Consider the following 56,372-nt stretch of genomic DNA (forward strand, 5'->3'; position numbering starts at 1 on the left):
GGGGCTGTCGATGTCGCCGTTGGCCACCACCGGGATGCGCACGCGGCTCTTGATGTGGGCGACGGTATCGTGTTCGGCCTGGCCCTTGTAGCCCTGCTCGCGCGTGCGACCATGCACAGTCAGCATCTGCACGCCGGCGGCTTCGGCGGCCAGCGCCAGCGTGGGCGCGTTGCGCACATCGGCGCACCAGCCAGTGCGCATCTTGAGCGTCACGGGCACGCCATGCGGCTCGCACGCGGCCACCACTGCCTGCACGATGCCGATGGCGAGCGCCTCGTCCTGCATCAGCGCCGAGCCCGCCCACTTGTTGCAGACCTTCTTGGCCGGGCAGCCCATGTTGATGTCGATGATCTGCGCGCCGCGGTCGATGTTGTAGCGCGCGGCATCGGCCATCATCTGCGCGTCGGTACCGGCGATCTGCACCGCGATGGGCGCGGCCTCACCTTCGTGGTTGGCGCGGCGCGATGTCTTCAGGCTGTCGCGCAGGTCCGGGCGCGAAGTCACCATCTCGCTCACCGCGTAGCCTGCCCCGAGGCGTTTGCACAGCTTGCGGAACGGCCGGTCCGTCACCCCCGCCATGGGCGCGACGAACAGGGCATTGGGCAAGGTGAAAGCCCCAAGTTGCATGGCGGTGGGAGAATCGGTGTCGAGCGGTTGGACTGCCACGACCCCGGCAAACGCGGGGCGCGAAGGAGAGCGATTGTATCTGCCTGTTTTTTCAGCAGACGATATGCCACCGTTCTTCGCCCGTGCTTCCACCCACCACCCTGACACGCCGGCCACCGGCACCGTGCCCTTCCACGCCCATGCCCGACTGGTCGACGCATCTCCTGCAACTGCTGGCCCTGCCCGAATACGGCCTGAGCACGGTGTTCGTCGTGGCCTTCGTCTCGGCCACACTGCTGCCCATGGGCTCGGAGCCGGCGGTGTTCGGCCTGATCAAGCTCAACCCTGAACTCTTCTGGCCCGCCATCCTCGTGGCCACGGCCGGCAACACGCTGGGTGGCGCGGTGAGCTGGGCCATGGGCCTGGGCACGCACAAGGTCGTGGACCGCGCGCGCGGCAGCGCCACCGAGTTGCGCGCGCTGCGCTGGCTGGAACGCTTCGGCCCCCGGGCCTGCCTGCTGGCCTGGTTGCCGGTGGTGGGCGACCCGCTGTGCGCCGTGGCCGGGTGGATGCGGTTTCCTTTCTGGCCCTGCGTGGCCTATATGGCCCTCGGCAAGTTCGCCCGCTACGTCACCATGACGGCGGCGCTGCTGTGGTTCTTCCCCGGCACACTGCACCCATGAACACCACAAGCTCCACGCTGCCGCGCGCCCTCTGGGCGCTGATGGTCGGCAATTTCGTGATCGGCACCGGTGTGATGGTGGTGCCCGGCACGCTCAACGACATCAGCGTTTCGCTGGGCGTGTCGATCCCGCAGGCCGGCCAGCTCATCACTGCCGCGGCCATCCTCATGGGGCTGGGCGCGCCGGTGTTTGCCAGCCTGGTCGCCGGCTGGGACCGCCGGCGTCTGCTCGCCATCTCGCTGATCTGGTACGGCGTGCTCACCGCGGCCTGCGCGATCGCGCCGAACTACGCGGCCTTGCTGCCGCTTCGCGTGCTGGCGGTGATCGCGCCGGCCGTGTTCACGCCGCAGGCCGCAGCCAGCGTGGGCCTGCTGGTGGGCCCGGCGCAGCGCGGACGCGCCATCACCTTCGTGTTCCTCGGCTGGTCGGTGGCGTCGGTGATGGGCATGCCACTGTCGGCGTGGATCAGCGGTGAGTTGGGCTGGCGCTGGGCCTTCGGTCTCGTGGCCGCGATGTCCTTCGCCAGCGGCGCCTGGGTCTGGCGCGAGATGCCCGACGGCATCAAGCCCGCGGCGCTCTCACGCGAGGCCTGGGGCCGCACCATCGGCTCCGCAACGCTGATGATGGCCGTGGGCGTGACCCTGCTCTCGGCCTTCGGCCAGTTCACGCTGTTCTCGTATTTCGCGCCCTATTTCGCGCAGACGCTGGGTGCGGGAGGCGCAGCGCTGTCCCTGATGTTCCTGTGGTTCGGGGTCTTCGGCCTCGCGGGCAACATGGCCGTGACGCGCTTCATCGACCGCATCGGCGCGCCCATGGCGGTGCTCGTCACCCTGGGGGCCATGGCCTTGAGCCTGCTGCTCTGGCCGCTCGGACGCCATGGCTTCTGGGCCCAGGCGCTGGTCATCGTTCCATGGGCGCTGGGCTGCTTCTCGTGCAACTCGGCGCAGCAGGCGCGGCTGGTGCAAGTGTCACCCGCGCTGGCACCGGCCACCGTGGCCCTCAACACCTCGGCCATGTACGGCGGACAGGCGCTGGGTGCCGCCCTGGGTGGTGTGATGATCGCGCAGGGCCGCATGCTGGATCTGCACGAGGTGGGTCTGGTGGTGATGCTGGCCGCGATGGCATTGAGCGTGTGGGCCGCGCGCTTGCATGCGGGCCCGCTGTATCAGAAGCGCTCGTAGGGCAGCAGGTAGCGCCACTCGCCCACCGGCAGGCCGGCCAGGGAAATACGACCGAGACGCAGGCGGCGCAAGGCGGTGAGTTGCAGGCCGGCGCGCTCACACAGGTGCGCCACCTGGCCCGGCCGGTTGCCCTTGATGGCCAGGCGCAGACGCAGTTCGCTCTGCCAGCTGGCGCGCGCCGAGGGCACGGCCCAGCCGTCAAAGAACAGCGCCTGACCCAATGACCTGAGCACCGCCTCGCGCCGGGCCTCGTCTTCCAGATCGGGATCGGCCGCCACTTCGGCCAGCCATTCGTGTTCCAGCTGGCCGGCGTCGTCGGTCATCTTGCGCGCCACGCCCGGGTTCTGGGTGAACACCATCAGGCCGCTGGCCTTGGTGCCCAGCGGCGCCACCGGCAGCAGCTTGTGCCGGTGCGCCTTGAGCGGACGCACGCCCGAGCGATCCCCCTTGAAGCGGTTGGCGTTGGTGAACCACCTGGCGGCCAGCGCGTCCGGCAGCAGCGGCTCGTCGGGCAGCACCCGGGTGGCCGGCTTGTGCCAGAGCAGCGTCATGGACGCCAGCGGCTCCAGCCTGGCCTTGGGGTCCAGCAGCACCGTCTGGTCGTCGCGCACCCGTTCCATGGGCTCTTCCACGACCACGCCATCCACCCGCACCCAGCCACCGGCAATGTAGTTTTCGGCGTCGCTGCGCGAGCATGGCAGTTGCGCCGCCAGGCGTTTGGCCAGGCGCTGGGGTTCGCCCATCAGCTGCTGAACAGGAAGTTCATCACGTCGCCGTCCTTGACAACGTAGTCCTTGCCTTCGGCGCGCATCTTGCCGGCGTCTTTCGCGCCCTGCTCGCCCTTGAAGGCGATGTAGTCGTCGAAGCCGATGGTCTGGGCGCGGATGTAGCCCTTCTCGAAATCGGTGTGGATCACGCCAGCGGCCTGCGGGCCGGTGTCCCCGACGTGGATGGTCCAGGCGCGCACTTCCTTCACGCCGGCGGTGAAATAGGTCTGCAGGCCGAGCAGCTGGTAGGCCGCGCGGATCAGGCGGTTCAGGCCGGGTTCGTCCTGGCCGAGTTCCTTGAGGAATTCGAGCCGGTCGGCGTCGTCCATCTCGGAGAGTTCGGCCTCGATCTTGGCGCAGATCGCCACCACGGGCGCGTTCTGCTTCGCCGCAAACTCCTGGAGGCGATCGAGCAGCGGGTTGTTCTCGAAGCCGTCTTCGGACACGTTGGCCACGAACATCGCGGGCTTGGCGGTGATCAGGAAAAACTGCTTGAGCTGGGCGAGTTCTTCCTTGCTGAAGTCGATGGTGCGCACCGGCTGGGTGTTGTTGAGCGCAGCCTGGCACTTCTCCAGAATGGCCACCTGCTTGATGGACTCCTTGTCGCCCGAACGTGCGGTCTTGCTCACGCGGTGCAGCGCCTTCTCCACCGCAGCCAGATCGGCCAGGCAGAGCTCGGTGAGGATGACCTCGATGTCGGCGATCGGATCGACCTTGTTGGCCACATGGATCACGTTGTCGTCTTCGAAGCAGCGCACCACGTTGACGATGGCATCGGTCTCGCGGATGTGCGCCAGGAACTTGTTGCCCAGGCCCTCACCGGTGCTGGCACCGGCCACCAGACCGGCGATGTCCACGAACTCCACGATGGCCGGCACGACCCGCTCGGGCTTGACGATCTCGGCGAGTTGCTGCAGGCGCGGATCGGGCACCTCCACCACGCCGGTGTTGGGCTCGATCGTGCAGAAGGGGTAGTTTTCGGCCGCGATGCCGGCCTTGGTCAGCGCGTTGAAAAGGGTGGACTTGCCGACGTTGGGCAGGCCCACGATGCCGCATTGGAGACTCATGGAATACCTCGAAAAACAGCCGTCAAGTGTATGCGATGCCTGTTTTTCGCCAGGGGATGCGAGGTGGCGCGAATCTTCAAGACGGTCGCGCCGATCGCGGCGAAAGTGCGCCATCGCCACCCGACGGAGAACCACCATGAACCTTCTCGTGAACCGCCAGCGCTTCCCCATCCCTCCCGACTGGCAGGACGAAACCCTGCTCGCCGTCCTGCGCGAACACCTGGGCCTGAGCGGCACGAAGTTCGGCTGTGGGGCAGGCCAGTGCGGCGCCTGCACCGTGCTGATCGACGGCCATGCACAACGCAGCTGCCTGCTGCCGGCGCGCGCGGTCGGCCAGCAGGCGGTCGAGACCATAGAGGGCCTGGCCGGTGCCGATGGCCGGTTGCATCCGGTGCAACAGGCCTGGCTGGACGAGCGCGTGCCGCAGTGCGGCTACTGCCAGGCGGGCCAGATCATGGCCACCGTGGCGCTGCTGCGCCAGGACCCGGCACCTGGCGCGGCGCGGATCGACGAAGCGCTGGCCGGCAACCTCTGCCGCTGCGGCACGCAGCAGCGCATCCGCGCCGGCGTGCAGCGCGCGGCGGCGCTGCAAAGGGGGCAGGCATGAAGCGACGCGCCTTCCTTCAAACCAGCGCTGTGCTGGGCGTGAGCTTCGTCGCGGGGTGCAGCCTGCCCGTGATTCCCAAGCGGCCTGCGGCGCAGTACGAGGACGCGCTGGGCTGGATCCGCCGCAGCCAGGGGCGCTACGAGTTGCTGCTGCCGCGCGTGGAAATGGGCCAGAACATCACCACCGCGCTCAAGCAGGTCGCCTGCGCCGAACTCGGCATCGACTGGAACGACCTTACCGTGCGCCTGCCGCACACCGGCGAGATGGCCCGCGTGCGGGCCACCGTGGGCAGCGAATCGGTGAAGGACTTCGCCGTGCCGCTGGCCCAGGCCTGCGCCACGCTGCGCGACGCGCTCGCTGCCGGCCACACCGAAGGCGATCGCCAGGCCGAACCGCGGCCCCTGTCCGAGCTGCGTGCCTTCCAGCCCGGCGCGCGCCACGTCGGCCGCGCCGCGCCCCTCGAACAGGCGCGCGCCATCGTCACCGGCGCGCCGGTCTTCGTGGCCGACATGCGCCTGCCGGGCATGCTGTTCGGGCGCGTGCTGCACGCGCCCGTGTCACCCGAGCAGGCATCGACGCTGGCGTCGATCGACGAGGACGCCGCGCGGCAGGTGCCTGGCTGGGTCGCGACCGTGCGCGACGAGCGCCTGCGCCTCGGACAGAGCGAGGGCCTGGGCATCGTGGCGCGCACGCCGGGCGCGCTCGACCGCATCGAGGCCGCGCTCGACGCGCGCTGGCATTCGCAAGGCGGCTTCGCCCAGGCCGACATCGACCACGCGGTGGACGTCGACCGCCACCTGGCCGGCGATGGCTTCAGGTACACGGTGCACGACGGTGCCGTCGACAGGGAGGGTGCCTGGGACGTGGACCTGCGCATCGACGTGCCACTGGCTGCGCACGCGCCGATCCAGCCGCGCGCGGCCGTGGCCGCGTTCGACGACCAGGGCGGGCTGGACCTCTGGGTCGGCTCGCAGGACGTGTACTACCAGCGCGACGTGGTTCGCAAACACCTCGGACTGGACGAGACGCAGGTGAGGGTGCACGGCCACCGCGTGGGCGGTGCCTTCGGCGGCAGGACGCTCTGCACCGTCGAACTGGAGGCCGCCGTGCTGGCCCGGGCGGTGCGCCAGCCGGTGAAGCTGCAGTGGACGCGCGCACAAGAGCTTCGCCAGGGTTTCCACCGCCCACCGTCGAGCCACCGCATCCGCGCACGCCTGCGCGACGGCCGGCTCGAACAGTGGTGGCACGTGTTCGCCAGCAGCCACATCCTCTTCACGAACGCCGGCCTGCCGGTCTGGATGCAGCGCATCACCGACTTCGTCGGCGACGCCGGTGTGGCGCGCGGCGCGCAGCTGCCCTACCGCTGCGACCGCAAGCGCGCCGAATTCGCGCTGCGCCGCCTGCCGGTGTTCACCGGGCCCTGGCGCGGCCTGGGCGCGGGACCGAACGGCCTGGCCATGGAGTCCGCCATCGACGAATGCGCGCGCCACGCCGGTGCCGACCCGGTGGCCTTCCGCCTGCAGCACGCCGAAGACCCCCGGCTGGCACGCGTGCTGCGCGCGGTGGCGGACCGCGCCGGCGCGCAGGTTGCTGCACCTGCCTGCCTGCGGCGCGGGCGCGGTGTGGCCTGCGGCATCTACAAGCAGGGCAGCTACGCCGCCGTGGTGGCCGAGGTCGACGTGGCGCCGAACGGTGTGCCACGCGTGACCCGCCTGGTCTGCGCGCACGACTGCGGCACCGTGATCAACCCCGACCAGGTGCGCGCGCAGTGCGAAGGCAACCTGGTCTGGGGCCTGGGCATGGCCCTGAGCGACCGGCTCGACGTGGCCCACGCGCGCATTGCCGCGGGCAGTTTTGCCGAAGCGCCGATACCATCGCTGGACCGGGTTCCGCCGCTGGAGGTGGTGCTGGTGGACGAGGGTGGCGCGCCCTCGGGTGCGGGTGAAACCGCCATCGTGGCCGCGGCCGCCGCCATCGCCAACGCCGTGCGCGACGCCACCGGCGTGCGCATCCAGCGCTTCCCGATCGACCCCACCGAGCTCAAGGCACAGCCCGCATGAACGACTTCGCTTCCGCCGCCATGCTCAGGGTCGTGCGCGCCGGCCTGCGCATGCAGGGACTGGCCGACGACGGCCCGCCGCCGGCGCAGCAGGCCCATGTGCCGCTGGCGGACAAGCGCGCCTGGCTGGACCGGCTCTGGCAGGCGCATGGCGCGGACGTGGTCGTGCGCCTGGGCGAGGCGGTGCACGGCATGGACGAAGAGCCCTTGCTGCTGGCCCTGTCGCCGGCGCGCGACCCGGCCGACCTGCTGCAGCGCTGGCAGCGTCTGGAGCGTTTCGTGCACTCGCGCCACCGCATGCGGGTCGGCCAGCCCGAGCCCGGCCTGCTGCGCATCCAGCACGTCTCGCTCGACCCCGCGCGGCCGCCCGCACCGGTCGAAGACCTGCTGGTGTTCGGCCTGCTGGTGGCGCTGTGCGAGCGCCTGGACATGCCCGGCGTGCAGGCCCGTCCCGCCGGCCTCGCAGGCTGGAGTCGCCAGCAGCGCGCCTGGCACCCCCACGCCTGGCCGGACGACGTGTCGAGCTGGGAGCTGCGCTGGCAGCCGCAGCCGCAGCACACCCTGGCCGACACCGGGCAGGCCGACGCCGACCGCTGGATTGCGCAGCTGCGGGCCCACCTGGCCAGCGACCCGGGACGCGGCTGGACGGTGGACCTGCTGGCACGGGAGGTCGGAGCCTCTGCGCGCACGCTGCAGCGGCAGCTCGCGCACCGCGGACTGAGCTTCACGCAACTGCTGTCGGCCGCGCGGCTCACGGGTGCGGCCCGGCTGCTCACGACCGGTGCCATGTCCACGGCCGAGGTGGGCTACGTGTGCGGCTTCGCCGACCAGGCCCACTTCACGCGCCAGTTCAAGCGCCACACGGCCATGACGCCAGCCCTGTACCGCAGCGAGTTCGCCCAGGCCACGCGCCACTGAGCCCGGGCGTGCCCGCGCGGTTCTTCAGTCGAACTGCCAGTCCGCCGACACCGCCTGCCCCAGGCGCAGCATCTGCCCGTCGCCTTCGAGCACGATGGCGTTCATGCCGAAGGTGATGGCACCGTTCAGCCGCGGGTCCTGGCGGTAGGCCTGCAGCGCATCGCTCACCTCGGGACTGGAGGCCGCGGTGGCCGGATCGATGTTGGGGATCGGGCAGCGCCCGCAGGGCTTGACGGGCTCGATGCGCGCGCCGGCCTCGGTGGCGATGTGCATGGCGCCGACGCGGTCCTCATCATGTGCTTCCACGCCGTCGAGCACGATGTTGGGCCGGAAGCGCTCCATGCCCACGGGCCCATGACCCGCCGCCACCAGGCGCTCGTTGAGCCCCGCTAGCGACGCGGTGCTGGTCACCAGCAGGCTGAAGCCGTCGGCGAACTGCGTGGTGGCCTCGCGCCCGCCGGTCCACTTCGGGCTGCTCACGCGCCGCACCTCGGGGTCGAAGCGCGCCAGGCGCAGGCGCTTGAGGTGCGCCGGTGCGTCCGGCCCGAGGAAATCGCTGAACCACTGCGCCGCGATGTCGCCCATGTCGCAGGCCATCACTTCGTCGTCCCACACCCGCACCTTCAGCGGCCCTTCGGCGGCGTCCAGCGCCAGGTGCAGCGCGAGCATGCCGGGCGCGCGCAGCACGAGCTGGCCCATCCTGAACGCGGGCTGGATCAGCGCCATGCGCGGCAGCTCGCGCTGGGTCACGAATTCGCCCTCGGCGTCCACCACCATCCAGGCGCGGTCGTACAGCAGGCCGGTGTCGGTCAGCTCGGCCTCGGTCAGCGCGATGCCGGCGCAGGACTTGACCGGATAGACCCAGAGCTGGGCGATGGTGGCCTGCACGTCGGCGGGGGTGGTGGGGCGGCTGTCTGCGTTCATGGTCGGGCGTGGTCGGTGGCGCGCCGTCCAGCGGGGCGCCGTGCGCGGCTGTCGGGCAAAGTCGGCAATGCAGGCGAGGGCATCGCCCGGCGAAGGCCCGGATTGTGCCCTGCTCCTAAAATCCCCGCATGAACGCCCCCAGCCCCCGAACTGCCTCCACCCGGCGCTTTGACGTCGTCATCCGCGGGGCCGGTGTGGTGGGACAGACCCTGGCCCTGCTGCTGGCGCGCGACCGTCTGCGCGTGGCCCTGGTGGGCGCACCCCGCGCCACCGCCCTCGATACGCCCGATGTGCGCGCCTACGCGATCAACGCGGCTTCGCGCGATCTGCTGCGTTCGGTGCGCGCCTGGCCCGAATCGGGTCCCCAGGACGACACGCGCGCGACGCCCGTCACGCCGGTGAGCGCCATGCAGGTCTGGGGCGACGATGGCGGCGAGCTGCAGTTCTCGGCCGACGACCAGGGCACCGACGCACTGACCTGGATCGTCGACGTGCCGGCACTGGAACAGCGACTGGCCGACGCGATCAGCTTCCAGGCCGGCATCGAGTGTCTGGACGAGACAGCGCCAACCACCGCCGCCCTTACCGTGGTCTGCGAAGGCAAGCGCAGCCGCACGCGCGAGGAACTCGGGCTGGAGTTCGAGGTGCAGCCCTACCCTCACAAGGCCGTGGCCGCGCGGCTGCGCTGCGATCAGCCGCACGGCGGCATTGCCCGGCAGTGGTTCACCCAGGGCGAGGTCATGGCGCTGCTGCCGCTGGGCGGGGCCCAGGGGAACTCCGTCGCGCTCGTCTGGTCTGTTCCTTCACAGCAGGCCGACACCTGGCTGCAAGCCGATCCCACCATCTTCACCCAGGCGCTGCAGGCACGCTGCGCGCAAGCCCTGGGCCACATGCACATGGAAAGCCCTGCCCAGGCCTGGCCTCTGGAACACTCGCGCGCCCAGCGCTGGATCACCCGCACCGCCCGCGGCGGCGTGGCGCTGGCCGGCGACGCGGCGCACACCCTGCACCCTCTGGCCGGCCAGGGCCTCAACGTCGGCCTGGCCGACGTGGCCGAGCTGGCGCGCGTGCTGCGGGAACGCGAGTACTGGCGAGACCTGGGCGACCTCAAACTGCTGCGCCGCTACGAGCGCGCGCGCGCCGCCGAGGTGGGCGCCATGGGCTGGGTCACCGACGGCCTGTTCGGCCTGTTCGCCCACACCGATTCGCGCGTGCAGGCGCTGCGCAACTGGGGCCTCAACGGCTTCGACCGCAGCGGACCGATCAAGCACTGGATCGCGCGACAGGCCATGGGCCAGTCGGTCGCCTGAGCAACGCAGGCGCACGCACCCACTTTCCCCCGACGACCCCGAACGCCACCCGATGGCCCCCACGATGAAACTGATCAAAACCCTCCTGCTGGCGGTGCTCGCCACCCTGACGCTGACCACCGCCTTCGCGCAGGATGCGACCATCCGCAAGAACCTGGCCGAGCGCCTGCCCAACCTGCCGCCGATCGACGAAATCAGCAAGACGCCCATGCCCGGCGTGTTCGAGGTGCGTTTCAACCAGACCGAGATCTTCTACACCGACGCCGAAGGCAACTACGTGCTGCAAGGTTCGATGATCGACACCAAGGCGCGCGTGGACCTGACCGAGCAGCGCCTGGACAAGCTCACGGCGATCGCGTTCAAGGACCTGCCGCTCAAGGACGCCTTCACCATCGTGCGCGGCAACGGCAAGCGCAAGATGGCTGTGTTCGAAGACCCCAATTGCGGCTACTGCAAGCGCTTCGAACGCGACCTGATGCAGATCGACAACGTGACCGTGCATGTCTTCCTCTACCCCATCCTGAGCGCGGACTCGGGCGAGAAGTCCCGCCACATCTGGTGCGCCCGGGACAAGGGCAAGGCCTTCCTGGACTGGATGGTGCGCGACGTGACGCCGCCAGCGGCCACCTGTGACGCCTCGGCCGTGGCGCGCAACTTCGAGTTCGGCAAGAAGGCGCGCATCACCGGCACGCCAACCATCTTCTTTGCCGACGGCTCGCGCGTGCCTGGCGCCATTGGCGCCGACCGCATCGAAAAAATGCTCGCCAGCGCCAAGCCTTGAGCCCGCGTCGCGCTCCCTCCTCCGCCGGCGTGCGCTACACCGTCTCGGTGCGGGACGCGCACGCCCACCTGTTCGAGATCACGCTGCGGGTGGCCCAGCCCGCGAAGAACCAGCGGCTGAGCCTGCCGGTGTGGATACCGGGCAGCTACCTGGTGCGCGAGTTCTCGCAGCACCTGCAACAGCTGCGCGCATGGCAGAACGACCAGCCGGTGCCCCTGAAGCAGCTCGACAAGCACCGCTGGCAGGCGCAAGCCGAGGCCGGCGTACCCCTGGAACTGCGCTATCAGGTCTATGCCTTCGACGCCTCGGTGCGCACCGCCTTCCTTGATGCATCGCGCGGCTTTTTCAATGCGACCAGCCTGTGCCTGCGGGTGCTCGGTCAGGAAGACGTGGCGCATGCACTGGAGATCGCGACCAGCTCGGCGACCGCGGGCTGGCAGGTCGCCACGGGCCTGACGCCGCAGAAGGTGGATGGTGCCGGATTCGGCCACTACTTCGCCGAGAGCTACGACGAACTTGCCGACTGCCCGGTGGAGATGGGCCGCTTCTGGAGCGCAGGCTTCACCGCCGGTGGTGTCGAGCACCGCTTCGTCGTCAGTGGCGCGGGCGACTGGCTGGACGGCGAGCGCCTGATCGAGGACACGCGCAGGATCTGCGAGACGCAGATCGCCTTCTGGCACGGCAAACAACCGCCGCCTTTCTCGCGCTACGTCTTCATGCTGCATGCGAGCGCCGACGGCTACGGCGGTCTGGAGCACCGCAACTCCACCGCGCTGATCTGCCAGCGTGCCGACCTGCCGCGCCCACCGGCACCGGGCGACAAGCCCGTGGCCCTGAAAGCCACCGACGGATACACCACGCTGCTGGGCCTGATCAGCCACGAGTACTTCCACACCTGGAACGTCAAGCGCCTGCGCCCGGCCGAGTTCGCGCGCTACGACTACGACACCGAGAACCACACCGGACTGCTGTGGTTCTTCGAAGGCTTCACCAGCTACTACGACGACCTGATGCTGCGCCGCGCCGGCCTGATCGACGACGCGGCCTACCTGCAGCTGGTGACCAAGACCATCAACCAGGTGCAGCAGACACCGGGCCGTCTGGTGCAGACCGTGGCCGAGGCCAGCTTCGACGCCTGGGTGAAGTACTACCGCGTCAACGAGAACACGCCCAACGCCACCGTGAGCTACTACACCAAGGGCGCGCTGGTGGCCCTGTGCCTGGACCTGACCCTGCGCGCCGAGGGTCACAGCTCGCTCGATGCGGTGATGCGCGAACTCTGGCAGCGCTGCGAGGGTGGACCGATGCGCGAGACCGACCTGCTGCGCGCGCTCAAACGCCTGGGCCGACGCAGCTACGAGGGCGAGATCGCAGCCTGGGTGCACAGCACCGATGAACTGCCGCTGTCGTCTCTGCTGCAGGACCAGGGGGTGAAGGTGACGCACGACAAGGCACCGCTGGCGCAGCAGCTGGGCCTGCGGGTGAGCGAGGCCAACGGCGTGCTGCAGCTCAAAACGGTGCTGCGCGGTGGCGCGGCCGAGGCCGCGGGCATGGCCGCGGGCGACGAATGGCTGGGCGTGGAGTTCGCTTCTCCGGCACCCGGTACAGCGCCCGAGGCCTGGCGCATCCACAAGCTCGACGAGATCCCGGCACTGCGTGCGCAAAGGGCGCAGCTCACCGCCCTGATGTCGCGCGACAGACGCCTCGTGCGCTGTGCGCTGAACTGGCCCACCACATCGCATGCGGTGCGGCTCGCCGTGGAAGACGCTTCGCACCTGGCCACCTGGCTGGCGGCCTGACACGGCCGCAACGGATCAGACTTTCGGCAGGCGCGCGACGAGCTCGTCGTCGAAACGCTGCACCGTGGCCAAATTCTTGAAGTTCTTCAGACCGTCCCGGATGCGCGGGAGGGCGATCTGCAGGTCGACCGGTGTCTTGCAGGCCTCGACGCGCAGGGCCAGCGGCTCGCCCATGGGGCCCAGCTGGTCGTTGATGAAGCGCACCACCAGGCGGCGCGCCTCGCTGAAGGGCAAGGTCGGAACGGGCGCTGGCTCCTGGGCAGCCGGCGTCAGCGAAGCCAGATCGGCGGGCACGGTGACCTGTTGCTGCGGGTCACTCACCGCAGGGGCTGCGCCGCCTTCCATGGCGTGCAACACCGGATGCCCCGCGGCATCCACCTGGGCGATCCATCCCGCCGAGGCGAGCTGATCCAGCAGCGGCGCGGCCAGGCCGTCGCCCCCCAGCAGCTTGTCCAGATCGGCCACCGAGCGCTTGCCGTCGATCATGATCAGCAGCGAGCGCAGGCGTGGCCCCAGTTCCGGCGGACGGGAGCTCAAGGCATCTCGGCCCTGGTCCGTCTTGGCAAACAATGTGTTTCTGTCCATGGCATCCCAAACGTTGCCGAAATGTACGGCGCGAGAAGGACGATGCCAAGCGGGTAGACCCCGCAGAGCACCCGATTTGTGCGCAGGCTGTCACACAGGGGGCAGTCGCGTTCAGGACTTTCTCAGGTCGACCACCCGCTTCGCCTTGCCCTGGCTGCGTTCGACACCGCCCTCGGGCTTGAGCTGCACGTCCACGCTGCTGCCGATGAACACCTTGATGTCATGCTGCAGCAGGCGCGCCGCGCTGCGCGCTTCCTCACTGTCGGGCGCGAGTCCGGCGCGGGTCTCCACCACCACCATCAGGTCGTCCATCGGCCCCTTGCGCGTGAGCACGCACTGGTAGTGGGCGCTGAGTTCGGCGCGCTTGAGGATGAGCTCCTCGATCTGCGTGGGGAACACGTTGACACCGCGCACGATCATCATGTCGTCGCTGCGGCCCGTGATCTTTTCCATGCGGCGCATGGTGCGCGCCGTGCCGGGCAGCAGGCGCGTGAGGTCGCGCGTGCGGTAGCGGATGATGGGCAACGCCTCCTTGGTCAGACTGGTGAACACCAGCTCGCCCAGTTCGCCATCGGGCAGCGGCTCGCCGGTCTCGGGGTGAATGATCTCGGGGAAGAAATGGTCCTCCCAGATCGTCGGTCCGTCCTTGGTCTCGACGCATTCGTTGGCCACACCCGGGCCCATCACCTCCGACAGGCCGTAGATGTCGACCGCGTCAATGCCCATGCGCGCCTCGATCGCCACCCGCATGTCGTTCGTCCATGGCTCGGCGCCAAAAATGCCGATGCGCAGGCTGCTTTCGCGCGGGTCCAGACCCAGGCGCTCGAACTCGTCGGCAATCGCCAGCATATAGCTGGGCGTGACCATGATGATGTCAGGCCGGAAATCCTGCATCAGCTGCACCTGGCGCTCGGTCTGGCCGCCGCCGAAAGGCACCACCGTCAGGCCGAGTTTCTCGGCGCCATAGTGCGCGCCCAGACCACCCGTGAACAGGCCGTAGCCGTAGCTCACGTGCACGAGGTCGCCGGGGCGCGCGCCGCTGGCGCGGATGCTGCGCGCCACCACCGTGGCCCAGGTGTCGATGTCCTTCAAGGTGTAGCCGACCACCGTGGGCTTGCCCGTGGTGCCGCTGCTGGCGTGGATGCGCGCGCACCGCTCCCGCGGCACAGCGAACATGCCGAACGGGTAGCTGTCGCGCAGGTCCTTCTTGGTCGTGAAGGGAAATTTCGCCAGATCGGCAAGGCTGCGGCAGTCGTCCGGGTGCACGCCGGCGGCGTCGAACTTGGTGCGGTACACAGGTGAGTTCGCGTAGGCGTGGCGCAGCGTGCCCTGCAGCCGCTTGAGCTGCAGCGCGCGCAATTCATCGAGGCTCGCCTTCTCGATCGGTTCCAGTGGAAAGGTCTTCATGATGTCTTGTCGTCCTCGGGAAACACGGTGCCGGCAATGGTGGCGCTCTTGCCCCGGAACAGGGCCACGACCTCGCCGCGCTGGTTGCTCACGCGCATGTCGTAGATGCCGTGGCGCCCCGACAGCGTCTGCTCCAGGCCCTCGCAGGTGAGCACGTCACCTGCGTGCGCAGGCCGCAGGAACTCGATGCTGCAGCCCGCGGCCACGGTGTTGCGGTTGTGGCTGTTGCAGGCGAATGCGAAAGTGGAATCGGCCAGCGTGAAGATGAAGCCACCGTGGCAGATCTGGTGGCCGTTGAGGTGCAGTGGGCGCACCGCCATGCGCATCACCGCGCGGCCCGGCTCGCAGGCCAGCAACTCCATGCCCATGGTGTCCTTGCTCGCGGTGTCGACCGCGAACATCGTCTCGCCGACCTTTTTTGCCTTGTCCTGCGGGCTCATCATGCGCCCTTGAACCGGGCCGGGCGCTTCTCGCGAAATGCCATCACACCTTCGATGTAGTCGTGCGTGCGGCCCAGTGCCGACTGGGTGTCGCGCTCGACATCGAGGTGTTCGTCGAGCGAGCGCGTGGCCGCGTCGCGCAGCAGCGCGCGCGTGGCCACCAGCGCCTTCGTGGGCATCATGGCCAGGCGTTCGGCCAGCGCGAGCGCGGCGCCCACGCAATCGTCGGTCACGTCCCACACCATGCCCCACTCCTTCGCCTGCGCGGCAGGCAGCTTGTCGCCCGTCATGGCCAGCGCCATGGCGCGCGCCAGCCCCAGGCGTTCAACCAGAAACCAGCTGCCGCCAGCATCGGGCACCAGGCCGATCTTGCTGAACGCCTGGATGAAGCTCGCACCGGAGGCGGCGATGGCGATGTCGCAGGTCATGGCCAGCGAAGCGCCTGCGCCCGCGGCCACGCCGTTCACTGCTGCGATCGTGGGCATGCGCAGGCTCTGCAGCCGGCGCACGGTGGGGTTGAAGGCCTGGTCAATCACCGGGCCCGGGTCGGCGCGTTGCACCAGATCAGGCCCGGGCTCGAAGTCGAACTCGGCCAGGTCGGCGCCGGCACAGAAGCCGCGTCCCGCGCCGGTGATGACCAGGGCGCGCACCGACGGGTTGGCCTCGGCCTGGTCCAGCGCGGCCCAGAGCTCGCGGTGCATCTGGCGCGTGAAGCTGTTGAGGGCGTCGGGGCGGTTGAGCGTGACCAGGGCCACGGCCCCGCGCTCTTCATACACCACAGTGGCTGTGCTCATGCTTGGCTTGTCTCCATGTTGTCGTTGCTGGGTCTGGCCGCAATTTACCATTAACCAACCAATCGGTCGGCTAATTTTTGCCACAAGTGCCTGCCCGATATAGTGAGGGACTTTCCATCGACCGCAGCCTGAGGAGACTTCATGACCACCGCCACCCCACCCGAATGCATCACCGTGCGCACCGAAGGCCGCGTGGGCATCGTCACGCTCAACCGCCCCAAGCAGCTCAACGCGCTCAACAACCAGTTGATGGACGAACTGGGCGCCGCGCTCAAGGCCTTCGACGCGGACGACAGCATCGGCTGCATGATCGTCACCGGCAGCGAGAAGGCCTTTGCCGCAGGCGCCGACATCGGCGCGATGGCGACCTACACCTTCGCCGATGTCTACAAGGGCGACTACATCACGCGCAACTGGGAGACCATCCGCAGCGTGCGCAAACCGGTGATCGCAGCGGTGAGCGGCTTCGCCCTGGGCGGCGGCTGCGAACTCGCCATGATGTGCGACTTCATCATCGCGGCCGACAACGCGAAGTTCGGCCAGCCCGAGATCAAGCTCGGCATCATCCCCGGCGCGGGTGGCACGCAGCGCCTGCCGCGCGCGGTGGGCAAGGCCAAGACCATGGACATGGTGCTCACCAGCCGCATGATGGACGCGGTGGAGGCCGAGCGCGCCGGCCTGGTCAGCCGCGTGGTGCCTCTGGACAAGCTGATGGACGAGGCCCTGGGCGCCGCGCTGGTCATCTGTGGTCTCTCGCTGCCCAGTGTGATGGCGGCCAAGGAAGCGGTGAACCGCTCGTTCGAAGGCACGCTCTCCGACGGCGTGATGTTCGAGCGCCGTCTGTTCCACGCCCTGTTCGCCACAGCCGACCAGAAGGAAGGCATGGACGCCTTCGTGAACAAGCGCAAGCCGGTGTTCCAGCACGGCTGAGCGCCCTTCAAAAGCTCGCTATAATGCGCGCTTCGCTGGCGATATAGCTCAGTTGGTTAGAGCGCAGCATTCATAATGCTGATGTCGGTGGTTCAAGTCCACCTATCGCCACCAGCATTTCAGGAAGCGGGTTCCGGCAACGGAGCCCGCTTTTTTCATTTCATGGCCCTCAAGTCCACCATCTTCAAGGCGAATCTGCAGATCGCCGACATCGACCACGGTTACTACGCCGACCACGCGCTCACCCTGGCTCGCCACCCCAGCGAGACCGACGAGCGCATGATGGTGCGTCTGGTGGCGCTGGCGATCCACGCGCACGAACTGCAGGACACCTGCCGGGGTGACGGCACGCTGGCTTTCGGCGCCGGCCTGTCCGATCCGGACGACCCGGACGTCTCGCTGACCGACTTCACCGGCCGCAAGCGCCTGTGGATCGAGGTGGGACAGCCCGAGGACAAGCCGCTGGCCAAAGCGTGCAGCAAGGCCGACGCGGTGGTGGTCTACGCCTTCGGCAGCGCGGCCGATGTGTGGTGGCGCGGCATCGAGGGCAAGCTCTCGCGGCTCGACCGGCTGCAGGCCTGGCGCCTGCCGACCGAGGTGGCACCGGCGCTGGCCCAGTTGGCCGAGCGCAGCATGCAGCTGCAGGCCACAGTGCAGGAAAGCGCGCTCACCCTCTCCAGCGACCGCGGCAGCGTGCACATCGAGCCGCTGCGCTGGAAATAAGTCCACGGCACCGAACCGCGCCATGCGCTGCCCGGTCTGCGAAGGCCCCGAAGGCCGGCCGTTCCAGGTCATCGATGGCCGCGCCTATGGCCGCTGCGGGTGCTGCGAGGCCACCTTTCTCCTGCCCGAACACTGGCCCACTCCCGAGGCCGAGCGCGCCGAGTACGCGCTGCACCGCAATGCGTCCGACGACGCGGGCTACCGTGGCTTCCTGCAGACGGTGGTCGCCCCGCTGCTGCAACGCCTGCCGCCCGCGCAACACGGTCTCGACTACGGCTGCGGCCCCGGCCCTGTCCTGGCCTCGATGCTGCGCGAGGCCGGTCACACGGTCGCGCTGTACGACCCGGTCTACCAGCGGGACCCCACTCCGCTGACCGGCAGCTATCACTTCGTCACCTGCACCGAGGTGGCCGAACACTTCCACCGCCCGGCAGACGAATTCCGGCGGCTGGATGCGCTGCTCAGGCCCGGCGGCTGGCTGGCGCTCATGACCTGCTTCCAGACCGACGACGCGCGCTTCGCGCAGTGGCACTACCGGCGCGATCCGACCCATGTCGTGTTCTACCGCGAGGCCACGCTGCGCTGGCTCGCACGGCACCATGGCTGGCGCTGCGAGGTGCCGTGTGCCAATGTGGCACTGATGCAAAAGTCCGTCACCGGCTGACAGGCCGCTCGCGGTGCCCGTGAGACAATCGGCCCGGTGCGCACACGGGTGCCACGCCCTTTCCCACAGCCTCTGGACACATACCATGAACCGCTGCACAACTTCCACGCCATCCCGAGCCCGCAAGACCGCCGCCACCCTGTCGGCCATGCTCTGCCTGGGCTTCTTCAGCGCAGGCACCGCCCAGGCGCAAGCCGTGCAGCGCAACTTCCCCGACAAGGCCCTGCGCGGCGAGATGGTGGTGGTGCAGCCGCCGCTCGTGGCCATGGACGACCGGCCCACACGCCTGTCGCCGGGCGCCCGCATTCTTGACACCAGCAACCGCCTCGTGCGCTCGGCCACGCTGGTCAACAAGGAACTGGTGGTGAACTACACCATGGACCACCGAGGCCAGGTCCACCAGGTGTGGATCCTGACCGAGGCCGAGGCGAAGGAAAAGCGCCCCGGCTATGGCACGCAGCGCAACTTCACCTTCGAGTCGCAGCAGGCCACCCCGGCCGCCACCACCTCCAACTGACGGCTGCCGCGCGCGGCCTGCACCACGGCCCTCCGGCCGGCGGCGTCCGTTCCCTCATTGGAATCGCCATGAGCAAAAAAGTCTTCATCAAAACCTTCGGCTGCCAGATGAACGAGTACGACTCGGACAAGATGGCCGACGTACTGGGCGCTGCCCAGGGCTATGTTCCGACGCAGGACGTGGAGGAGGCCGATCTGATCCTGTTCAACACCTGCTCGGTGCGCGAGAAGGCGCAGGAGAAGGTGTTCAGTGACCTCGGCCGCGTGCGGCACCTGAAGGAAAAAGGCGTGCTGATCGGCGTGGGTGGCTGCGTGGCCAGCCAGGAAGGTGCGGACATCATCAAGCGCGCGCCCTATGTCGATGTGGTGTTCGGCCCGCAGACACTGCACCGCCTGCCCGAGATGCTGAACCAGCGCGCGCTGCAGGCGCTGCCGCAAGTCGACATCAGCTTTCCCGAGATCGAGAAGTTCGATCACCTGCCACCGGCCAGGGTAGACGGGGCCTCGGCCTTCGTCAGCATCATGGAAGGCTGTTCCAAGTACTGCAGCTACTGCGTCGTGCCCTACACCCGGGGCGAGGAAGTGAGCCGCCCGTTCGACGACGTGCTGGTGGAGGTAGCGGGCCTGGCCGACCAGGGCGTGAAGGAAGTGACCCTGCTGGGCCAGAACGTCAACGCCTACCGCGGCGCCATGGGCGAGACCAGCGAGATCGCCGACTTCGCGCTGCTGCTGGAGTACGTGGCCGACATTCCCGGCATCGAGCGCATCCGCTACACCACCAGCCACCCCAACGAATTCACGCCGCGGCTGATCGAGGCCTACGCGAAAATCCCGCAGCTCGTGAACCACCTGCACCTGCCGGTGCAGCACGGCAGCGACCGCATCCTCATGGCGATGAAGCGCGGCTACACCGCCATGGAATACAAGAGCACGGTGCGCAAGCTGCGCGCGATCCGCCCGGACCTCTCCCTCAGCAGCGACTTCATCGTCGGCTTCCCCGGCGAGACAGACGCCGACTTCGACAGGATGATGAAGCTGATCCACGACGTCGGCTTCGACGCCAGCTTCAGCTTCATCTTCAGTCCGCGCCCGGGCACACCGGCGGCCAACCTTGCCGACGACACGCCGCACGCCGTGAAGCTCCAGCGCCTGCAGCATCTGCAGGCCGTGGTCGAGGACAACGTGCGCCGCATCAGCGCGTCGTGCGAGGGCACCGTGCAGCGCATCCTGGTGGAAGGCCGTTCGCGCAAGAGCGCCGACGAGTTCATGGGCCGCACCGAATGCAACCGCATCGTCAACTTCGACGGTGGCCCGCAGGCCGCGCGCCTGGTGGGGCAGATGATCGATGTGCGCATCACCGAGGCCAGGCCCCATTCCCTGCGCGGCGCGGTGCTGGTGCGCGAAGAAGCCGCGCCAGTGTGAAACCGCTGCGCTTCTCGTTCCAGCAGCTGCTGCTGGTCGCGTTCCTGCTGATCGGCGCGCTGCTCGGCGCGGCCGCGCTGCGCGCCCTCTTCTCGCTCGAGTCCCTGATGGCGCAAAGCCGTGAGAGCGCGGCCCAGGCGATCGCGCTTTCGACCGCGGCGCAGTCGCTCTCCGAACGCAGCCTGACCATGGAGCGCGCGGCGCGCCAGTCGCTGGTGCTGCGCGACAGCCAGCTGCGCCGGCGCTTCGACGAGGCATCGGGCAACGCCCGCGACATCCTGCGCCGGCTTGAGGACAACGAGCTGCCGCCCGAATACGCCACCCACTGGCGCCAGCAGCTCGACGTCATCACCGAGCTGCTCGATGGCCCGCCCGAGACCGCGCTGGACCGCGAACGCGACGTGGCGCGCGCCTTTCGCGAGATCGACGGCCACAGTGCCTCGATCGCGCAGAAGGTGCAATCCATCATCGGCGCGCGCAACGACGCGCTGCAGGCCCGCTTCGAAACCAGCCGCCAGCAGCTCACGCAGCAGGTGGTGGGCTCGATCGGCATCGCCGCCGTGCTCGCGCTGGCTTTCGGCATCTGGCTGGCGCGGCCGTTCAAGCGGCTGGAGAAAGCCATCCAGGGACTGGGCGAAAACCGGCTCGACCTGCCCATCGACATTCCTGGTCCGAGCGACGTGCGGCGCGTGAGTCAGCAACTGGACTGGCTGCGCCAGCGCCTGACCGAGCTCGACGCCGACAAGGCGCGCTTCCTGCGCCACATCTCGCACGAACTCAAGACGCCACTGGCCTCGCTGCACGAAGGCGTGGCGGTGCTGGGCGACGGCGTGGCCGGCGCGCTCAACCCGAACCAGGCCGAGGTGGTGCACATCCTGCAGCACAACACGCAGTTGCTGCAGCACCAGATCGAGGCGCTGCTGCGCTTCAACGCCGCCGCCTTCGAGGCGCGCCAGCTCCGGCGCGAGCGCACCGACCTGCTGGCCCTCATCGAAGATCAGGTCGACAGCCAGCGCCTGCGCTGGCAGGCCCAGGCCCTGACGGTGCGCGTCGAGGGTGAGCCGGTCACGCTGCCGCTGGACCGCGAGAAGATCGCCTCGGCCGTGGGCAATCTGCTGTCCAACGCGATCCGCTTCTCGCCGCACGGCGGCCACATCCGGCTGGTGCTGCACGACCTGCCAGGGCACGCCTGCATCGACATCGTTGATCAGGGCCCGGGCGTGGCCGACGTGGACCGCGACCGCATCTTCGAACCGTTCTACCGCGGCGAACGGCAGCCCCAGGGCGCGGTGCGTGGCAGCGGCATCGGTCTGTCCATCGTGCACGAGTACATTCTGGCCCACGGCGGCCGCATCACCCTGCTGCCCCAGCGCCAGGGCGCCCACTTCCGCATCGACCTTCCCCATGCCAACTGATCTTCTCCGGCCTTGCCATCCCACCCGCCTGGCCCGCGCCGGCCACGGCACCTGCGCCGCCCTGCTGAGCTTCTGGCTGGCCGCATGCGGCACCGCGCCCACCGCAACGGCCTACGAAGGCGCCACACCAATGGTGGCTGCTGATGTGTCGCCGGCACCGCCTCCACCGGCGGTCACGCCGGTGCCGGTACAGCCGTCCCCCGCAGACCCGCCCGTGGTGCTGGATGCGCGCACCCCACCCGTGCCCGACGTGCTCACCGCCCTGCTCACCTACGCCGAACGGCTGCGCGCGCTCAGCAGCACCGAGCTCGCCGCCGAAATCGTCGTACAGGGCGACCCGGGCAACGTGCCCCTGCGCCAGATGCAGCTCGCGCTGGCGCTGGCGCAGACGCACGCACCGGTGGACACGGCGCGCGCGCTAGGGCTGGCGCAGCGCGTGGTCGCCCACCCGGGGCCCGAGAGCGTGCCGCTCAAGCCGCTGGCACGGCTGCTTGCCAACCGTCTGGCGAACCAGCGCCGGCTCGAGGACGCGGCAGAGCGCCAGGCCCAGCAACTGCGCGACGCGCAACGCCGCATCGAACAACTCAGCGACCGGCTCGAGGCCATGCGCGCGATCGAGCGCAGCCTCACCACCCGCCCGCCTGTCACCTCCCCCAACGGCGGCGCACGCCCCACGCCACCATGACCACCACCGCGCCGCGCGCACGCCTGCTGGTCGTCGACGACGACGCCGACATGCTGCGCCTGCTGGCCATGCGGCTGGGCTCGGCGGGCTACCAGGTCACCTCGGTCGGTTCGGCCGAAGCCGCGCTGGCGCAGCTCGACATCGAGCGCCCGCAGCTGGTGCTCTCAGACGTGCGCCTGCCCGGGCGCGACGGCCTCGCGCTGTTCGACGAGATCCGCGTGCGCCATCCCTCGCTGCCGGTGATCCTGCTCACCGCGCACGGCACCATCCCCGACGCGGTGGAGGCCACGGCGCGCGGTGTGTTCACCTACCTCACCAAACCCTATGACGCGAAGGAGCTGCTCGAGAAGATCGCGCAGGCGCTGGCCCTGAGCGCCCCGACGAGCCAGAGCAGCCATGTCGACGAGGCCTGGCGCAGCGAGATCGTGAGCCGCTCCAACCGCATGGCCGACCTGCTGGCCGAGGCGCGCATGGTCGCGCAGTCCGACGCCAGCGTGCTGCTGCGCGGCGACTCCGGCACCGGCAAGGAGATGCTGGCGCGCGCCATCCACAAGGCCAGCGCGCGCGCGAAGCGGCCTTTCATCGCGGTCAACTGCGGCGCGATCCCCGAGGCCCTGCTGGAGTCCGAGCTCTTCGGCCACATGAAGGGCGCATTCACCGACGCCGTGGCCAACCACAAAGGCCTGTTCCAGGCCGCCGACGGCGGCACCTTGCTGCTGGACGAAATCGGTGACATGCCGCCCGCGTTGCAGGTCAAGCTGCTGCGCGTGCTCCAGGAGCGCGCGGTGCGCCCGCTGGGATCGAGCCAGTCGCTGCCGGTGGACGTGCGCATCGTCTCGGCCACCCACCGCAACCTGGAAGCGGCCATGGCCGAGGGCCAGTTCCGCGAGGACCTGTACTACCGGCTCAACGTCGTCACGCTGACCCTGCCCACCCTGGCCGAGCGGCGCGAGGACATCGCCCTGCTGGCCAACCACTTTCTCGCCCGCCTGGCCGCCAAGTACGGCAAGCGCAGCTCGGGCTTCGCGCCCGAGGCGCTGAAGGCGCTGACGATGTCGGCCTGGCCCGGCAATGTGCGCCAGCTCTACAACGTGGTCGAGCAGGTCTGTGCGCTCTCGACCACGCCGCTGGTTTCGCTCGCGCTGGTGCAGCGCGCGCTGCGCACGCCCTCAGTGGAGGTGCTGAGCTTTGCCGACGCCAAGCAGCGCTTCGAGCGCGCCTACCTGGTCGACCTGCTCAAGATGACCGACGGCAACGCCGCCGACGCGGCCCGCCTGGCCCAGCGCAACCGCACGGAGTTCTATCGCCTGCTGCAGAAACACGCGCTCACGCCGGGCCTCTTCAAAAGCGATGCCGCACCCGGAGCCTCCGACGCCGGGGGCGACGCTGTCGCCGAAGAGTGACAACGCAACATCCTTGTTTTTGCTGGGATTTTTCCAGCGCGTCGCAGGGCCTGTCGCCATCCGGCGACAAAACCACGGGACTGCACCCATCCTGCAAGCGGTTGAACCTGCCGCATACATCCGGATACCTTCAAAAGCGTTGATCCGTATGGGTTTTCTGGCCCTGGCACAGGGTTTGCCCTTAGACGGGTATGCCCCTCGCCATCCACCCGTTTTTCACCGCCAGACGCCCGCGCGCCTGGGCCGTGTCCGGTGCCCTGCTGCTCCTGCTGTGCGGGGCGTCGGCCCATGCCCAGCGCCTTGACTGGGACAGCCTGAGTCAGCTCGCGCAAGCCCGCGCGCAGCAGCCCTTTGTGGCAAACGGCGACAAGCTGCCTGCCGAACTGGCAACCATCACCTACGACCAGCTGCGCGACATCCGCTTCAGGACCGACCGCTCCGTCTGGCGCAGCCTGAACCTGCCGTTTGAAACCCAGTTCTTCCATCTCGGCCTGTACCAGACCGAGCCGGTGCGCATCCACGAACTCCTGGCCGATGGCACGGTGAGCCACCTGCCCTACCGGGGTACGGATTTCGACTACGGCAAGAACACCTTCGACACCAGCCGCTGGGGCGACCTCGGTCACGCCGGCTTCCGGCTGCACTACCCGCTCAACGGCGCCGCCTACAAGGACGAGCTGGTGGTGTTCCAGGGCGCGAGCTACTTTCGCGCGCTCGGTGCCGGCCAGGGCTACGGCCTGTCGGCGCGCGGCCTGGCCATCGACACGGTGGGCGGCAGCGGCGAGGAGTTTCCGCGCTTCACCGAGTTCTGGCTGCAGCGACCGAGCGCCGAAGCGACCGAGGTCACCGTGCTGGCACTGCTCGAATCGCCGCGCGCCACCGGCGCCTACCGCTTCGTCATCCGCCCCGGCCAGCAGACCACCACCACAGTGAACGCGCGGATCTATCTGCGCGCGGGCACCTCCCCGGTGAACACACTGGGCATCGCGCCGCTCACCAGCATGTTCCTCTCGGGCGAGAACCAGCCCTTGCCGGGCGACTTCCGCCCCGAGGTGCACGACTCAGACGGCCTGATGATGGTCAGTGGCGAGGGCGAGTGGTTGTGGCGCCCGCTGCAGCGCCCCAAGGCCGTCACGGTCAGCTCCTTCACCCTGCGCAACCCGCGCGGCTTCGGCCTGATGCAGCGCGACCGCGCCTTCACCAGCTACGAGGACGTGGAAGCGCGCTACGAGCGCCGCCCCAGCGCCTGGGTCAAACCCCTGGGCGACTGGGGCGCCGGCCGCGTGGAACTGGTGCAACTGCCCGCGCCCGACGAGACGCACGACAACGTCGTCGCCTACTGGGTGCCGGCGCAACTGCCCGCGGCCGGCGAGCCGCTGGAGTTGAGCTACGAAATCGCCTGGCAGGGTGACGAGCAGCAGCGCCCGCCATCGAGCTGGGTGACGCAGACGCGCCTCGGCTACGGCTTCACCCGGCTCTCCGTGGCCGAGCAGGCGCGTCAGCCGCAGTACGTGATCGATTTCGCCGGCCCTGCGCTCGAAGCCCTGCCCGCCGACGCCGTGGTGAAGGCTGTCGTCACCGCGAACGCCAACGGCCGCCTGCTCGAAACCCTGGCCTACCCCAACCCCGCCACGCGCAGCTGGCGCGTGACCCTGCGCGTCGAGCGCCTGGACGCGACGCAGCCGGTCGAGCTGCGCGCCTTTCTGCAACACCACAACGACACCGTGAGCGAAACATGGACACATCTGCTGCTACCCGAATGACCCCCACCACACCGGAGCGCATCCTGGCCACTTCGCACAACCGCGGTGCCCTGCTGCGCGAGGAGCGCCACCCGAATGCCGTGACGGCGCCGCCGATCAACCGGGGATCCATGGTGCCCCGCCCCTGGCGCGGCTTCTGGAACAGCATCGGCACCGCCGTGCTGAGCACGGCCAGCCGGGCACTGCCACCGCGCGCGCCGGCCGCGGCCACCGGTGCGACCACCGCGCCGCGTCTGGCCTGGCAGGCCGCGGCCAACCGCCGGCGCGCCGTGTTCGCCCTGCTCACCGTGTTGAGCACGGCGTTCGCCACCAGCCTGTTCGCCGACGCCCAGCCAATGCACGAAAACATGTGGCTGCAATACGGACAGCTCGCGCTGTTCGGTCTGCTCTCGGCCTGGGTCGTGACCGGTTTCGTGACCGCCCTGATGGGCTTCTGGGTCTCGCTGTACGGTGACCGCCACACGTTGCGCGCCGCCGATGTGCGCGAGCACCCGATGAACCCGGACGCGCGCACCGCGGTCATCATGCCGATCTGCAACGAAGATGTGGCCACCGTGTTCGCCGGCCTGCGCGCCACCTGCGAATCGCTTGCCGCCACCGGCCACGCCGGCCAGTTCGACGTGTTCGTGCTCTCCGACAGCTACGACCCCGCCATCGCCCGGGCCGAGCGCACGGCATGGGAAGACTTGCGCGCCGCTCTCGCCGCCCAGCCCGAGCTGCCGCAGATCGAGGTGTACTACCGCCTGCGCACGCGCCGCACCCACCGCAAGGCCGGCAACGTGGCCGACTTCTGCCGCCGCTGGGGCAAGGACTACCGCTACATGGTGGTGCTCGACGCCGACAGCGTCATGAGCGGCAGCTGCCTGGTCTCCATGGTCAAGCTGATGGAAGCCCACCCCCAGGCCGGCATCGTGCAGACCGCCACCCAGGCCATCGGCCACGCCACGCTGCACGCGCGCGCGCAGCAGTTCGGCTCGCGCGTGACGGGCCGCCTGTTCACGCTGGGCATGCAGTTCTGGCAACTGGGCGAATCGCACTACTGGGGCCACAACGCGATCATCCGCGTCGAGCCGTTCATGAGGTACTGCGCGCTGGCACCCATCAAGGGCACGGGCGGCATGTCCGGCGGCATCCTGTCGCACGACTTCGTCGAGGCCGCGCTGATGCGCCGCGCCGGCTACCACGTGTGGCTGGTTTCCGATCTCACCGGCAGCTACGAGCAGCAGCCGCCCGACCTGCTGAGCGAACTTCAGCGCGACCGCCGCTGGTGCCAGGGCAACCTGCAGAACTCGCGCCTGATGGCCGAACCCGGCATCCACCGCGTGCACCGCGCGATGTTCGCCATCGGCGCCATGTCCTACCTGTCGGCGCCGCTGTGGCTGGCCTTCCTGAGCATCGGCACGGCTCTGTGGACCGCGGGTGGTGCCAGCACCGTGCCGAGCTGGCAGGCCGTGCCCGACGAGTTGCGCGCACTGTGGATGTGGACGCTCACCATGCTGTTCATGCCGCGCGTGCTGGGCCTGCTGGCGGTGTTCATGAAGGGCGAGCAGAAGTCCTTCGGCGGCACGGCCGGCCTGCTCGGCAGCTCGGCGGTAGAGACGCTGCTGGCCGTGATGCAGGCGCCGATCCGGATGCTGGCGCATTCGCTGTTCGTGCTGGTGGCCATCACCGGCATCAAGCTCGAATGGAAGTCGCCCCCACGCGAAGCGGCCGGCGTGAGCTGGCGCGACGCCGTGGCCCGGCTGGCGCCGATGACGATCGTCATCGGCCTGCTGGGCCTGGCGGTGGCCGTAATCAACGCCAGCGCGCTGATCTGGCTCGCGCCGGTGGCGCTGCCGCTGCTGCTGGCCGTGCCGCTGACGGTAGCCACCAGTCACGTGGACCTGGGCGCCTGGATGCGCTCGCGCGGCGTGCTGCTGGTGCCCGAGGAAGCCTGGTCACCGGCCGTGCTGCGCCGCGCCTGGCGGCATGCGAGCCGGTTCGCGCTTCCTCAGGCAGTCTGACTTTTTGCCCGCATTCGGTCTCGCGCCGCCGGGTGGGCGAGGACGGCTGGGCTGGGTACGCGTTCTCCGGCCTGGCGCGAGGTCGATGAGCGAAATACCTATGACCGCTGAAGAAGCACCGAAGACCACCAGCCTCCGAGCTGGTTCACCACCAGCCCCATGAGCACCAGCCCCGTGCCCAGCCACTGCAGCGGCAGCGGCCACTCGCCGAAGAACATCCACGCCGCCCACAAACCCACCACCGGCACCAGCAGCGAAAACGGCGTGACGCGTCCCGCCGGGTGGCGCTTGAGCAGTCGCGTCCACAGGCTGTAGGCCAGCAGGGTGGCCAGCCAGGCCAGGAACAGAACCGAGAGAACCGCCGGCCAGGTGATTCCCGCCAGTTGATCCAGCACGGTGCGCGGCCCGTCCATCCACAGCGCCAGCGCCACGAAGGGCAGGATGGGGAACAGGCTGCTCCAGACGATGAAGGGAAAGGGCTCGTAGTCGGCCACCCGGCTGGCCAGGCGCGCGACCAGATTGGAGACGGCCCACATGAAGGCCGCCGAGAGCGTGAGCACGAAACCCGCCAGCGTCATCTGCCCCGGTCCATCGCCGTGCGCGGTGGCGATCAGCAGCAGCCCGCCCAGTGCCACAACCAGGCCCAGGCCCTGCGACCAGCGGGCGCGTTCACCCAGCACCGGCACCGCCAGCAACAGCGTGAAGAAGGCCTGCGTCTGCATCACCACCGAGGCCATGCCCGCCGTCATGCCCAATTGCAGGCCCAGGAACAAAAAGCCGAACTGGCCCAGGCCCTGCGCCAGGCCGTAGCCCGCGACATAGCGCCAGGGCAGGCGCGGAAAACGGACGAACAGCAGGAACGGCAGCGCGGCGGCGGCAAAGCGCAACGCGCCCAGCAGCATTGGGCCGATGCCCTGCAACCCCACCTTCATCACGACGAAGTTCAGGCCCCAGATGACCACCACCGCGAGCGCGCGCAGCAGGTCGCCGCGCGAGAGTGGCAACGCGTTCACCGCACCCCCTTCACCGGCCGCCCCTGCGCGGCGCGCGCGGCCACGAAGGCCTCGAAGGCCTCGGCGCTGGTCTTGCGTGGCGTGTAGCCGAAGCGCTCCTTCAGCGCGGTGTTGAGCAGCACCGGGCGGTAGCGCAGGAAGTCGAGCTGCTCGGGCCCGTAGCGGCTGATACCCAGCATCGAGCCGATCCGCAGCGCGGCGCGCAACAGACCCGCGGGCAGTACGCGCAGTGGCTTGTCGAGCCGCCGCGCGATCTCGGCCAGGGGCAGCGCGCCATCGCCGGCGAGGTTGTAGCAGCCGGGAACGCCCTGGCCGCCCAGCGCGTGCTGGATGGCGCCGGTCACGTCCTCGTCCCACACGAACACGAAGGGGCTGTCGCTGCCGGCAATGGCCAGGATGCGCGGCTTCTCGAACAGCGAAGTGATCTGGTTGTCCACCCGCTCGCCGAGGATGGTGCCGATGCGCAGCACGGTCTGGCGCAGCGCCGGGTGGTTCGTGCGCGCCTTGGCCAGCATCTCCTCGACCAGGCGCTTGTGGTGCGCGTAGGCAAACACCTCGTTGCCGCGCAAGGGATTCTCCTCGGTCAGCCAGTCCGGGTTGTCGGCGTGGTAACCATAGGCTGCACCACTGGACGAGACCACCAGATGCTGCACGCTGTGCGCCAGGCAGGCACGGATGACGTTGCGCGTGCCGCCCACGTCGACCGCGTACTCGAACGCGCGGCTCGAACCCTTGCCCGGCGTGACGATGGAGGCCAGGTGCACCACGGTGTCGATGGCGTGCAGGGCTACGGTATCGGCCAGCGCCGGCGCGCGCACGTCCTGCCGCACGTAGACCACGTTCGGCAAGTGGCGCTCGGCAGGCACCTCGCGCACATCCACCGCCACGAGGTGCTGGACATGCGGCTCGCGCGCCAGCGCCTCGATCAGACCACGGCCCAGAAAGCCGTCGGCGCCCGTGACCAGCACGCGCCGGGCCAGCGGCGCCCGTTCGATCGCGCCCGTCATGTGCGCGGGGCGGAAGGCGCCGCCGGCACGCCGCCCTGCAAGGGCCGGCGCGACCACCAGCCCGCCAGCAGCAGGCCGGCGATGATGTCCCAGAAACCCCAGACCCCGGCCACCACGGCCATGCCACCCAGGCCACCGAAGAAGCTGAATATGAGGACCAGACCCAGCCCGGCGTTGCGGATGCCGACCTCGATGGAGAGCGCGCGGCGGTCGTAGTCAGGCAGGCCGGCGGCGCGCGCGATGGCGTAGCCGGTGCCGAAGGCCAGCGCGTCGTGGATCACCACGGCCAGCAGCACCAGGCCGACGTAGTCCAGGAAATAGCGCCAGTTGCCGGCGATGGCGCCGACGATGAAGGCGATGAGCGCGAGAAAGCTCAGGATGCGCACCGGCTTCTTGAAGCGCGCCGTCCAGTTCGGAAAGCGGTGCGCGCACCACAGGCCGAGCACGAAGGGCACGCCGATGATGAGCAGGATGTGGCCGACCATCTCCAGCGGGTCCAGCGCAATGGTCTTGAGCAGCGGCGCGGCCGTGGGGTGGATGCCGCCCCAGAACGCGAAGTTCAGCGGCATGGCGACGATGGCGATGGCATTGGACACGGCCGTCATCGACACGCTCAGCGCCACGTTGCCATTGGCGCGGTGGGTGAGAATGTTGCTCACGTTGCCCGGTGGGCAGCAGGCCACCAGGATCATGCCCAGCGCAATGCTCGGGCCGGGTTGCAGCAACAGTGTGAGCGCGTAGGTGATGGCCGGCAGCGCGATGAACTGCGCGACGATGCCGACCGTGAACGCCAGCGGCATGCGCGCGACACGGCGAAAGTCCTCGATGCGCGTGTCCAGCGCGATACCGAACATCAGGAAGGCGAGCACACCGTTGAGCACCGCGAGCGAGGCGGGGTTGAAGTTCAGGCGGATTTCGTCCACAGGCAGCATGGCATGTCTCCAGTCGTTGAGGTCGGTCGGACTCAGCCCTGCGCGGCGGCGGCCTGGCGCACCGCCTTGCGGTACGCGTCCTTGTTCACGTAGTAGGCCATGCGTTCGAGCTGCAGGTACTTGTAGCCACCCGAAAGATCCGGTGGCGGGCCAGCCTTGGCGGCCTTGAGCGCGGTCGCCGCCGCCGAGCCCGCGTCCAGGCCCTTGAAGTAACGCGCCACAAGTTCGGCCTGTTCGTAGCGACCCTGCCAGCCCAGGCCGCTGGCCTCGACCATGCCGAGCACGGCCAGGCGGTCGAAGCGCGGCGCGAAGATGTTGAGGTAGAGCGACGGTGCCATGCCCCGCCAGTTGAGCAGGGCGTGGTCCAGGAAGGGATAGTGCAGCTTGTAGCCGGTGGCGGCGAGCACCAGGTCGTAGTCGCCCTGGCTGCCGTCCTTGAAGTGCACCGTGTGGCCGTCGAAGCGTGCCACATCGGCGCGCACGCCCACGTCGCCATGGCCGATGTGGTACAGGATGAGCGAGTTCACCACCGGGTGCGACTCGTACATCCTGTAGGCTGGTTTGGGGAAGCCGAAGCGCACCGGGTCACCGGTGAACCACTTGAGGATGGTGCTGTCGACCTTCTGCTTGAGCCAGGGCGGCAGCGTGATCTTGCCGCCAATGGAGTCGGCCGGCTTGCCGAACACGTACTTGGGCACGAAGTAGTAGCCGCGCCGCACCGAGATGTCCACGCTGCGCGCCTGGTGCACCGCGTCGACCGCGATGTCGCAGCCCGAGTTGCCCGCACCGACGATCAGCACGCGCCGGTCGCGGAACTGGTCCGCGTGCTTGTAGGCCGAGGTGTGCAGCAACTCGCCCGCAAACTGCCCTTCAAACTGCGGCATGTTGGGCTCGGCCAGCGTGCCGTTGGCCACCACCACGCCCTTGTAGTCGGCCGTCGTCTGCTGACCGTCTGCGTCCTCGGTGGTCACGCGCCAGAGCGAGTCGGGCGCGTCGCTCACCGGCGCGACCTTGAGCACGCGCGTGCCGAAGCGAAAATGCGCGCGCAGGCCGAAGTGGTCGGCGAAGGCGCTGAAGTAGTCCAGCAGCTCGCGGTGGCTCGGGTAATCGGCCACGTGTTCGGCCATGGGAAATTCACTGAACTCCGTCATGCGCTTGCTGGAGATCAGGTGCGCCGAGGCGTACACCGTGGAGCGCGGGTTGTGGATGTTCCACAAGCCCCCCACGTCGGTATGGGCCTCGAAGCCCTGGAAGTCGATGCCGTGCTTCTGCAGGCAGCGCGCCCCGGCCAGGCCCGAGGGGCCCGCGCCGATGAGGGCGATCTGTTGTTCTGTGGGTGTCGTCATGGTTTCCTGATGCCGGGGATCTCGGTCGCGCCGGGTTCGCCGGCGCGGGGTTTGCGCGGCTGGCCGAGCAGGATGCGGTCGTGCAGTCGCGCGGGCAACAGACCCAGCGCGCGCGCGAGCCAGCCGATGCGCCGTGGCAGCACGATGTGTTCGGTGCCTGCGGCCACGCCCGCAAGCAGGCGGCGCGCGGCCTCCCCGGGTTCAAGCAGGCCGGGCATGGCAAACCGGTTGCCGGCGGTCAGCGCGGTGCGCAGGTAGCCCGGGCTGACGGTGTGCACGCGCAGCGCGGTCGGGCGCAACTCGGCGCGCAGGCTCTGCAGGTAGGCAATCAGCCCGGCCTTGCTCGCGCAGTAGGCGCCGTTGCCCGGCATGCCGCGCCAGCCCGCGACGCTGGCCACGCCCACCAGCGCGCCGCGCCGCGCACTCGTTCGCATGGGTTCCAGAAAGGGCTGGAAAGTCGTGGCCACGCCCAGCAGGTTGATCTCCAGCATGCGGCGCATCACGGCCAGGTCGCCCGCCTGCGCAGTGTCGAACCCGCCGGCCACGCCGGCGTTGGCGATCACGAGGTCGGGTGTGCCGAAACGGCCCATCCAGTCGGCCGCCATGGCCTGCATCGCCAGGCTGTCGGACACGTCGGGCTGGTAGATGGCGCAGCGGCCGGGCGCCAGCGAGGCCAGCGTTTCCAGTGCCGGGCGCTGCAGGCCCACCAGCGCCACCCGCGCGCCGCGGTCGATCAGCGCCCGCGCCAGCGCCTGGCCCAGGCCGCCGCAGGCACCGGTCACCACAGCGTTGTGAAAGCTCGGTGTGATCAAACCACCCATCTCCTCGAAGTTGTGCCCGCAATGTAGGCGGCACTAGAATTTGTCTCGAAATAATTTGATTAATCGTCTCATTTTTCGAGATATGGACACCGACGCCGACAACAGCCCGGGCCTGCGGCTCATGGCCCTGCTGGACATTCTCACGCGCCAGGAAAGGCCGCTGGCCTTGCCCGACGTGGTCGAGCTGAGCGGCTGGCCCAAGCCCACGGTGCACCGCATGCTGGTGCAACTGGAAGCCGGCGGCTGGCTACAGCGCGAGCCCGACGGGCGCCGCTTTGCGTTGGCCCCGCGCCTGCTGCGTTTTGCAGAAGCCACGCTGAGCGCGAGCACACGCCAGGGCGTGCGCCACTCGGTGCTGCGCCAGCTGGTGGCCGAGGTGGGCGAGAGCTGCAACCTGACCGCGATGTCGGGCGCGGAGGTGGTCTACCTCGATCGCGTGGAATCGGCATTCCCCCTGCGGCTGGAGCTGCGCCCCGGCACGCGCGTGCCGGCGCACTGCTCGGCCAGCGGCAAGCTGTTCCTGGCCTGGATGGGCGTGCGCCAGCGCCGCGCGCTGCTCGACGGCCTGGCGCTCACGCGCTACACCGCGCACACACTGACCGAGCGCGCGGCGCTGGACGCCGAACTCGACGCGATCCGGCGTGATGGCCACGCCGTGGACGCCGAGGAGTTCGTCGAGGGGCTGGTGTGCGTGGCGGTGCCGGTGCTGGCACCGGGCAAGCGCACGGTGCGCTGCGCGCTGGCGCTGCAGGCCCCGGCGGCGCGCATGACGCTGGCACAGGCCCGCCTGCAGCTGCCGCGCCTGCAGGCGGCGGCGCAGGCGATGGCGCGCACGCTGGGCTGAGCGCCGCTCAGCCCATGCCAGGCAGCTTGGGCATGCCCTTCATGCCGCCCATGCGCTTCATCATCTTCATCATGCCGCCGCCCTTCATCTTCTTCATCATGTCCTGCATCTGCTCGAACTCCTTGAGCAGGCGGTTCACGTCCTGAACCTGCACGCCCGCGCCGGCAGCGATGCGGCGCTTGCGCGTGGCCTTGATGATGTCGGGCTTGCGGCGCTCCTTGAGCGTCATGCTGCAGATGATGCCCTCCTTGCGCTGGATGTCCTTCTCGGCACGGTTCATGTCGACCTGACCGGCCTTGGCGGCCATCGCACTGGGCAGCTTGTCCATCAGGCTGGAGAGCCCGCCCATCTGTTTCATCTGGCGGATCTGTTCGAGGAAGTCGTTGAGGTCGAAGCCTTCTCCACTCTTGACCTTGGCGGCCAGCTTCTGCGCCGCGGCCATGTCCACACCGGCCGTGACCTGCTCGACCAGCGCCAGGATGTCGCCCATGCCGAGGATGCGCTGCGCATGGCGCTCGGCATCGAACACTTCGAGCCCGTCGAGCTTTTCCGACACGCCGGCGAACTTGATCGGCGCGCCCGTGACGGCACGCACCGAGAGCGCGGCGCCGCCACGCGAATCGCCGTCGGTCTTGGTCAGGATGATGCCGGTCAGGGGCAATGCGTCCTTGAAGGCCTTGGCGGTGTTGATCGCATCCTGGCCCTGCATCGCGTCCACCACGAACAGCGTCTCCACCGGCTTGAGCACCGCATGCAGCTCCTGAATCTCGCGCATCAGGGTTTCGTCGATGGCCAGGCGACCGGCGGTGTCGACCAGCAGCACGTCAAAGTAGTGGCGCCGCGCGTGGTCGATGGCCGCGCGCGCGATGTCGACCGGTTTCTGGTCAGGCGTACTGGGGAACCACTCGGCGCCGGCCTGCGCGGTGACGGTCCTGAGCTGCTCGATGGCTGCGGGTCGGTACACGTCGCCCGAGACCGTGAGCACCTTCTTCTTGCGTTTCTCGATCAGGTGCCTGGCCAGCTTGGCGGTGGTGGTCGTCTTGCCCGCGCCCTGCAGACCGGCCATGAGGATCACCGCCGGCGGTTGCGCGGCCAGGTTGATGTCGGCCACGCCGTCGCCCATGGTCGCGGCGAGCTCGCGATTGACGATGCCCACCAGCGCCTGCCCGGGCGTGAGTGAACCCACCACCTCCTGGCCCAGCGCCTTGTCCTTCACCCGGGCGATGAAGTCGCGCACCACTGGCAGAGCCACGTCGGCCTCCAGCAAGGCCATGCGCACCTCGCGCAGCATGTCGGTGACGTTGCTCTCGGTGATGCGGGCCTGGCCGCGCATTTCCTTGACGATGCGTGAGAGTCGGTCTGAAAGGGCTGATGCCATGCTGCGCTCGGGTGGGGGAGGAAGAGGCGGAAAGCCGCCTCGGGCGGGCCGTCGGACGGGCGGTTGGGCCGGCGGACCGGCGGCGTCTGGCCGGGCGGGGCCGTTAAACTGTGTGGATGATTTTAGCTGCGCCCTCCACCCACACGCCCGGCGCACCACGCACCCGATGAGCCAGATGCCCGCACTCGCGTCCACCCTGCCCGCGGCCGTGCTCTCGGGCTGCGCGGCTCTGGCGTACGCGGTGCTGGCCTGGGTCCATCCAAGAATTTCCGTACCGCAAAGCCGGGGCCTGCTGGGCATGGCCTGGCTGCTGCATCTGGTGGTGCTGCTGATCGGCCTGTTCGAGCAGCCGGCGCGCTTCGGTTTTGCGCCTGCGCTGTCGGTCACGGCCTGGCTGGTGCTCACCGTGTACCTGGTCGAGAGCCGCCTCTATCCGCAACTGCGCGCGCGCTGGACGCTGGCTGTGCTGGGTACGGTGGCGGTGGTGCTGGCCTGGTTCTTTCCGGGTTCGCCTTACCCGGCCCTGGGATCGGCCCTGATGCCCTTGCACTGGGCGCTGGGAATTGCTTCGTACGGCCTGATTGCCGCCGCTGTGGTGCACGCGTGGCTGATGCAGCGCGCGGAGAAAGCCATGCGCCAGGGCAATGCCAGCGAGACGGCCATGCCACTGCTCACGCTGGAGCGGCTCACTTTCCGTTTCGTTGCGGCAGGCTTCGCGCTGCTCAGCGCCACCTTGCTGGCCGGCTGGTATTTCTCTGAAACACTCAACCACCGCTGGGTCTGGGACCACAAGACCACGTTCTCGGTGCTGTCATGGCTCACCATGGGCGTACTGCTCTGGGGGCGCTGGCAACTGGGCTGGCGTGGTCGGGTGGCCGTGCGCATGCTTTACCTGGCCGCCGGCCTGCTGCTGCTGGGCTATGTCGGCTCGCGCTTCGTTCTCGAAGTTCTGCTGCAACGCGGCTGAATCGCCCCTCCATGAAATACCTGCTTGTCCTGGCTGTGGTGATCGTGGCCTTCTACGTCTGGCGCAACAACCGCCTGGGCGACAAGGCCGAGGCGAGTCGCAAGCAACCACCTCAACCGGGCCGGGCGAAGGCGCCCACCGTCATGGTCGCGTGCCGCCAGTGCGGCACCCACCTGCCAGAGAACGAGGCGGTGCAGGGCAGCCAGGGCGTCTACTGCAGTGCCGAGCACCGGCGCCTGCGCGAGGACTGACATGGCCAGGGACATCAGTTCGCAGTTCGCGCCGTCCTGGTACTCGGCCTTCGAGGGCAGCCACACGCAAGGCCGCGAGCAGCGCATGCGCGCCTTCGTGCGCCTGTGGCGGGCCTTCATGCGTGCGCGTGTCTTCATTGCCGCGGTGCTGCTGGCCATGCAGGTCTTCATGGTCGTCTCCAAGAACGACAGCGCGGGCTGGCTGGTGCTGCTGTGCTCGCTGCACCTGTGTTCCACCCTGATCGTGCTCTACGCCTGGCGCCCTGTCGAACAGGGTCGTCCCCTGCAACTGCAATGGCTGATGACCATCGGTGTGGACGTGGTGGTCTTCGCGCTGCTGCAGTCGTTCCAGGTCGCCAGCATCAACTACACCGCGCTGTTCGCGCTGCCGGTGCTGCTGGCTTCCATCCTGGGGCCGCTCATCCTGGCCCTGGCCACGGCCGCCAGCGTCACGCTCTACCTGCTGGGCGAGGCCGCGTTGAGCGCCACCCTGTTGGGCGACATGTCGACCTCCCGCTTCCTGCAGGCCGCCCTCACCGGCACCGGATTCTTCCTGGTCGCCGTGCTGGCCAACCAGCTGGCCATCCGGCTGGCGCGCGAGGAGGCCGTGGCCGCCAGCAGCCAGGCCGTCGCGCGCGCGCAGGCGCAGGTGAACGAGCTCGTTATCGAAAGCCTGACGGTGGGCGTGCTCGTGGTGGATCCGCACGGCGTGGTGCGCAACGCCAATCCCGCGGCGCAGGCCATGTTGCTCGGCCACACCTCCCCGCAGGCCGCCAAGCTGCTGCTCTCGGCGCGGCCCAGCTGGCACCATCTGGCCCATATCGTGAACGAGACCTTCGCGATGGGCGAAGCGCTCGAGATGGAGACGACAATCGACAACGACGACCGGCCGAGCCAGCGCCTGCATGCGCGCACCCGGCTGACGGCGCAGCACGGGCGCCGTGCGGGTCTGTGCGTGCTGTTCCTCGAAGATCTGCGCGAGGTTGAGGCGCGGGTACGCACCGAGAAGCTGGCGTCGATGGGGCGCATGTCGGCAGCCGTGGCGCACGAGATCAGAAACCCTTTGTCGGCCATCACCCAGGCCAATGCGCTGCTCGACGAGGAAGTGCAGGCGCCCGCGCAGAAGCGCCTGACGCGCATGATCGAACAGAATGCCCAGCGGCTCTCGCGCATCGTCGACGACGTTCTCAACGTGGCACGCGCCCAGCCCAGCCAGGACCAGGCTTCCGCGCCAGCGCTGCCGCTGGACCAGACGGTGCGACAAATCACGCACGAATGGGCACGGCAGAACCGGGCCGAACGCATCCTGGGTGTGCACGTGCATGCGGCAGCGGCCCACATCGGCTTCGACCCTGAGCACCTGCGCCGGCTGCTGATCAATCTGCTGGACAACGCGCTTCGCCATGCCAGCGGCAAGCCGTCGTCGATCCGCGTCATCACGCAGCCCAGCGGCAGCGAGCACATCCGCCTGTCGGTGTGGAGTGATGGCCAGGCGCTCGAAGCCAGCGTGATGCGCCACCTGTTCGAGCCCTTCTTCTCGTCGGAGAGCCGCTCCAGCGGCCTGGGCCTCTACATCTGTCGCGAGCTGTGCGAGCGCTACGGCGCGCAGATCGCCTACCGCCGCACCCGCCTGGACCAGCGCGAGGGCAACGAGTTCTATGCCCTGATCCCGTCCAGGGGACCCGGTGCGAGCTCGAACCGCGAACCCACGCAGCAGAGCCTGCCCTACCCCGGCGACTCCGTGGTCACGCGCACCGTCCAGTATGGCGGCCCGATGTCGGGTGACGCACCCCTGGCCACCCGCTGACTCCCACTCCCGGCCCGATGCCCAGTACACCGAATACCGCCTCCGTTCTGGTCGTCGACGACGAGCCGGACCTGCGCACGCTCTACGAGCTGACGCTGCTGCGCGAAGGCCATGCGGTGGTGGCGGCGTCCGATCTCACCCAGGCGCGCGAGTGGCTGGCCCAGCAGCGCTTCGACGTGCTGATATCGGACATGCGCCTGCCCGACGGCCTGGGCCTGGAGTTGCTGCGCGAGCTCACCGAAGCCCAGCGTGAGGAAAAATGCATCGTGATCACCGCCTACGGTTCGGCGGAAAACGCCGTCGAATCGCTCAAGGCGGGCGCCTTCGACTACCTCACCAAACCGGTGGACCTCAAGCAGCTGCGCAGCGCGGTGACCGCCGCCCTGCAGAGCCAGCGCGGCCCCCTGGCGCCTGGCGCCAACGGTGGCTCAGCCAGCGGCACCGGCAACGGCGCAGCCGCCGATGCCCCACGCAAACCCACCATTGCCGCCAGCGGTGCCGCGTCCCTGAGGCGCATCGTCGGCAACTCCCCGAGCGTCGTGCAGATCAAGGCGCGCATCGAGAAGGTGGCGTCGAGCATGGCACCCGTGCTCATCCTCGGTGAGTCCGGCACCGGCAAGGAGCTGGTGGCGCGCGCGGTGCACGATTGCAGCCACCGCAGCGCGGGGCCGTTCGTCGCCGTCAACTGCGGCGCCATTCCGGAAAACCTCATCGAGGCCGAGTTCTTTGGTGCGCGCAAGGGCGCCTACACCGGCGCCACCGCCGACCGCGAAGGCTATTTCCAGGCGGCGCGCGGCGGCACGCTTTTCCTCGACGAGATCGGCGACCTGCCGCTGGCGATGCAGGCCAAGCTGTTGCGGGTGATTCAGGAGCGCCGTGTGCGTGCGCTGGGCGGCGTGCAGGAAGAGGCCGTGGACGTGCGGCTGGTGAGCGCCACGCACCGCGACCTCACCGCCCTGGTGCAGGCCGGCAACTTCCGCCAGGACCTCTTCTACCGCCTCAACGTGATCGCGCTGCGCACGCCGGCCCTGCGCGAACGCCGCGACGATCTGCCCGGCCTGGTGCAGGCATTGCTTGCCCGCCTGTGCGCCGAGTCCGGGCAGGGCGTGCCGGACGTCTCGCCGCGCGCGCTGGCCTGGCTGCAGTCGCGCGAGCTGCCGGGCAACGTGCGCGAACTCGAGAACCTGTTGCAGCGAGCCCTGGCGCTGAGCAGCGGCGATGCGCTCGAACCCGAGGATTTCGGTGAGGTCGACAGCGACGACGAAGTACCCACCCAGCCCGATGAGTTGCCCGGTGGCGACGCCACTGCCGCGTCGATGTCGGGGCCGCCCGCGGAGATTCCCGCCGATCTGCAAACCTACCTTGACGAACAGGAGCGGCAGGTGCTGCTCAAGGCGCTGCGCGAATCCGACTTCAACCGCACCGCCGCGGCCGCCCGTCTGGGGCTGAACCTGCGCCAGATGCGCTACCGCATCCAGCGCCTGGGCATCTCCATGCCGTCGGACGATGAAGAGCCCACCTGACAACCCCGTGCAGGCGCCCTGGACGGGTGGCTGGCTGCGCGGCGCGCGCCACTGTCCTTCGCCCAATTTCGGCCCGAGGCCCGACGGCGCACGTGTCGATCTCATCGTCATCCACTCCATCAGCCTGCCGCCAGGCGTGTATGGTGGCCCGGAGGTGGAGCAACTCTTCACGAACCGCCTGGACTGGAACGCCCACCCCTATTTCGAACGCATCCGCGGCATCGAGGTGTCGGCGCACTTCTTCGTGCGGCGCAATGGTGAGCTGCTGCAATTCGTCGATGTGGACGCACGCGCCTGGCACGCCGGTGCGTCCTGCTGGCGCGGCCGGGACAACTGCAACGACCACTCCATCGGTATCGAGCTCGAAGGTCTGGAGGGCGAGCACTTCGAGGCCGCCCAGTACACCACGCTGACCGGCCTGTGCCGGCAGCTCGCGCAACGCAACCCCATCGCGCACGTGGCAGGCCACGAGCACATCGCACCGGGTCGGAAACAGGACCCGGGCCCGGGTTTCGACTGGCGGCGCCTGCGGGATGACCTGGGCTGGATCGATGCCTGTTTCCCTCAGGACACACTGCGCCGCGACACACCGTCCCCCCGGGCCTGAGCTGCGCCAGCACGACGCGACACATGCATGCCCTGCAACGGCGCGCCCGACAATGGCAAATTGACCCGCAGTGCGCGCGTGCGCTGCAGTCCCGCACGCAAACGCAGACGGATCGCCCACTCACCGGCATCCCGCCGACGCAGCATGGTCCCGGGTCATCGTGCTTTTCCTGTCTGGTGAAAAGCACGCGATACAAACGGATTGAAAGTTTCTGGAAAACGCTACCTGTAGTGGCTTGAATGGGGCCCGCACACCAGATATAGTGTGCTCCGTGAGTTTCGGAAATCCCCTTGCCCAGCGTCGATCCACCCGGCCCCTTGCCAGACCGGTGAGCCTGTCGGCGCCCCGCGGCCTGCGCTGACACCGACACCCCCGTCACCTGCACTGCCACCGGACAACGCGCACCCGATGCAGTGACCACACAACAAACGAAAGAGGAACCATGCTGACCGCTTCCCCCATCACCCCTTCATCCGCCGCTTCGCTGAAGTCCCCCGCCGGTTCCCCGGCGGCGGCTCCGCTGGCCGCGAGCAGCTCGGTTTTTTCGCACTACCAGATCATCCGACGCAATGGTGCCGTGGTGCCGTTCGAACCCGGCAAGATCGCCGTGGCCCTGATGAAAGCCTTCCTGGCCGTGCATGGCACCCAGGGCGCGGCATCGGCCAGCGTGCGCGAAACCGTCGACGCATTGACCCAGAACGTCGCCCGCGCCCTGATGCGCTCGCGCCCCGGTGGCGGCACCTTTCATATTGAAGACGTGCAGGATCAGGTCGAACTCGGCCTGATGCGCAGCGGACACCACGAGGTCGCGCGCGCCTATGTGCTGTACCGTGAGCGCCGCACCCAGGAGCGCGCTCACCAGGCAGAGGCGGCACAGCCGGCCGAGGTCACCTTGCACGTGATCGACGGCGGCCAGCGTGTGCCACTCGATCTGCAGCGCCTGCAGGGACTGATCGCCGCAGCCTGCAGCGGTCTGGGCCAGGACGTCCAGGCCGATCCCATCGTGGCCGAGACCAAACGCAACCTGTACGACGGCGTGCCGATCGAAGAGGTCTACAAGGCCTCGATCCTGGCCGCTCGCACACTGATCGAGAAGGACCCCGACTACACCTACGCCACCGCGCGCCTGCTGCTGCACACCATCGTCAAGGAAGTGATGGGCGAGGAAGTGCCCGCCGCGGAAATGGGCGCGCGCTATGCCGACTACTTCCCGCAGTTCATCAAGAAGGGCGTGGACAATGAACTGCTCGACGAGAAGCTGCTGCAGTTCGACCTGGCCCGCCTGGGCGCCGCGCTCAAGCCCGAGCGCGACCTGCAATTCGACTACCTCGGCCTGCAGACCCTGTACGACCGCTACTTCCTGCACGTGCGCAAGACCCGCATCGAGCTGCCGCAATCCTTCTTCATGCGCGTGGCCATGGGCCTGTCGCTCAACGAGATCGACCGCGAAGCCCGTGCCATCGAGTTCTACGAGGTGCTGTCCTCGTTCGACTTCATGTCCTCCACGCCCACGCTGTTCAACAGCGGCACGCTGCGCTCGCAGCTCTCCAGCTGCTACCTGACCACCGTGCCCGACGACCTCGACGGCATCTACGAGTCCATCAAGGAAAACGCACTGCTCTCCAAGTTCGCTGGTGGCCTGGGCAACGACTGGACGCGCGTGCGCGCCCTGGGCTCGCACATCAAGGGCACCAACGGCGAATCGCAGGGTGTCGTGCCCTTCCTCAAGGTCGTCAACGACACCGCCGTGGCGGTGAACCAGGGCGGCAAGCGCAAGGGCGCGGTCTGCACCTACCTGGAAACCTGGCACCTGGACATCGAGGAATTCCTGGAGCTGCGCAAGAACACCGGTGACGACCGCCGCCGCACCCACGACATGAACACGGCGAACTGGATTCCCGACCTGTTCATGAAGCGCGTGATGGAAAAGGGCGAGTGGAGCCTGTTCTCGCCCAACAGCGTGCCCGACCTGCACGACAAGTTCGGCGCCGACTTCGAGAAGGCCTACGTGTCCTATGAGGAGCGTGCCTCGCGCGGCGAGATCAAGCCCTACCGGAAGGTGCCCGCCAGCGACCTGTGGCGCAAGATGCTCTCGATGCTGTTCGAGACCGGCCATCCCTGGATCACCTTCAAGGACGCCTGCAACGTGCGCAGCCCGCAGCAGCACGCCGGCGTGGTCCACAGCTCCAACCTGTGCACCGAGATCACGCTCAACACCAGCGATACCGAAACCGCCGTGTGCAACCTGGGTTCGGTCAACCTGCTCAACCACGTCAAGCGCGGCGACGACGGCACCAAACTGCTCGATCACGAGAAGCTGCAGGCCACGATCAAGACGGCCATGCGCATGCTCGACAACGTGATCGACATCAACTACTACGCGGTCAAGAAGGCGCGCGACTCCAACATGCGCCACCGTCCGGTGGGCCTGGGCGTGATGGGCTTCCAGGACGCGCTGTACGAGCTGCGCATCCCCTACGCGTCGACCGACGCGGTGGATTTCGCCGACCGCTCGATGGAAGCGGTCTGCTACTACGCCTATTGGGCCTCGACAGAGCTCGCCCGCGAGCGTGGCCGCTACGCCAGCTACCGCGGCTCCCTGTGGGACAAGGGCATTCTGCCGCCCGACACCCTGGACCTGCTGGCGCGCGAGCGCGGTGGTTATGTCGACGTGGACCGCTCCAGCAGCCTGGACTGGGACGCGCTGCGCAAGAAGATCGCGGCCGACGGCATGCGCAACTCCAACTGCGTGGCCATCGCCCCCACCGCCACCATCTCCAACATCATCGGCGTGGACGCGTCCATCGAGCCCTGCTTCGGCAACCTCTCGGTCAAGTCCAACCTCTCCGGCGAGTTCACCGTCATCAACAGCTACCTGGTGAAGGACCTCAAGCGCCTGGGCCTGTGGGACGACGTGATGGTGATGGATCTCAAGCACTTCGACGGTTCGCTGCGCCCGATCGACCGTGTGCCGCAGGAAGTCAAGGCGCTGTACGCCACCGCGTTCGAGGTCGAACCGCTGTGGCTGGTGGAAGCCGCGGCGCGCCGCCAGAAGTGGATCGATCAGGCGCAGAGCCTGAACATCTACATGGCCGGCGCATCGGGCAAGAAGCTCGACGACACCTACAAGCTCGCCTGGTTGCGCGGCCTCAAGACCACGTACTACCTGCGCACCACCTCGGCGACGCAGATCGAGAAGTCCACCGGTCGCACGGGTCAGCTCAACGCGGTGTCGCTCAGTCCGGCAAGTGCCGTTCCGACGGCAGCCGAAGCAGCGGCCTCGGCAACGTCCGATGCAGCGCCCGCGACCGACATCAAGTTCTGCGCCATCGACGACCCGGGTTGCGAAGCGTGTCAGTGATGTCCATCAGCGTGCGCGCGATCGCAATTGTTGTGATGCTCATCGAATGCAATTCGATGCGACACCGCAACACAAATTGCGCGCATTGCGTCTGATCACTTTGCATTTCATGCAGACACTTTGATAATCCGAACATTGGAAACCTCTATGTTGACCTGGGACGAACACATCACGCCCTCATCGAAGCCAGCGAACAGCCCACTGCCCTCCGGCGCGTCGGGCCTGCAAGCCGCACTGTCCTCATCGTCTGGTGAGCGCAACTTTTCCTCTTCCGCTTCGATCAACCCAGCGACCACCTCACAAGCCGCAGCACCTGCCGCGCGCCGCATCAATGTGGCTGACAAGCGCATCATCAATGCGCAGACCGACGTCAACCAGCTGGTGCCCTTCAAGTACAAGTGGGCCTGGGAAAAGTACCTCGCCACCTGCGCCAACCACTGGATGCCGCAGGAAGTGAACATGAGCCGCGACATCGCGCTCTGGAAAGACCCCAACGGCCTGACCGAAGACGAGCGCCGCATCGTCAAGCGCAACCTCGGCTTCTTCGTCACGGCCGATTCGCTGGCTGCCAACAACATTGTGCTGGGCACCTACCGCCACATCACCGCGCCCGAGTGCCGCCAGTTCCTGCTGCGCCAGGCCTTCGAGGAAGCGATCCATACGCACGCCTACCAGTACATCGTGGAGTCGCTGGGTCTGGACGAGTCCGAGATCTTCAACGCCTACAACGAAGTCCAGTCGATCCGCGACAAGGATCAGTTCCTGATTCCCTTCATTGAAGCGATCATGGACCCGAATTTCCACACCGGCACGCCAGAGACCGACCAGCGCCTGCTCAAGAGCCTGATCGTCTTTGCCTGCCTGATGGAAGGCCTGTTCTTCTACGTGGGCTTCACGCAGATCCTGGCGCTGGGTCGCCAGAACAAGATGACTGGCGCAGCCGAGCAGTACCAGTACATCCTGCGCGACGAATCCATGCACTGCAATTTCGGCATCGATCTGATCAATGCGATCAAGATGGAGAACCCGATGCTGTGGACCAGCGAATTCAAGGCCGAGATCAAGGAACTGTTCCTCAAGGCCGTCGAACTCGAATACCGCTATGCCGAGGACACCATGCCACGCGGCGTGCTCGGCCTCAATGCTTCCATGTTCAAGGGCTATCTGCGCTACATCGCCAACCGGCGCGCCACGCAGATCGGCCTGGAGCCCCTGTTCCCGAACGAAGAGAATCCGTTCCCCTGGATGAGCGAGATGATCGACCTCAAGAAGGAGCGCAATTTCTTCGAAACCCGGGTGATCGAATACCAGTCCGGCGGCGCACTTTCCTGGGATTGATGCCACAGCAGCCGCATTGCCCATACCGACCCATCACATGTGTTTCGTTCATTCAAGACCCAGCCCACAACGCCCCGGCGTTGATGACTGGGTCTTGTCACAGGATTCAGTGCCTTGGGGCCTACCGTGGATGCATCCACAGGACCCCAGGGTGTTGAATCACTTCACCGGCGACAAGGCTGGCTGAAGTGCTCTTTGCAACTTGATCAAGGAGAAAACAATGGCAACTGCGAAAAAAGCCCCGGCCAAGAAGGCCGCTGCGAAGAAGGCCACTCCGGCCAAGAAGAAGGCACCTGCGAAAAAGGTCGCCGCCAAGAAGGCCGCTCCGGCCAAGAAGAAGGCACCTGCGAAAAAGGTCGCCGTGAAGAAGGTCGCGGCCAAGAAGGCCCCTGCGAAGAAGGCCGCTCCGGCCAAGAAGAAGGCACCTGCGAAAAAGGTCGCCGTGAAGAAGGTCGCGACCAAGAAAGCCCCTGCGAAGAAGGCCGCTGCGAAGAAGGCGCCGGCGAAGAAGGTTGCCGCCAAGAAGGCGCCGGCGAAGAAGGCCGTTGCCAAGAAGGCGCCGGCGAAAAAGGCCGCTGCGAAGAAGGCCCCTGCGAAGAAGGCCGCTGCGAAGAAGGCGCCTGCCAAGAAGGCCGCCCCTGCGAAAAAGGCAGCCCCAGCAAAAAAAGCTGAGCCGGCCAAGAAGCCGGCGGCCCCTGCTGCACCTGCGGCGCAGACGAAGCTCAACCCTCAGGCAGCCTGGCCGTTCCCCACGTCCAGCAAGCCCTGAAGTTCTCGTTGAGATGACCTGCAGCCCGGCGCGAAAGCGCCGGGCTTTTTCATTTCAGATCGTATAGTTCTGACCGCCTCGGCTGGCGATCTTCGTCGCACCCATGCGGTTGCCCAGTTCGGCGCAGCGCTGCAATGGCCAACCCTGCTCCAGGCCATGCAGCAGCGCCGCGCGAAACGCATCGCCGCATCCGGTCGGGTCCACCACGGTCGTGGCAGCCACGCCTGCGACCCGCACCTTCTCCGCCCCGTCCCACACGTCGCAGCCTTCGGCGCCCAGTGTGACGATGAGACCGCGCACCTGTGCCGCCATCGCGTCCAGCGTGAGTCCGGTACGGTCGCACAGCATCCGGGCCTCGTAGTCGTTGAGCGTGACCCAACTGGCCAGGTCGATGAACTGGCGCAACTCCTCGCCGTTGAACATGGGCAGACCTTGCCCGGGATCGAACACGAAGGGCACGCCGGCGTCGTGCAACTGGCGCGCGTGCGTGAGCATGGCATCCCGGCCATCGGGTGAAATGATGGCCACCGAGAGGTCGCCGCGCTGCGGCACCGGGTTGTCGTGCGCCATCGACATCGCGCCCGGGTGGAACGCCGTGATCTGGTTGTTGTCGCGGTCGGTCATGATCATGGCTTGCGCGGTGTAGCTCTCGGCCACGCAGGACACGTGGCTCACATCCACGCCCAGCGCGCGCAGGCGATCCAGGTACTCGCCACCGTCATTGCCCAGCGTGGCCAGGGGCACGGCCTGGGTGCCGAGCTGGCGCAGGCCGTAGGCGATGTTGCCCGCGCATCCGCCGTATTCGCGGCGCAGGCCGGGCACCAGGAACGACACGTTGAGGATGTGCAACTGGCTGGGGAGGATCTGTTCGGCGAAGCGGCCCTCGAAGGTCATGATGGTGTCGAAGGCCAGCGAACCGCAAACAAGAATGGGCATGGAAGTATTCCAGGGTCAGGGATAGAAAACCAGGGCACGGTAGCCCGCCATGGGCGTGGCGTCGCCCAGGGCGAGGGAGAGTCGGAAGTTCACCGTGACCGTGCCACTCGCAGGCAGCACGGACGGTGCGTCGGGCCACTCCGAGGGCAGGAACACGCGGCGCGATATCACCTGGTTGCCGATGTCGGTGAGGCTCAGCTCCAGCGCCGGCACCGCCAATGGCATGGACGCGGTGTTCTTCAGCACGAGATCGAACGAATAGAAGTTGCCAAGCCGGCGCACCAGAGCCGTGCTGTCGATGACGATGGCGTCGATGCGACGCACCGGCTTCACGGTGCAGCCCAGGTGCTCGCATGCCTGCACCAGCAGCGGTTGCAGGTCGGGTCGCCACGCGGCCAGCCGGTCGCGCTCCTGCAAAGCCCATTGCGCCGCCAGCAGCGCCGCCAGCACCAGCACACACAGCGACAGTCCGATCCGCATGCCCGGTGACTGCCAGAAGGCCTTGCGGCGGGCCTGCCGCACAAAACCGGGCTCAGTGATGGGCAAATCCAGCTCGCTGTCCACCAGGCCAGGGGAAACGATGTCTTGTGGGGCGGGTGCTTCGGGAATGACGCCGGCCTCGGCCGCGACGACTTCGCTGCTGCTCACGACGGCTCCGGTGCCCGCCGCGCTCAAGCGACCCAGGCCGGCGGCAAACCGCTCCAGCTCGGTCTGAAAGTCAGACTCTTCGGCATCGGGAGGTCCCGCCAGCTCGATCGCATCCGCGCCCTCAGGTGGCGGCAAGGTTTCGACTGCATGCTCGCCAATGGGGTCGTCTTCATCCCACACGGGGGCATGCGCGGACTCATCGCCCGGCAGACCTGCCAGCACGGCGTCCTGAGCCTCGTCAGGTGGTGCAAGTTCCGGTTCGGCACGCTCCTCGGGTTCGGGTTCGGGCGCGGCCTCGACAAATTCCTCGGGCGTGCTCTCGGAGCCCGGCGGTATCCAGGGCTGGAGGTACAACGTGGCGTCGAACACGTCGGCGCAATGACCACAGCGCACCCAGCCTTCGGATATCTTCAGCTGGTCGGCGACGACCCTGAACATCGTTCCGCATGCGGGGCAACGTGTGGTGAAACTCATGCGCCGATTATCGCGGGCGCCGCACCGGACCTCAGGCCTTGACGGCGGTCATCAGAATCCAGCCGTCTTCTTCGTCGCTGACCTGCAACGCGACCCACGGTGCATAGGCCTCGATCAGCTCATCGGCCTGGCGCGCCAGGATGCCCGCGAGCACCAGCTGTCCGCCGGAGCGCACGTGGGCACACAGCAGGGGCGCAAGCACCTTGAGCGGTGTGGCCAGGATGTTCGCCAGCACCAGGTCATGCTCACCCCGGGCCAGGCCGGGCAGCCCAGCCTCCAACTGGGCATTGTTGGCCTCGGCGTTGAGCCGGGTCGACTCCACCGCCGCCGGATCGATGTCGACCGCGACGATGTCGCGCGCGCCGTGCCTGGCCGCGCCAATGGCAAGGATGCCGGAGCCGCAGCCATAGTCGAGCACGCGTGGCCCCACGGGCGCATGCCGCGCGGTCCAGCGCAGGCACATGCGCGTGGTCGGATGAGTGCCGGTGCCGAAGGCCAGACCGGGGTCGAGGCGGATGACCTCGCGTGCCGCCGCGGGTGGCTCGTGCCAGGTTGGCACGATCCAGAAGCTGGGTGTGATCTCGACCGGTTCGAACTGCGACTGTGTCAGGCGCACCCAGTCCTGATCGGGCACAGCGCGCACGCCCTGCACTGCACAGCCTTCAAAAAAATCCTGCGCCTGCAACAGACGCGCTGCACTGCGTGCCGCCGCATCGGTGGGAAACAGGGCGACCACGCGGGAGCGTTGCCAGCCTTCTTTCGGGGGTGGCATGCCGGGTTCGCCAAACAGCGCCGACTCGGCATCGGTCATCGCGTCGGCGTCCTCCACTGACACACTGAGCGCATCCAGCGCCACCATGGCATCGCTCACGTCGTCCACCGCCGCCTCCGGCGCCAGCAGCACCAGCTCGAACAGAGACCCCGCAGGTGGCTGGGTCGGCGCGGATGCGTCAGCGTTCACGTTGAGACAACCACTCTTCCAGATAGTGGATGTTGGTGCCGCCGGCGACAAAGCTCGCGTCCACCATCAGCTCGCGGTGCAGCGGCACGTTGGTCTTGATGCCTTCGATCACCGTCTCGGCCAGCGCCGTGCGCATGCGCGCCAGCGCCTGTTCGCGCGTGTCGCCGTGCACGATGATCTTGCCGATCATCGAATCGTAGTTGGGCGGTACGAAGTAGTTGGCGTAGGCGTGCGAATCGACCCGCACACCGGGCCCACCCGGCGCATGCCAGGTCGTGATGCGACCCGGCGACGGGGTGAACTTGTAGGCGTCCTCGGCGTTGATGCGGCATTCGATGGCATGGCCGCGCAACTGAATCTGGCGCTGCGTGAACGGCAGCTTCTCGCCCGCGGCCACGGCAATCTGCGTGCGCACGATGTCGATGCCCGTGATCCATTCGGTCACCGGGTGTTCCACCTGCACGCGCGTGTTCATCTCGATGAAATAGAACTCGCCGTTTTCGAACAGGAACTCGAAGGTGCCCGCGCCGCGGTAGCCAATCTTCTTGCAGGCCGCCGCACAGCGTTCGCCGATCTTCTCGATCAGGCGGCGCGGAATGCCCGGAGCCGGGGCTTCCTCAATCACCTTCTGGTGGCGGCGCTGCATCGAGCAGTCGCGTTCACCCAGGTAGACCGCGTTGCGGTGCTGGTCGGCCAGGATCTGGATTTCGATGTGCCGGGGGTTCTGGAGAAACTTCTCCATGTACACCTCGGGATTGCCGAATGCCGCGCCGGCTTCCGCCTTGGTGGTCTGCACCGCATGCAGCAACGCCGCCTCGGTGTGCACCACGCGCATGCCGCGCCCGCCACCGCCGCCGGCGGCCTTGATGATCACCGGATAGCCCACCGCCTTGGCCGTGCGCTTGATGATCACCGGGTCATCGGGCAGCGCACCTTCGGAGCCTGGCACGCAGGGCACGCCCGCGCGGATCATGGCCTGCTTGGCCGACACCTTGTCGCCCATGGTGCGGATCGAATCGGGCGTGGGACCGATGAAGGTGAAGCCGCTCCTTTCGACGCGCTCGGCAAAGTCGGCGTTTTCCGAGAGGAAACCGTAGCCCGGGTGGATGGCCTCCGCGTCGGTCACCTCGGCCGCCGAGATGATGGCCGGCATGTTGAGGTAGCTGTGCGTGCTCGATGCCGGGCCGATGCAGACGGCCTCGTCGGCCAGGCGCACGTACTTGGCGTCGCGGTCCGCCTCGGAATACACCATCACCGCCTTGATGCCCATTTCCCGGCAGGCACGCTGGATGCGCAGCGCGATCTCTCCCCGGTTGGCGATCAGGATTTTCTTGAACATGGGCTCGGGGTCTTCTTTATTCGATCACGTACAAAGGCTGGCCGTATTCCACGGCCTGGCCGTTTTCCACCAGGATCTGGGTCACGGTACCGGACTTGTCGGCCTCGATCTCGTTGAGGATCTTCATCGCTTCGACGATGCAGATGGTCTCGCCTTCCTTGATGGTGTCGCCCACTTCCACGAAGGGCTTGGCCCCGGGGCTCGACGCGCGGTAGAACGTACCGACCATGGGCGACTTCACCATGTGGCCCACCGGTGCGGCGGGCGTCGGTGCCGCCACGGGTGCTGGAGCAACTTCCACCGCCGGCACAACCGACGGTGTGACGGGTGCAGGCGCCATGCTGTAGGTGACGGGGGCGGCAGCCACCACGGGTGCACTCTTGACGATGCGCACCTTGCCTTCGGCTTCGGTGATTTCCAGCTCGGACACGTTCGACTCGGACACCAGGTCGATCAGTGTCTTCAGTTTTCTTAGATCCATGGTTTCTCCAACGAATTTCGGCCAAGTTGATCTAAAAGCATTCAACTTCACCGAAATGAAGTCACGTCAACCCGCCGGGGTGCCGCAGTGTACACGATCGGGCCGGTCTCGAGGCCCCCGGTGAAACGAGACTGACAACCGCCTGCGGCCGAGCGGTGCCGGGTACATTTTTGAGAGAAGTGGGGAATTTACCCCTTTTTGGCAGCGGCTTGCGGTGGCTTGACGAAAGGCGAGCGTTGTCAGGCCAAAGCTGCCCACTGGGCCAGATCGGCCTCGGACAGTTTGCCGATCTTCCGGTGCAACAGCTCGCCCGACGCACCGAAGACCACGCTGAAGGGCAGGGCTCCGGTGACGTTGCCCAGACTGCGGCTGATCTCGGTCCCGGCGAAGCCGGCCATGGCGACTGGAAAATTCAGCGGCAGCTTCTGCATGAAGCCGCGCACGGCGCTGGCCTGGTCGACCGCCAGCCCCAGCACCTGCCAACCCCGGGTCCTGTGAGCCTGATGAAAGGCATTGAGCAAAGGCAGCTCTTCCACGCAAGGGGGACACCAGGTGGCCCAGAAGTTGACCAGCAAGGGACGGCCATGGAAATCGGCCAGGCGCACGGCCTCGCCGTGGGGACCTTCGTAAGCCCCGGCCCAGAACGCGGCCTGCGCCTCGGAACGCACCGCTTGCGGCTGCAGCCGACGCCAGGACAGAAAACCGCCCGCGGCCGCTGCAGCCAGTGCCACGCCCGCCATCGCGACGGTACGGCGCCGCGGCATCATGCGTGCTCCTTGCCGGGCACAGCCATGAGCTGGCGCAGCGCGGGCGCATCACCACGCGGCTTGCGCCCCTGCGCATCAGGCTTGAGCGCCCCGCGCAGGTCATCATGCCCGTGCACCATGAGGTGCACCAGTACCCACTGGCCCAATGATTCGCAGCGGGTACGCAAAGTCAGCGCCTCCACCGGTTCGCCACGCCATCCGTTGACGGTACCGGGGTGGTACTCCACGCGGTGGTCGAGCAAGGTCCATTCGGGCGCCTTGGGGTCGTCACAGAAAAGCTGCAGATAGATGTCGCTGTGGCGCGTGGCGGTCCCATGCCAGACCGCGCCCCCCAGATACGGGCGAAAGGACTGCAGGCGCTCCATCCACACCAGTGCGAGTTCTCGCAGCGCACGCAGCTCGACGGCCTGGGACTCCGGACAGAACACCGCGATGTCTTCCCGCACCGCCGCATCGAGCACCGCGTTGTCGGGCAGCGGCGTGCGCGCCGGCAGTCCCATCTGTTTCACGGCGCGGCGCTTGGCCGCCGCGTATTCCAGGCCATCCTCGACCACCAGGCGGGCGGCCACGGCGGCGATTTCCAGGGTGATCTCGTCTCGGCTCGCATCCATGCAGGGGATTGTGCCTGCCGAACGGGTACCGCGAGCGTCGCACCGCCCATACCCGCAGGCGCCACGGGTGCGCCCCCTAGAATCCCGGGATGCACATACATATTCTGGGTATTTGCGGCACCTTCATGGGCGGCCTGGCCGCGCTGGCCCGCGAGGCAGGCCATCGCGTGACCGGTTGCGATGCCGGCGTCTACCCGCCCATGAGCGACCAGCTCCGCGCGCTCGGCATCGAGCTCATCGAAGGCTTCGATGCCGACCAGTTGGCCCTCAAGCCCGACATGTTCGTGGTCGGCAACGTGGTGAGCCGGGCCCGGGCGGCGGATGGCACGCCGAAGTTCGCGCTGATGGAAGCCATCATGGACAACGGCGCGGCCTACACCAGCGGTCCGCAGTGGCTGGCCGAACACGTGCTGCAGGGCCGACACGTACTGGCGGTCGCCGGCACCCACGGCAAAACGACGACCACCGGCATGCTGACCTGGATCCTGGAGGCGAACGGCCTGCAACCCGGTTTTCTCATCGGCGGCGTGCCCATGAACTTCGGCATTTCAGCCCGTCTGGGTCAGGGCAACCCATTCACCATTGAAGCGGACGAATACGACACCGCCTTCTTCGACAAGCGCAGCAAGTTCGTGCACTACCGGCCGCGCACGGCGATCCTGAACAACCTCGAGTTCGACCATGCCGACATCTTCGACAACCTGGCTGCGATCGAGCGCCAGTTCCACCACCTGGTCCGCACCGTGCCCGGCAACGGCCGCGTCGTCGTCAACGGGCTGGAAGAAAGCCTGGAGCGTGTGCTGCACAAGGGCCTGTGGAGCGAGCTGCGCAGTTTCGGCGCCGCCGTGAGCGATTTCACCGCGCACGGTGAGCCGCATGCCTTCGACGTGCTGCACCAAGGCCAGCCAGTCGGCCGCGTGGAGTGGGCACTCACAGGCGTGCACAATCAGCTGAACGCTCTGGCGGCCATTGCGGCTGCCGAGCACGTGGGCGTGGCGCCGACCGACGCAGCTCGAGCGCTGGGGGCCTTCGAAAACGTGCGGCGCCGCATGGAAGTGCGCGGCACCGTGGTGCGCGCAGGCGGCGACATCACCGTCTACGACGATTTCGCCCATCACCCCACCGCCATCCGCACCACGCTTGACGGCCTGCAGCGCCGGCTTGGGAGCCCGCGCGGGCGCATCCTGGCGGTGTTCGAGCCCCGCAGCAACACCATGAAGCTGGGGACCATGAAGTCACAACTGCCCTGGAGCCTGGAGGCCGCGGACCTCGCCTTCTGCCACACCGGCGGGCTGGACTGGAACGCAGCCGAGGCGCTGGTGCCCATGGGTGCGCGCGCGCAGGTGAGTCGCACCATCGACGAAGTGGTGGCGCAGGTGACGGCCGCCGCCCAGCCCGGCGACCACATCGTCTGCATGAGCAATGGCGGCTTCGGTGGCGTGCACGAGCGCCTGTTGAAAGCGCTTGCCGCCTGACGGTCAATACGTCAGGGACTGCTTCGGCACGTCCACCGACACCACCGGCTTGGCCAGGGCCGCGCTCGCGGCGCGCGCGAATGCCATGGCCCAGGGGCGGTGCGCCGCATCGCGAAAGCGACCCTCCCCCGCCGCTTCCGCCACGCAGAGGATCTTGTCGGCCGTGAGCACCTTGCCGGTGGGCCGGATGGGCTCGCAGCCCAGGAAGGTGAACTGCTCGTCGAGCCAGTGGCGGGCCAGGTCGTGCGGCATGGGCTGCACCTCTTCGAGATCAAAGCGGTAGGTGGCGGGATCGCCCCAGCTCACGGTGACTTGGCTGCGCATGCGTGATTCTCCTGTTCGGTCGCGCCATTGTGGCCTGTGCCCCGGGCGCGATCCACCCCGTGAAAGCCCGGGGCGGTCAGGCCCGCGCGCGGCGCGCGGACAGCACCGCCCCCGAAAGAACCTCCAGCGCCTGCAGCGAATCGCTCCAGCCGAGGCAGGCGTCGGTAATGCTCTGGCCGTACTTGAGACCGCCCACCGCGTCCTTGCCGGGGGAGAACTTCTGCGCGCCGGCCTCGATGTGGCTCTCGATCATCACGCCGAAGATGCTGCGCGAGCCACCAGCGATCTGCGCCCCGATGTCGCGCGCCACATCGAGCTGCTTCTCGTGCTGCTTGCTGCTGTTGGCGTGGCTGCAGTCCACCATCAGGCGCGGCGCCAGCTTTGCGGCCTCGAGTTCCTTCACCGACGCAGCCACGCTGGCGGCGTCGTAGTTGGGCGCCTTGCCGCCGCGCAGGATGACGTGGCAATCCTTGTTGCCATTGGTCTGCACGATTGCAACCTGGCCATTCTTGTGCACCGACAGGAAGTGGTGGCCACGCGAGGCGGCCTGGATGGCATCGGTCGCGATCTTGATGTTGCCATCCGTGCCGTTCTTGAAGCCGATCGGGGCCGACAGGCCCGAGGCGAGCTCGCGGTGCACCTGGCTTTCGGTGGTGCGCGCGCCGATCGCACCCCAGGCGATGAGGTCGCCGATGTACTGCGGCGAGATCACGTCCAGGAATTCGCTGCCGGCCGGCAGGCCCAGGCGATTGATCTCGATCAGCAACTGGCGCGCGATGCGCAGACCCTCGTCGATGCGGTAGCTCTCGTCCAGGTAGGGATCGTTGATCAGGCCCTTCCATCCCACCGTGGTGCGCGGCTTTTCGAAATAGACACGCATCACGACCTCCAGCGTGTCGGCGTACTTCTCGCGCAGTGGCTTGAGACGGCGCGCGTAGTCCACCGCGGCCACCGGGTCGTGGATGGAGCAGGGTCCGATCACCACCAGCAGGCGGTCGTCCTTGCCATGCAGGATGTCGTGGATGCGCTTTCGCGTGCGACTGATGAGGGTCTCCACGGGCGTGCCGCCGATGGGGAAGAAGCGGATCAGGTGTTCAGGAGGCGGCAGCACGGTGATGTCCTTGATGCGTTCGTCGTCGGTCTGGCTGGTCTTGTCGACTGGACGGGCATGCCAGGCATCGCTGCTGGAGGGGGCATTCTTGGCGGTCATCACAGGGCTCCTGAGTGGGGTTGCGTGGAAAAGTGGAAGGGCGAAAAAAAACCGCCGGGCTTGGAGCTCCGGCGGTTTGATCGAGATTCGGTGATGCGCTTACAGCCTCGCCTCTCGTCCGCCGGGGACTGAGAACCAGAAATAAAAGGCAAAAAAGGCGAAGCGCGAAGACATGGAAGCGGAATGTAGCACAGGCAAACGAAAACGACGATCAGGCAGTGCCGCCGACGGTCAGGCCATCGATGCGCAGCGTCGGCTGGCCCACGCCCACCGGCACGCTCTGGCCTTCCTTGCCACAGGTGCCCACGCCGCTGTCGAGCTTCATGTCGTTGCCGATCATGCTCACGCGGGTCAGCGCATCGGGGCCGTTGCCCACCAGCGTGGCACCCTTCACCGGGTACTGGATCTGGCCGTTCTCCACCCAGTAGGCCTGGCTGGCAGAAAACACGAACTTGCCGCTGGTGATGTCGACCTGGCCACCGCCGAAGTTGGTGGCGTACAGGCCCTTCCTGATGCTGGCCACGATTTCTTCGGGTGCCTTGTCGCCCCCCAGCATGTAGGTGTTGGTCATGCGCGGCATGGGCACATGGGCGTAGCTCTCGCGCCGGCCGTTGCCGGTGGGCTTGACGCCCATCAGGCGCGCGTTCATCGCGTCCTGGATGTAGCCACGCAGGATGCCGTCCTCGATCAGCACGTTCTTCTGCGAGGTGTGGCCCTCGTCGTCCACGTTGAGCGAGCCACGGCGGTCAGCGATCGTGCCGTCGTCGAGCACGGTCACTCCCTTGGCGGCCACGCGCTGGCCGATGCGGCCGGCGAAGGCACTGGAGCCCTTGCGGTTGAAGTCGCCCTCCAGGCCATGGCCCACGGCTTCGTGCAGCAGGATGCCGGGCCAGCCCGAGCCCAGCACCACCACCATCTCGCCAGCCGGTGCGGGACGGGCGTCGAGGTTGGTCAGCGCGTACGACACGGCCTCGTCCACATAGGACTGCACCATGGCATCGTCGAAATACGCCAGGCCGAAACGGCCACCACCGCCCGAGGAGCCGGATTCCCTGCGCCCGGCCTGCTCGGCGATCACCGTCACCGACAGACGGATCAACGGGCGCACGTCGGCGGCCAGGGTGCCATCGGCACGCGCCACCAGCACCACGTCGTGTTCGGCGGCCAGGCCGGCCATGACCTGCTTGACCCGCGGGTCCCTGGCCTTGGCCATGCGCTCCACCTTCTCCAGCAGCGCCACCTTGGCCGTGCTGTCGAGCGTGGCGATCGGGTCCAGGCCGGGGTAGAGCGAGCGCGACTTCGGCACCTTGACGGTCGGCACGCGCACCTTGCGGCCCTGGCCCTGCGCGGAAATCGAACGCACGGTGTGGGCCGCGTCGAGCAGCGAATCCCAGGACAGGTCGTCGGAGTAGGCAAATGCTGTCTTCTCGCCACTGACCGCGCGCACGCCCACGCCCTGGTCGATGCTGAAGCTGCCCGTCTTGACGATGCCTTCCTCCAGACTCCAACCCTCGCTGCGCGTGGTCTGGAAATACAGGTCGGCGTCGTCCACGCCGTGCGACATGATCTCGCCCAGCGCGCGCTGCAGGTGCGACGGACTCAGGCCGAAGGGTTCGAGCAGCAGGTTCTGGGCGGTGGCCAGGCGGGCCAGGGTGGGTTCGCGTGAAATCATCGGACAATTGTATGAAGCAATGGCCCACGCGCCCGCATCAGGGTCTTGGCGGCGTCTG

General features: G+C 67.9%; 53 protein-coding genes and 1 tRNA gene (1 of these 54 running past the window's edge). 29 read left to right on the forward strand and 25 right to left on the reverse strand.

Annotation, left to right across the window (positions count from 1 at the left end; translation table 11 throughout):
- The coding region (locus tag K5880_RS05950; protein ID WP_297649808.1) for a tRNA-dihydrouridine synthase at nt 1-627 on the reverse strand (627 nt) is incomplete at its 3' end.
- Nucleotides 628-806: 179 nt separating this feature from the next.
- On the opposite strand from K5880_RS05950, the gene K5880_RS05955 reads away from it, so the two are divergent.
- Both K5880_RS05955 and K5880_RS05960 read left to right on the forward strand, forming a co-directional pair.
- Nucleotides 807-1,289, forward strand: coding sequence for a YqaA family protein (locus K5880_RS05955; protein ID WP_297649809.1), 483 nt, complete (start codon nt 807-809; stop codon nt 1,287-1,289).
- Nucleotides 1,286-2,470: an MFS transporter gene (locus tag K5880_RS05960; protein WP_297649811.1), complete on the forward strand. Its 1,185-nt coding sequence runs from the start codon at nt 1,286-1,288 to the stop codon at nt 2,468-2,470. The genes K5880_RS05955 and K5880_RS05960 overlap by 4 nt, the downstream gene beginning before the upstream one ends.
- On the opposite strand, the gene K5880_RS05965 is transcribed toward K5880_RS05960, so the two are convergent.
- Both K5880_RS05965 and ychF read right to left on the reverse strand, forming a co-directional pair.
- The gene (locus K5880_RS05965; protein ID WP_297649812.1) at nt 2,455-3,213 is read right to left on the reverse strand and encodes an RNA pseudouridine synthase; all 759 of its coding nucleotides are present in this window, start codon (nt 3,211-3,213) and stop codon (nt 2,455-2,457) included. The genes K5880_RS05960 and K5880_RS05965 overlap by 16 nt on opposite strands.
- On the reverse strand, nt 3,213-4,304 hold the full coding sequence (gene ychF / locus K5880_RS05970; protein WP_297649813.1) for a redox-regulated ATPase YchF: 1,092 nt from the start codon (nt 4,302-4,304) through the stop codon (nt 3,213-3,215). The genes K5880_RS05965 and ychF overlap by 1 nt, the downstream gene beginning before the upstream one ends.
- Nucleotides 4,305-4,440: 136 nt before the next feature.
- On the opposite strand from ychF, the gene K5880_RS05975 reads away from it, so the two are divergent.
- The 3 genes from K5880_RS05975 to K5880_RS05985 are packed head-to-tail and all read left to right on the forward strand — an operon-like array spanning nt 4,441 to nt 7,888.
- Nucleotides 4,441-4,911 (forward strand): (2Fe-2S)-binding protein, encoded by a 471-nt coding sequence (locus K5880_RS05975; RefSeq protein WP_297649814.1) that lies wholly within the window; start codon nt 4,441-4,443, stop codon nt 4,909-4,911.
- Nucleotides 4,908-6,971 (forward strand): xanthine dehydrogenase family protein, encoded by a 2,064-nt coding sequence (locus K5880_RS05980; RefSeq protein ID WP_297649815.1) that lies wholly within the window; start codon nt 4,908-4,910, stop codon nt 6,969-6,971. The genes K5880_RS05975 and K5880_RS05980 overlap by 4 nt, the downstream gene beginning before the upstream one ends.
- A complete protein-coding gene (locus tag K5880_RS05985) occupies nt 6,968-7,888 on the forward strand; it encodes an AraC family transcriptional regulator (RefSeq protein WP_297649816.1) in 921 nt (306 codons plus the stop codon). Before K5880_RS05980 ends, K5880_RS05985 begins: the two co-directional genes overlap by 4 nt.
- 24 nt (nt 7,889-7,912) lie before the next feature.
- Here the strand turns inward: K5880_RS05985 and K5880_RS05990 are convergent, their stop codons facing one another.
- On the reverse strand, nt 7,913-8,812 hold the full coding sequence (locus tag K5880_RS05990) for an MOSC N-terminal beta barrel domain-containing protein (RefSeq protein ID WP_297649817.1): 900 nt from the start codon (nt 8,810-8,812) through the stop codon (nt 7,913-7,915).
- A 128-nt stretch (nt 8,813-8,940) separates the two neighbouring features.
- Here K5880_RS05990 and K5880_RS05995 point away from each other — a divergent pair, with 128 nt between their 5' ends.
- The 3 genes from K5880_RS05995 to K5880_RS06005 all read left to right on the forward strand — a co-directional run bounded on the left by K5880_RS05995 (nt 8,941) and on the right by K5880_RS06005 (nt 12,702).
- Nucleotides 8,941-10,122 carry an FAD-dependent monooxygenase gene (locus K5880_RS05995; RefSeq protein ID WP_297649818.1) on the forward strand — a complete coding sequence of 394 codons (1,182 nt, stop codon included), beginning with the start codon at nt 8,941-8,943 and terminating at the stop codon, nt 10,120-10,122.
- A 64-nt stretch (nt 10,123-10,186) separates the two neighbouring features.
- Nucleotides 10,187-10,903 carry a DsbC family protein gene (locus K5880_RS06000; RefSeq protein WP_297649819.1) on the forward strand — a complete coding sequence of 239 codons (717 nt, stop codon included), beginning with the start codon at nt 10,187-10,189 and terminating at the stop codon, nt 10,901-10,903.
- Between the two features lie 29 nt (nt 10,904-10,932).
- The gene (locus K5880_RS06005) at nt 10,933-12,702 is read left to right on the forward strand and encodes a peptidase M61 (protein WP_297650293.1); all 1,770 of its coding nucleotides are present in this window, start codon (nt 10,933-10,935) and stop codon (nt 12,700-12,702) included.
- Nucleotides 12,703-12,717: 15 nt separating this feature from the next.
- On the opposite strand, the gene K5880_RS06010 is transcribed toward K5880_RS06005, so the two are convergent.
- From K5880_RS06010 to K5880_RS06025, 4 genes are all read right to left on the reverse strand, one after another.
- A complete protein-coding gene (locus tag K5880_RS06010; RefSeq protein WP_297649820.1) occupies nt 12,718-13,239 on the reverse strand; it encodes a hypothetical protein in 522 nt (173 codons plus the stop codon).
- 159 nt (nt 13,240-13,398) lie between these two features.
- Nucleotides 13,399-14,694, reverse strand: a complete 1,296-nt coding sequence (gene paaK, locus K5880_RS06015) for a phenylacetate--CoA ligase PaaK (RefSeq protein WP_297649822.1) — start codon at nt 14,692-14,694, stop codon at nt 13,399-13,401.
- A complete protein-coding gene (gene paaI / locus K5880_RS06020; protein ID WP_297650295.1) occupies nt 14,691-15,134 on the reverse strand; it encodes a hydroxyphenylacetyl-CoA thioesterase PaaI in 444 nt (147 codons plus the stop codon). The genes paaK and paaI overlap by 4 nt, the downstream gene beginning before the upstream one ends.
- Entirely contained in the window at nt 15,134-15,928 is a 795-nt protein-coding gene (locus K5880_RS06025; RefSeq protein WP_297649824.1) for an enoyl-CoA hydratase-related protein, read from the reverse strand. The genes paaI and K5880_RS06025 overlap by 1 nt, the downstream gene beginning before the upstream one ends.
- A gap of 141 nt (nt 15,929-16,069) precedes the next feature.
- Here K5880_RS06025 and K5880_RS06030 point away from each other — a divergent pair, with 141 nt between their 5' ends.
- The 11 genes from K5880_RS06030 to mdoH all read left to right on the forward strand — a co-directional run bounded on the left by K5880_RS06030 (nt 16,070) and on the right by mdoH (nt 27,452).
- Nucleotides 16,070-16,858, forward strand: coding sequence for an enoyl-CoA hydratase (locus K5880_RS06030; RefSeq protein ID WP_297649826.1), 789 nt, complete (start codon nt 16,070-16,072; stop codon nt 16,856-16,858).
- A gap of 37 nt (nt 16,859-16,895) precedes the next feature.
- Nucleotides 16,896-16,972 (forward strand) — tRNA-Met (locus K5880_RS06035).
- A gap of 48 nt (nt 16,973-17,020) precedes the next feature.
- The gene (locus K5880_RS06040; RefSeq protein ID WP_297649828.1) at nt 17,021-17,581 is read left to right on the forward strand and encodes a YaeQ family protein; all 561 of its coding nucleotides are present in this window, start codon (nt 17,021-17,023) and stop codon (nt 17,579-17,581) included.
- 22 nt (nt 17,582-17,603) lie between these two features.
- Nucleotides 17,604-18,245, forward strand: coding sequence for a class I SAM-dependent methyltransferase (locus K5880_RS06045; RefSeq protein ID WP_297649830.1), 642 nt, complete (start codon nt 17,604-17,606; stop codon nt 18,243-18,245).
- A gap of 85 nt (nt 18,246-18,330) precedes the next feature.
- A complete protein-coding gene (locus K5880_RS06050; RefSeq protein WP_297649832.1) occupies nt 18,331-18,762 on the forward strand; it encodes a hypothetical protein in 432 nt (143 codons plus the stop codon).
- 68 nt (nt 18,763-18,830) lie between these two features.
- Nucleotides 18,831-20,183: a tRNA (N6-isopentenyl adenosine(37)-C2)-methylthiotransferase MiaB gene (miaB, locus tag K5880_RS06055; RefSeq protein WP_297649834.1), complete on the forward strand. Its 1,353-nt coding sequence runs from the start codon at nt 18,831-18,833 to the stop codon at nt 20,181-20,183.
- A complete protein-coding gene (locus K5880_RS06060) occupies nt 20,180-21,598 on the forward strand; it encodes an ATP-binding protein (protein WP_297649836.1) in 1,419 nt (472 codons plus the stop codon). Before miaB ends, K5880_RS06060 begins: the two co-directional genes overlap by 4 nt.
- On the forward strand, nt 21,588-22,283 hold the full coding sequence (locus K5880_RS06065) for a hypothetical protein (RefSeq protein ID WP_297649838.1): 696 nt from the start codon (nt 21,588-21,590) through the stop codon (nt 22,281-22,283). The genes K5880_RS06060 and K5880_RS06065 overlap by 11 nt, the downstream gene beginning before the upstream one ends.
- Nucleotides 22,280-23,686: a sigma 54-interacting transcriptional regulator gene (locus K5880_RS06070; RefSeq protein WP_297649840.1), complete on the forward strand. Its 1,407-nt coding sequence runs from the start codon at nt 22,280-22,282 to the stop codon at nt 23,684-23,686. The genes K5880_RS06065 and K5880_RS06070 overlap by 4 nt, the downstream gene beginning before the upstream one ends.
- A 191-nt stretch (nt 23,687-23,877) precedes the next feature.
- On the forward strand, nt 23,878-25,449 hold the full coding sequence (locus K5880_RS06075) for a glucan biosynthesis protein G (RefSeq protein WP_297649842.1): 1,572 nt from the start codon (nt 23,878-23,880) through the stop codon (nt 25,447-25,449).
- Nucleotides 25,446-27,452 carry a glucans biosynthesis glucosyltransferase MdoH gene (gene mdoH, locus K5880_RS06080; protein WP_297649844.1) on the forward strand — a complete coding sequence of 669 codons (2,007 nt, stop codon included), beginning with the start codon at nt 25,446-25,448 and terminating at the stop codon, nt 27,450-27,452. Before K5880_RS06075 ends, mdoH begins: the two co-directional genes overlap by 4 nt.
- Nucleotides 27,453-27,550: 98 nt before the next feature.
- Here mdoH and K5880_RS06085 read toward each other — a convergent pair whose 3' ends face one another.
- The 5 genes from K5880_RS06085 to K5880_RS06105 are packed head-to-tail and all read right to left on the reverse strand — an operon-like array spanning nt 27,551 to nt 32,562.
- Nucleotides 27,551-28,465 (reverse strand): EamA family transporter, encoded by a 915-nt coding sequence (locus K5880_RS06085; protein WP_297649846.1) that lies wholly within the window; start codon nt 28,463-28,465, stop codon nt 27,551-27,553.
- The gene (locus tag K5880_RS06090) at nt 28,462-29,472 is read right to left on the reverse strand and encodes an NAD-dependent epimerase/dehydratase family protein (protein WP_297649848.1); all 1,011 of its coding nucleotides are present in this window, start codon (nt 29,470-29,472) and stop codon (nt 28,462-28,464) included. Before K5880_RS06090 ends, K5880_RS06085 begins: the two co-directional genes overlap by 4 nt.
- Nucleotides 29,469-30,404 (reverse strand): bile acid:sodium symporter family protein, encoded by a 936-nt coding sequence (locus K5880_RS06095; protein ID WP_297649850.1) that lies wholly within the window; start codon nt 30,402-30,404, stop codon nt 29,469-29,471. Before K5880_RS06095 ends, K5880_RS06090 begins: the two co-directional genes overlap by 4 nt.
- Before the next feature lie 32 nt (nt 30,405-30,436).
- The gene (locus K5880_RS06100) at nt 30,437-31,750 is read right to left on the reverse strand and encodes an NAD(P)-binding domain-containing protein (protein WP_297649852.1); all 1,314 of its coding nucleotides are present in this window, start codon (nt 31,748-31,750) and stop codon (nt 30,437-30,439) included.
- Nucleotides 31,747-32,562, reverse strand: coding sequence for an SDR family oxidoreductase (locus K5880_RS06105; protein ID WP_297649854.1), 816 nt, complete (start codon nt 32,560-32,562; stop codon nt 31,747-31,749). Before K5880_RS06105 ends, K5880_RS06100 begins: the two co-directional genes overlap by 4 nt.
- A gap of 91 nt (nt 32,563-32,653) precedes the next feature.
- Between K5880_RS06105 and K5880_RS06110 the strand changes: the two genes are divergently transcribed.
- Nucleotides 32,654-33,415: an IclR family transcriptional regulator gene (locus tag K5880_RS06110; RefSeq protein ID WP_297649856.1), complete on the forward strand. Its 762-nt coding sequence runs from the start codon at nt 32,654-32,656 to the stop codon at nt 33,413-33,415.
- A 7-nt stretch (nt 33,416-33,422) separates the two neighbouring features.
- Here the strand turns inward: K5880_RS06110 and ffh are convergent, their stop codons facing one another.
- Nucleotides 33,423-34,793 carry a signal recognition particle protein gene (gene ffh, locus K5880_RS06115; RefSeq protein ID WP_297649858.1) on the reverse strand — a complete coding sequence of 457 codons (1,371 nt, stop codon included), beginning with the start codon at nt 34,791-34,793 and terminating at the stop codon, nt 33,423-33,425.
- 166 nt (nt 34,794-34,959) lie between these two features.
- On the opposite strand from ffh, the gene ccsA reads away from it, so the two are divergent.
- The 8 genes from ccsA to K5880_RS06155 all read left to right on the forward strand — a co-directional run bounded on the left by ccsA (nt 34,960) and on the right by K5880_RS06155 (nt 45,416).
- Nucleotides 34,960-35,760 (forward strand): cytochrome c biogenesis protein CcsA, encoded by an 801-nt coding sequence (ccsA, locus tag K5880_RS06120; RefSeq protein WP_297649860.1) that lies wholly within the window; start codon nt 34,960-34,962, stop codon nt 35,758-35,760.
- A gap of 11 nt (nt 35,761-35,771) precedes the next feature.
- Complete coding sequence (locus K5880_RS06125) at nt 35,772-36,011, forward strand: PP0621 family protein (RefSeq protein ID WP_297649862.1); 240 nt, start codon at nt 35,772-35,774, stop codon at nt 36,009-36,011.
- A 1-nt stretch (nt 36,012) separates the two neighbouring features.
- Complete coding sequence (locus K5880_RS06130) at nt 36,013-37,818, forward strand: ATP-binding protein (protein ID WP_297649864.1); 1,806 nt, start codon at nt 36,013-36,015, stop codon at nt 37,816-37,818.
- A 17-nt stretch (nt 37,819-37,835) separates the two neighbouring features.
- Nucleotides 37,836-39,341, forward strand: coding sequence for a sigma-54 dependent transcriptional regulator (locus K5880_RS06135; protein WP_297649866.1), 1,506 nt, complete (start codon nt 37,836-37,838; stop codon nt 39,339-39,341).
- Complete coding sequence (gene ampD, locus K5880_RS06140) at nt 39,325-39,948, forward strand: 1,6-anhydro-N-acetylmuramyl-L-alanine amidase AmpD (protein WP_297649868.1); 624 nt, start codon at nt 39,325-39,327, stop codon at nt 39,946-39,948. The genes K5880_RS06135 and ampD overlap by 17 nt, the downstream gene beginning before the upstream one ends.
- A 442-nt stretch (nt 39,949-40,390) precedes the next feature.
- Nucleotides 40,391-43,309, forward strand: coding sequence for a ribonucleoside-diphosphate reductase subunit alpha (locus K5880_RS06145; protein WP_297649870.1), 2,919 nt, complete (start codon nt 40,391-40,393; stop codon nt 43,307-43,309).
- A 147-nt stretch (nt 43,310-43,456) separates the two neighbouring features.
- The gene (locus K5880_RS06150; protein WP_297649872.1) at nt 43,457-44,647 is read left to right on the forward strand and encodes a ribonucleotide-diphosphate reductase subunit beta; all 1,191 of its coding nucleotides are present in this window, start codon (nt 43,457-43,459) and stop codon (nt 44,645-44,647) included.
- A gap of 220 nt (nt 44,648-44,867) precedes the next feature.
- A complete protein-coding gene (locus K5880_RS06155; protein WP_297649874.1) occupies nt 44,868-45,416 on the forward strand; it encodes a histone H1-like DNA-binding protein in 549 nt (182 codons plus the stop codon).
- Nucleotides 45,417-45,470: 54 nt separating this feature from the next.
- Here the strand turns inward: K5880_RS06155 and K5880_RS06160 are convergent, their stop codons facing one another.
- The 7 genes from K5880_RS06160 to K5880_RS06190 form a co-directional block, all read right to left on the reverse strand.
- Nucleotides 45,471-46,352 carry a carbohydrate kinase family protein gene (locus K5880_RS06160; RefSeq protein ID WP_297649876.1) on the reverse strand — a complete coding sequence of 294 codons (882 nt, stop codon included), beginning with the start codon at nt 46,350-46,352 and terminating at the stop codon, nt 45,471-45,473.
- Between the two features lie 15 nt (nt 46,353-46,367).
- The gene (locus K5880_RS06165; RefSeq protein WP_297649878.1) at nt 46,368-47,474 is read right to left on the reverse strand and encodes a DUF3426 domain-containing protein; all 1,107 of its coding nucleotides are present in this window, start codon (nt 47,472-47,474) and stop codon (nt 46,368-46,370) included.
- A gap of 31 nt (nt 47,475-47,505) precedes the next feature.
- Nucleotides 47,506-48,390: a 50S ribosomal protein L11 methyltransferase gene (gene prmA, locus K5880_RS06170; RefSeq protein WP_297650297.1), complete on the reverse strand. Its 885-nt coding sequence runs from the start codon at nt 48,388-48,390 to the stop codon at nt 47,506-47,508.
- A gap of 34 nt (nt 48,391-48,424) precedes the next feature.
- Nucleotides 48,425-49,774: an acetyl-CoA carboxylase biotin carboxylase subunit gene (gene accC, locus K5880_RS06175; protein WP_297649879.1), complete on the reverse strand. Its 1,350-nt coding sequence runs from the start codon at nt 49,772-49,774 to the stop codon at nt 48,425-48,427.
- 16 nt (nt 49,775-49,790) lie between these two features.
- Nucleotides 49,791-50,255 (reverse strand): acetyl-CoA carboxylase biotin carboxyl carrier protein, encoded by a 465-nt coding sequence (accB, locus tag K5880_RS06180; RefSeq protein ID WP_297649881.1) that lies wholly within the window; start codon nt 50,253-50,255, stop codon nt 49,791-49,793.
- Nucleotides 50,256-50,494: 239 nt separating this feature from the next.
- Nucleotides 50,495-51,022 (reverse strand): TlpA disulfide reductase family protein, encoded by a 528-nt coding sequence (locus K5880_RS06185; RefSeq protein WP_297649883.1) that lies wholly within the window; start codon nt 51,020-51,022, stop codon nt 50,495-50,497.
- Nucleotides 51,019-51,633 carry a hypothetical protein gene (locus tag K5880_RS06190; RefSeq protein ID WP_297649884.1) on the reverse strand — a complete coding sequence of 205 codons (615 nt, stop codon included), beginning with the start codon at nt 51,631-51,633 and terminating at the stop codon, nt 51,019-51,021. Before K5880_RS06190 ends, K5880_RS06185 begins: the two co-directional genes overlap by 4 nt.
- Nucleotides 51,634-51,722: 89 nt before the next feature.
- Between K5880_RS06190 and mpl the strand changes: the two genes are divergently transcribed.
- Nucleotides 51,723-53,108 (forward strand): UDP-N-acetylmuramate:L-alanyl-gamma-D-glutamyl-meso-diaminopimelate ligase, encoded by a 1,386-nt coding sequence (gene mpl, locus K5880_RS06195; protein WP_297649886.1) that lies wholly within the window; start codon nt 51,723-51,725, stop codon nt 53,106-53,108.
- A 3-nt stretch (nt 53,109-53,111) separates the two neighbouring features.
- Here mpl and K5880_RS06200 read toward each other — a convergent pair whose 3' ends face one another.
- From K5880_RS06200 to K5880_RS06215, 4 genes are all read right to left on the reverse strand, one after another.
- Nucleotides 53,112-53,432, reverse strand: coding sequence for a hypothetical protein (locus tag K5880_RS06200; RefSeq protein WP_297649888.1), 321 nt, complete (start codon nt 53,430-53,432; stop codon nt 53,112-53,114).
- Between the two features lie 76 nt (nt 53,433-53,508).
- Nucleotides 53,509-54,642, reverse strand: coding sequence for a 3-deoxy-7-phosphoheptulonate synthase (locus K5880_RS06205; protein WP_297649890.1), 1,134 nt, complete (start codon nt 54,640-54,642; stop codon nt 53,509-53,511).
- Nucleotides 54,643-54,853: 211 nt separating this feature from the next.
- Complete coding sequence (tldD, locus tag K5880_RS06210; RefSeq protein WP_297649892.1) at nt 54,854-56,314, reverse strand: metalloprotease TldD; 1,461 nt, start codon at nt 56,312-56,314, stop codon at nt 54,854-54,856.
- Nucleotides 56,315-56,351: 37 nt separating this feature from the next.
- Nucleotides 56,352-56,372: the end of an NAD(P)-dependent oxidoreductase gene (locus K5880_RS06215; RefSeq protein WP_297649894.1), read on the reverse strand. It continues 879 nt past the right edge of the window; 21 of the gene's 900 nt are visible here — the last part of the coding sequence; its start codon lies off the right edge, out of view; its stop codon occupies nt 56,352-56,354.

The organism is Hydrogenophaga sp. (assembly GCF_025699295.1).
Classification (GTDB): Bacteria; Pseudomonadota; Gammaproteobacteria; order Burkholderiales; family Burkholderiaceae_C; genus Hydrogenophaga.

Coding starts and splice junctions, on each gene's coding strand:
- K5880_RS05955 (WP_297649809.1), top strand. CDS start 807: ATGCCCGACTGGTCGACGCATCTCCTGCAACTGCTGGCCCTGCCCGAA.
- K5880_RS05960 (WP_297649811.1), top strand. CDS start 1,286: ATGAACACCACAAGCTCCACGCTGCCGCGCGCCCTCTGGGCGCTGATG.
- K5880_RS05965 (WP_297649812.1), bottom strand. CDS start 3,213: ATGGGCGAACCCCAGCGCCTGGCCAAACGCCTGGCGGCGCAACTGCCA.
- ychF (WP_297649813.1), bottom strand. CDS start 4,304: ATGAGTCTCCAATGCGGCATCGTGGGCCTGCCCAACGTCGGCAAGTCC.
- K5880_RS05975 (WP_297649814.1), top strand. CDS start 4,441: ATGAACCTTCTCGTGAACCGCCAGCGCTTCCCCATCCCTCCCGACTGG.
- K5880_RS05980 (WP_297649815.1), top strand. CDS start 4,908: ATGAAGCGACGCGCCTTCCTTCAAACCAGCGCTGTGCTGGGCGTGAGC.
- K5880_RS05985 (WP_297649816.1), top strand. CDS start 6,968: ATGAACGACTTCGCTTCCGCCGCCATGCTCAGGGTCGTGCGCGCCGGC.
- K5880_RS05990 (WP_297649817.1), bottom strand. CDS start 8,812: ATGAACGCAGACAGCCGCCCCACCACCCCCGCCGACGTGCAGGCCACC.
- K5880_RS05995 (WP_297649818.1), top strand. CDS start 8,941: ATGAACGCCCCCAGCCCCCGAACTGCCTCCACCCGGCGCTTTGACGTC.
- K5880_RS06000 (WP_297649819.1), top strand. CDS start 10,187: ATGAAACTGATCAAAACCCTCCTGCTGGCGGTGCTCGCCACCCTGACG.
- paaK (WP_297649822.1), bottom strand. CDS start 14,694: ATGAAGACCTTTCCACTGGAACCGATCGAGAAGGCGAGCCTCGATGAA.
- paaI (WP_297650295.1), bottom strand. CDS start 15,134: ATGAGCCCGCAGGACAAGGCAAAAAAGGTCGGCGAGACGATGTTCGCG.
- K5880_RS06025 (WP_297649824.1), bottom strand. CDS start 15,928: ATGAGCACAGCCACTGTGGTGTATGAAGAGCGCGGGGCCGTGGCCCTG.
- K5880_RS06030 (WP_297649826.1), top strand. CDS start 16,070: ATGACCACCGCCACCCCACCCGAATGCATCACCGTGCGCACCGAAGGC.
- K5880_RS06040 (WP_297649828.1), top strand. CDS start 17,021: ATGGCCCTCAAGTCCACCATCTTCAAGGCGAATCTGCAGATCGCCGAC.
- K5880_RS06045 (WP_297649830.1), top strand. CDS start 17,604: ATGCGCTGCCCGGTCTGCGAAGGCCCCGAAGGCCGGCCGTTCCAGGTC.
- K5880_RS06050 (WP_297649832.1), top strand. CDS start 18,331: ATGAACCGCTGCACAACTTCCACGCCATCCCGAGCCCGCAAGACCGCC.
- miaB (WP_297649834.1), top strand. CDS start 18,831: ATGAGCAAAAAAGTCTTCATCAAAACCTTCGGCTGCCAGATGAACGAG.
- K5880_RS06065 (WP_297649838.1), top strand. CDS start 21,588: ATGCCAACTGATCTTCTCCGGCCTTGCCATCCCACCCGCCTGGCCCGC.
- K5880_RS06070 (WP_297649840.1), top strand. CDS start 22,280: ATGACCACCACCGCGCCGCGCGCACGCCTGCTGGTCGTCGACGACGAC.
- K5880_RS06075 (WP_297649842.1), top strand. CDS start 23,878: ATGCCCCTCGCCATCCACCCGTTTTTCACCGCCAGACGCCCGCGCGCC.
- mdoH (WP_297649844.1), top strand. CDS start 25,446: ATGACCCCCACCACACCGGAGCGCATCCTGGCCACTTCGCACAACCGC.
- K5880_RS06090 (WP_297649848.1), bottom strand. CDS start 29,472: ATGACGGGCGCGATCGAACGGGCGCCGCTGGCCCGGCGCGTGCTGGTC.
- K5880_RS06095 (WP_297649850.1), bottom strand. CDS start 30,404: ATGCTGCCTGTGGACGAAATCCGCCTGAACTTCAACCCCGCCTCGCTC.
- K5880_RS06100 (WP_297649852.1), bottom strand. CDS start 31,750: ATGACGACACCCACAGAACAACAGATCGCCCTCATCGGCGCGGGCCCC.
- K5880_RS06110 (WP_297649856.1), top strand. CDS start 32,654: ATGGACACCGACGCCGACAACAGCCCGGGCCTGCGGCTCATGGCCCTG.
- ffh (WP_297649858.1), bottom strand. CDS start 34,793: ATGGCATCAGCCCTTTCAGACCGACTCTCACGCATCGTCAAGGAAATG.
- ccsA (WP_297649860.1), top strand. CDS start 34,960: ATGAGCCAGATGCCCGCACTCGCGTCCACCCTGCCCGCGGCCGTGCTC.
- K5880_RS06125 (WP_297649862.1), top strand. CDS start 35,772: ATGAAATACCTGCTTGTCCTGGCTGTGGTGATCGTGGCCTTCTACGTC.
- K5880_RS06130 (WP_297649864.1), top strand. CDS start 36,013: ATGGCCAGGGACATCAGTTCGCAGTTCGCGCCGTCCTGGTACTCGGCC.
- K5880_RS06135 (WP_297649866.1), top strand. CDS start 37,836: ATGCCCAGTACACCGAATACCGCCTCCGTTCTGGTCGTCGACGACGAG.
- ampD (WP_297649868.1), top strand. CDS start 39,325: ATGAAGAGCCCACCTGACAACCCCGTGCAGGCGCCCTGGACGGGTGGC.
- K5880_RS06145 (WP_297649870.1), top strand. CDS start 40,391: ATGCTGACCGCTTCCCCCATCACCCCTTCATCCGCCGCTTCGCTGAAG.
- K5880_RS06150 (WP_297649872.1), top strand. CDS start 43,457: ATGTTGACCTGGGACGAACACATCACGCCCTCATCGAAGCCAGCGAAC.
- K5880_RS06155 (WP_297649874.1), top strand. CDS start 44,868: ATGGCAACTGCGAAAAAAGCCCCGGCCAAGAAGGCCGCTGCGAAGAAG.
- K5880_RS06160 (WP_297649876.1), bottom strand. CDS start 46,352: ATGCCCATTCTTGTTTGCGGTTCGCTGGCCTTCGACACCATCATGACC.
- K5880_RS06165 (WP_297649878.1), bottom strand. CDS start 47,474: ATGAGTTTCACCACACGTTGCCCCGCATGCGGAACGATGTTCAGGGTC.
- accC (WP_297649879.1), bottom strand. CDS start 49,774: ATGTTCAAGAAAATCCTGATCGCCAACCGGGGAGAGATCGCGCTGCGC.
- accB (WP_297649881.1), bottom strand. CDS start 50,255: ATGGATCTAAGAAAACTGAAGACACTGATCGACCTGGTGTCCGAGTCG.
- K5880_RS06185 (WP_297649883.1), bottom strand. CDS start 51,022: ATGATGCCGCGGCGCCGTACCGTCGCGATGGCGGGCGTGGCACTGGCT.
- K5880_RS06190 (WP_297649884.1), bottom strand. CDS start 51,633: ATGGATGCGAGCCGAGACGAGATCACCCTGGAAATCGCCGCCGTGGCC.
- mpl (WP_297649886.1), top strand. CDS start 51,723: ATGCACATACATATTCTGGGTATTTGCGGCACCTTCATGGGCGGCCTG.
- K5880_RS06200 (WP_297649888.1), bottom strand. CDS start 53,432: ATGCGCAGCCAAGTCACCGTGAGCTGGGGCGATCCCGCCACCTACCGC.
- K5880_RS06205 (WP_297649890.1), bottom strand. CDS start 54,642: ATGACCGCCAAGAATGCCCCCTCCAGCAGCGATGCCTGGCATGCCCGT.
- tldD (WP_297649892.1), bottom strand. CDS start 56,314: ATGATTTCACGCGAACCCACCCTGGCCCGCCTGGCCACCGCCCAGAAC.